Here is a 57671-nt window from a genome sequence, read left to right as displayed (position 1 = left end):
GGCACCAGAAAGAACTGTACTCTTAGCGGATCAGCGCATTCAAAATGAATCAGCTAAACAAAAAATGGACGCTCTAAGCGTCCATTTTTCTTTCAACATTTGATTGCAATTAGTAACGTTTGGTTGGTACTTATGAAGTGAAGAAAGAAGACAACATCCAAACCGCTAACACAACAAATACGCCACCCATCACTTTCTGTTGATAGGTACGAAACTTAGCATTCTCTACCAGTGACTTACCAATAGTGCCTACCAATGCCACAAGCAAGAAATTGAACGTTAAACCTAGAACATTCAGTAGTAAGCCGAGCACCAACATCTGCTCGCCCGATGTCGCCTCAATATTTGTCGACACGAACTGAGGTAAAAACATCACAAAGAATACCAAGGCTTTAGGATTAAGCAGGTTACTGATCAGCGCTCTTTGGTAGTAAGCCTTTGCAGCGAAATTATCAGTCAGTTCAGGCGCATTGCCCTGCTCTGTTCGCAGGCAGTCCCACCCCATTTTTAGCAAGTATGTACCACCTAATAGGTGGAGAGCATTCAAAGCAACCGGGCTCATTGCGATTAATGCAGATACACCCATCGCCGCTAAAACAGTAAGAATGATCCCTGAAGTCGCGTTACCTAAGCTCGCAAAGACACCAACCTTGCGACCATAGCTCATGCTTGAGCTAGCAATCAGCAACATATCAGGACCAGGTAAAAGAAGAAGAGCGACGACGGCAGTCAAGTAAACAGGCAGAATGGTTAAATCGATCATAGGGTTTAGCATTGATAAAAATGGAGGCGGATTTTATATCAATTACCAACACCCTTCCAGATGCAATCAGTTGTACCGCAGCTAAAGTGTCGAATTAAAAACCAACATCATAAAATTAGACCAAATTATTAACTAAATCGATAACAATAATTAACTCGCGACCCACTCGATCTCTATCAATGTTGTCTCACCACACTTAAGGCGACCTAGGAAAATATCACCTCGGTGAACTTCTCCAACACCTTTAGGGGTGCCCGTCATCACTACATCGCCATCTAGCAAAGTCGTGTAAGAAGAGAGTTCTTCGAGGATTGTTTGTGGGGAATATAACATCTGCTCAACGTGTCCTTTCTGTACTCGAACACAGTTAATAAACAGCTCTAAATTTAAGTCTGCGAGATCCAAGCTTGTTATTGGAACAAAGCGACTAAGAACGGCAGAACCATCAAACGCTTTAGCGCGCTCCCAAGGCAAGCCTTTCGCTTTCAAGCTACTTTGCAGCTCGCGCTTGGTCAAATCTAACCCTAAACCTACTGCTGAATATTGACCGTTTTCAACGATGAAACAAATTTCTGCTTCATAGTGCAGGGCTTCCTGATGAAAAGAAGAGAGGGAAGAAGTTACGCTAGTACAGGGCTTATTGAACACCACCATAGCGTCTGGGATCGCGTTGTTAAGTTCTTCAATATGATCGACATAGTTACGCCCAACACACAGCACTTTCGTCGGTGTCGCTGTTCGTTTCGAATTCATTAACTGTTCCTGATCTACAATGCTGCTCATAGTTTATCCCTGAACTATTTTTGGAATGCAGAGTTTACCTCATCCCAAAGAGAGAATCTTCGACAAGCTGGCTACTGATCTCTAAATTCTGATCTTTAGCTCAATTCGCTCATTGGGAAGTTTTTGTAAGAAGATCGCTGCATTATGGAATGGCTATTCAAAACGAAAAAAGCCCTCTCCAACCAAAAGGTTTGAGAGGGCTTAGCATGGTGTCTAGGACAGTATCCTAAAAGGTAAACCTAAGGAGTAAACACTATGCTAAATCAGTCTGCGACTTATAGGTAGTAACGAGCACCAAGTAGCCACTGGTCGTCTGCATCTTTCTTGTAGATACCAGAACCTTGTAGGTCGAACTGGTAACCTGCAAAACCTACGAACTGAGATGTGAAGTTGTATTCAGCTTGTAGAGCAGTTGTGCTGTATACAGTTTCGCTGTTTTTGTCGTCTTCTACCGCTTCGTAGTTAACGCTTAGGTTTAGGCTGTTAGAAAGTGCGTAAGACGCTAGCAATTCGATTGCTACTGACTCTTCTAGTACACCTGTAAAGCTACCTACAGTTGCTGAGTTCATGTAGTTGTTCATCGCGTAAACACCCGCAAGGTAAAGGCCTTCTGCGCCGTATGAACCGTAAGTTGCACTTACTACGTGAGAGTCAGCTGTCTTAGAACCAGATACTGCGTTATAAGTTACATCACCTGTGTTGTAAGCGTAGTTTGCTGTAAAGCCAGCGATAGCATAGTTCAATGCAACTTGGCCACGGTTACCGTACTCGTTTGAGTCAGCAGCTTTACGACCTTGCCATGCAACACCAAGACCTAGAGAACCAGCATTACCGAAATCTAGAGCATTTGAGTAGCTAACCATCTCTTCACCACGACCAGTACCTAGGTTACCGTGATCTTCGTAGATGAAGTCGTTCGCGAACGCGATTGGCATATCAGCAACGCCAGCAACACTGTAGTAAGGAGCCCATTGAGTACCTACCGCTGTACGACCGTAATCGTCGTGAGAAACGCCAACGTAACCAAGACGAGTTGTGAATGACTCTTCACCACCGTCTAGCATGTTTAGCGCCCATTCACCTTTAGCGTCAGCAGTAAAGCCGTTACCAAGTTCATGAGTTGCACCGAAGTTGATACGTGGAGACACAGTCTCTACACCGATATCATCATCATTGATACGGTCGTCGCTGTTTACGTCACCAACTGCAACTGAAACGTGGCCGCCAACTGAGAATGTTGTGCCGTCTTCGTTGTAAAGTTCTACTGCAACTGCCTGTGTACCAAATACTGCACCAGAAATCGCTAGCGCTAAAAGTTTCTTATTCATTGTCATATCCATTTGTAGCTGGGTGAGTTATTCACTAACAACCTCGTGCTTACGGAGAAGTTGTTACCTGCATTTAACAAGTAGGCAAACCCTAATCGATGAATGACAAAAAAGTTGCATTAAAATATATAAAATAAAGAAAGCAATACTATAAAAAACAAAAAATCATATTAAAACATAAGCTTAATTTAAAATCAGAAAATTACCATTGTGTTTTATTTACAAAAAATGAAACTTATTTTTGCTTTTTAAATCACTAAAAAAGCATTAAAAATCAAAACACCAAAACCACTCATCAGACCAACACATCACAACACCCCAAACCTGAAACATCTTGTAACATTTAGAATCCAGTCGAAATATTTAGCTTCCTAAACTAATTTCGACTTTAGATTCCGGGAAGCTACTCCGTTAGCTAATTTGGCCTTCGCGAATACAAAAAAAGGGCAACTAATCACAGATCAGTTGCCCTTTATGACGCGTCATTTCACTCTATTTGAAACAAACCTCAGCCCAACGAGCTAAGCCCGCCGTTACTGAACCAAAATAGTTGCCACTCACAATAGGCACATTCGGTACGGCTTGTTGAGCCGCTTCTCGAAGGATAGGTGAACGTGCAGAACCACCTGTCATATAGATAACATCTGGTTTCTTTTCGCCTTGTTGAATAGCCTCTTTAACCAACTCAATCATCTTAGACTTTGGCGTATCGATAGCATCGACCATCTGTTCAACTGAGATATCGACTTCGATCAACTCGGAAGCAACATTCATCGCTGCGCGATACTCAGAAGACTCCGCCAACGCGATCTTAGCTTCTTCGGCTCTACGTACAATGCCGTAACCCAAGGTATCGTGATAAACCTTGAGTAAGCGGTCTAACTTCTGTGGTTCAGCAGCTTCTTTACGAAGTAACTTCAGTGCTGCAAGGTTTTCTCGAGAGTAAAAATTCTTTTGAGCTTCTACATTGTTGATGGCTATTGGATTCCAGAATTGGGTCAATGGCATATCAATGCCAGAAATAGCTTTACTGCTCATACCAAAAGGTGACATCAGTTGTTTGAAAGCCAGGTAAATATCTAAGTCATTACCCCCTACCCTTTGACCACTGTGCGCTAATAAGCTCTGGCTACGATCCGCTTTCCCAGACCAACTCGGGCCCATTTCTAATAGAGAACAGTCGGTCGTACCACCACCAATATCAACAACCAGTACTGTTTGGTTTTCAGTCAGAGTGCTTTCATAGTCTAAGCCAGCAGCTACGGGTTCAAATTGAAATGCAATATCTAGGAAACCCGCACGCTTCGCAGCGCGAGATAAGATAGCTTCAGCTTGTCTGTTTGCTTCTTCACCACCGCGACCGTGGAAGTTAATTGGTCGACCAATAACCGCTTGTTTGATTTGTTCTTGGGTAGTGAGCTCAGCTTGCTGCTTGATGTTCGCCATCATGGCGCATACTAGATCTTCAAAGAAACTGACCTGAACGTCATGTAGCCCACTAGCGCCTAAGAAAGACTTAGGAGACTTAACATAATAGACATCACGCGGATCTTCTAAGTAGAGATCTAACGCTGCCTGACCAAATGCCATGTCTTCTGGCACAAGGTCGATACTCTCTTCGCGGTTGTGGGCAATCGCACGTCGTAGCACTTGCTCACCGACAGCATCGCTCGGCTTGATCTTCAGGTGGCGGAATAGATGTTCAGATATACTCTCACGAGTAGGAGCAAATACGGTTGAGGGAATATAATGGTTGCTACCTTCTAACGGTAACAAGCTTGGTTCTCCATTGACCATTTCAGCCACAGAACAGTTTGCTGTTCCATAATCAAATCCAATAAACATAATATCCCCCACTCAACAAAAGGGGCGAGATGCTACATGAAAAGCCTTTCAATTACGAGGTCATTTACTATTTTTCAGAGTCAATTTTTAGTGAGTTTTCTCTTAAAACAGATACAAGTGTGTTACATTTCAGCCCAAATAAATCAAGGGTCAGATAGATGAAAACACCTTGCCGAGCGGCTTGTAAAAATAATGGTGGCATGTGTAGCGGCTGCTTCAGAACCATGGACGAAATTATAGGTTGGAAAGGCTTATCTGAGAGTGAAAGAGAGTCTGTAATGAATAACCTTAGCGGTATTAGCTCCACCCACCAGTGCCCACAATGTAATGAACCTGCTCAGTGCGATATTAGCGCAGGTAAAGAGACCTGTTGGTGTTTTGAGCTAGAGAAAAGAGACACGAGCTCTGTTCCCAAAGCTGGAGTGTGTATGTGTCGTAAATGCTTGTCTGAATTGCCAATTCAGTAGCCTGTCGGTATTTAAAGATCTAAGAAAGAAGCGAGATAAACTAGTCTCGCTTCAGGGTATTAATAGTTAAGTAAGTATTTACTTCGGCGTTGAAACCTATTTACTTGGACTTTAATACTAACGCTGGTTGGGAGAATTCAACCCCACTCCAGCCATGAACCATAAAGTTTCGGATGTTCTGGTGATCAGTGTTCTCTGGGAAACCTAGTACATCATTGCGGTAGTATTGACCAAAGCACGCTAGTGTTTGCTCTGCTGAAAGCCCTTGATCTTGGCCGAACGCAAAAATTTTGCATGAACCGTTGTTCTGCCCTGCCTCATTCACCACATCTCCATTACGAAATTCGCACTCAGAAAAATCATAATGAGCTTCAATTACCTGCATTGTATCTTCAAATTGAACACTTTCAGGTGATTCAGACAGGGTGTTTAACAAGGTTTCTAGTTCCATTTTCTCTTTTTCCTTTAATTAAATTATGGGTAGCAGTGTAACGCGTTTTTTCTTCAGAGTAAGCCGCTGTTTGAGTGACAAACTGTTTTACTTTTTCACTCAGATATCTTTATTTCCTTAATGAAAGTAATGACATAGTTCTATTGGGACGTTATATTATTTCAACAGATGGTTAACATTTTTCATTGAAGAACATGCATAAAGATAAAAACGTAGAACTGTTTAGATACCTTAAACCAGGTACAAAAGCAGCAGGTGTGTTGGAGTTTGGACCCGATGACTCAATTTCGATCAGTACTCTGTATATTGGGCACAAAGAAGAGCAGTACCTTATCTTAGAGCTGTCACAAAAAGCGACCGAGGCACTGACGTTAAGAAAACTTATCAACGTGGATATTATCGTTCGAGCGATTACAGACACGGAACTTGGTCACATTGTTGCGTTCAAAACGAATGTACTGGCTCATATCACTTCCCCTGCACACCTCCTATTTCTCCGTCCGCCAACTAACTTTGCAACGAAACCAATCCGTGAGCACGAAAGATACAAGGTACGCCTTAACTGCGAAGTGACCTTTGATACCCTGACGCTAGACGCGACACTAGTTGATTTCTCAGTTTCAGGTTGTGGCGTCTATATCACGCAACAATCCGATATTGATGTCGGCTGGAAGATCAAAGTTGACTCGGTATTGAGTGAACATTTGGATAGCGAGTTAGTTTACAAAGTGGTGAGTAAAAAAAGACAAGGGCAAGGCTGGCTGCTGGGCATTCAGTTTCCTGAACACCTGCATATGAGTGACGAGCTTAAAACATTACTGTTAGAACAAGCTTTCGTTGCTGGCTTTGTATAATGGTTCGCGCATGTTCAAAGTGCAGTGCTGACGCCACTTGGTTTAGCACTGTATTTAGTTCAAAGAGGTAAAGAAAAATTAGAGTCTGTTTTCATCCCAATACGAATTTTTGAAATGAACAAAAGCTTGATGCAATGACTCTTCTTTTATCGGCTTAACAATCACATAGTTTGCGCCAGCAGCCATAAAGCTGTCTCTTGTAGACTCCTGAGCATCGGCAGTACACGCATAAATTGGTGCAGATACGCCAATTTCCTCTCGCAGCTGTTGAGTCGTCTCAACACCGCCTAAGTTTGGAAGTTGATTATCCATAAGGATGAGGTCATAAGTGGTCGATTTTGCCATCTCTATTGCCTCTAAACCATCCTTAGCCCACGTAACCACCATGCCATACTTCTTACAAAAAGCCTGCGCGATAAAAGCGTTAGTGTGATTATCTTCCACCAGCAGTACATTCAAAGCGCGGTCAAATAAAGCCTCCGGTTCACCTACGGTCGTCTGTGTAACATCAAGTAACGGCTTAGAATGTAACTCTACCGGAATTTCTATGATGAACTCCGATCCTTGATCTTTCATACTGCGAACTTGGATATCCCCTTCGAGCATATCGACTAGGTTCTTAACGATCGTGAGCCCTAATCCGGTACCACCGTATTCACGTGTTGTCGTCTCTTCGGCTTGGACAAAAGGCTCAAAAACAGCATCAATTTTACTCTCATCAATACCAATACCAGTATCTTGCACTCGTACGATCAAACTGGCTTTGTTGGTATTGAAAATACTTTCAAGCTCAAAGCTGACTGAGATACCACCTTGATGGGTAAACTTAAGTCCATTGCTCAGCAAATTAAACATAATTTGATTTAAGCGCACTTGGTCAGTGTTGATTTCCATGTCGTCAGCCAAGTGATTGACGATCGTGAATGTGATCGATTTATCCTCACAAAGTGGACGGTAGATGCTGTCTAGAGTGTTAATCAACTCCGCCAAGCGGAAGTCTTTCTTTTGAATATTGAATTGCCCTTGCTCGATCTTTGAAAAATCCAAAATGTCGTTCAATACCGCTAGCAGATGCTCTGCACTATTACAGAGTACATCGACCTGCTCTTTATTATCTTCATTGTGCATAGAGCGTTTAAGAAGCTGAGATACACCCAATATGCCATTGAGTGGTGTTCGGATTTCGTGACTCATCTTCGCCAAGAAATCAGCTCGAACGTTAGCAAGATGCTCTGCCTCTTCTCTCGCTCTATCCGCTTGCCTTTCAGCTTCCACCAACTTAGTAATATCTTGCCCTTGAACCACAACCCCTGTGATGCCGTGCTCAACCCGGATAGCCGACATGTTCCAACGGAATACCTTCTCACCAATAGGTACGTTAATTCCTGTTAGCTTTGCGCCCTGAACCACCATTTGGATATTCGGTAACATACGCAGTTCAAAATCATGGGCAATTGCACCGTAATTATCATCTTCATCAAACAGCGCCATACGAGCCGCTGGATTCATCTGGATTAAATCGCCTTTTTCAGACCAAACCAAAATAGGAGAATGCGCAAAGTTAAAGAGATCTTGGAATTTTTGATTCTGCTCGGACAAGCGTTCAAAGGTGTCTTCCAGCGTGCAGCCAATATGGTGAAACTCGAAAATGTTCGAACCATCGAACTTGTTAAACTCTTCGCTATCGCTCGCTGAGCGGGTAAAGTGCATCAACTTATCGAGTTCTGCCGCCACTCTTCTTTGAATCCAAGTACGAGCGAAGAAGTACATAAACACAATCACGACAACAACAACGATGATGGCTCGCTCATAGTTTTCTTCTAAGGCGATAAAATTGGTGTTCTTTTGTACCGCACGAATAACCAGTGGAGTATCTACAGCGTTGATCTTGATTGTCGCCACTGTAACGAAGTGACGAGGCAGCTGTTCGTAAATTTTGTATTCAAGAATATCCTTTATCGTATAGGTCTCATCGCCACTGAACGTCGAGGTTACCGGCGTTCCATGCGCTTCAATTACGATATTCTCACAGTTACTGCCTTGTTGTATGGACTCTGCAAGAGAGAAGTTATTGTCGAGTACAATAGCAATATAAAGCTGACCGAGAACTTCGCCTGTTTTGTTGTCAACAATGGGGGTTCGGCGAGCCAACAAGTGACGCTTGCCAATCTCGGTCATTACCTGGATAAAGTGCCAATTGCTGCTAAAAGAGACCTCATCAGAGATATGCTCTAGGTTATTTCTGTCTAACCCATAAAACTGAGCGTTGCCATCTTCCCACACTAGTCCATCATGTGTTGAAACAAAGCGTAGATCAGGAGCATGATCGGGTTCTCGCTGATCTACGCCGAAGAAGAAGTAGTTCAATACCTCTTCGTCGTCCGTAGCAAAGTACTCACGTAGAGTGTCACTGTGTGAGCTACTGTCTTGATGAATCTGTAAGACAGACAAACGATAATCGAACATGTTTTGAATCAGACTCGACGTCTGTTGAACCGTTCGATTGGTCTCTTGTTTTACAATATTACTGCTGGTTTCATAATTATGAATAAGCACGCCAAGTGCCATCACGCCTATCACTAAGATAATGATACGCGTAATAAGCTTAGCTAATGTGTTCCTAGGTGTACTGGCGTAGCTTTTCTTCATTATTGACCTGAGTATCTAAATGCTCGCTGTTTCAGTTCAGAAATGCGTTCTGGGGAGTCTTCTTTAGTCACGATTTCAAAATCACCAGAGTAAACTGTAGGAACGACTTCTCCGGCAAGGTCCCACTTAATAGCTTCTGCCATTGCGATACCTGTGTCGTCGTTCATACGCATAACAGTGACATCAAGGTCACCTCGTTCAATCGCTTCAAGCTCAGCAGAGCCGCCGCCCCAACCATTAACCAAGATATCTCGACCCGATTCTCGAATCGCATCCGCTGCGCCTAAAGCGACATCGGTTGCACATGCATAAATAAAGTCTAGGTCTTTATCGTTCTCTATGCTGATTTTAGCCGCTTGGTAACCACTCTCTTTGTCCGATCTTGTGTAGAAAGAGGATTTTAAATCGAAGTTCGTATCACTGTTAACATCGTGAATGAAGGTATCACCACGGGCATCACTAATATAACCTTCTGAACGATACAGTACCGAATATTTGCTGTTCGGTTTGCTGACTTCTTTGAAGTAATTCGCTAATTTTAAACTGCCCGTTGCATGGTCAAAACCAACATACATGAAGGGTTGTCTATCAGCCCATGCTCGGACTGGCGTAGTGATGTTCTGCAGAATAAGTTTGGTATCAGTAGAGCTCAATACGTGCTCAATAAATTTACGATGGCGCGTCGTGTCCAGCGTAAAGATCAAATAATCGGTTTTATTTTCTATCGCTTCTTGTAACGAGATACTTTGCTGCGCGAGATCCGCGTTCACTCTCGTAAACACTTGGTTAATTTGATAATTAATTCTCAGTTTATCAAGTCGCTTTTCAAAAGCTTGGATGTTACGAACCCAATAATCAGAGATTTGTTGGCCCGGATACACGACAGAAATCGTTATCGGTTCATCCTGGGCTTGTCTCAGTGGAACTGGAGGATTTTGTACAGCCTGAACCATTTTATCGGTTAAGGCTTTTTGTTCAGGAAACTTAGAAAGGTAATCTTGGTACTCCCAATACCCGTTAAGGACATGGGTTCCATGGGAGAGAGCGGACGCAGAAAATACGGCTAGTCCAAACAACATCAATAAACGTTTCATATTTTTCTCGTTTTATATGAGCTACTTTGGCTCATTTTTTAACCTAGCATGACACCATCTCTTTGAATGGCTGAAAGATATTATGTAGGACAACGAGGATAAATGATAGCGGCTAAAGCTAATTAGAACGACATTCTAAATGAGTGATATATCAAATGAGAGCGGTAACGGAAAAACTTTAGTGTCACGTGGCTAAACACGCCTTCCGAATTTTATACATTTCAATTTAAAATCAAAGATTTAATAAAAAACAATCTCGGAATTTTTATTTGTTACGATTTTATCAGTAATAACCATTTTAGGTATGAATTATGAGACTTCGATATATTGAATCTTGTCGTCCTGCCACTCAATGATAAGTTTGAGTGATACTAACTTTTCTTTACGTAACTTAGGTAATTGTTTGATCGCGTATTCGGTTTTCAGAGCCTCACTTTTCGACTGGGTCTCCATACTCCAAACTAACTTCAGCGGCCCCTTGCCTTTTAGGGCTTTGGCACCTTTACCAGTTTGGTGCTGCTCAAAGCGGCGTTGTAGATTATTGGTGACACCACAATATAAAGCGTTATGACGATTGCGGATCAGGTACACGACCCAACCCGCCTTGTTCTCAGATTCAGACATTTAAAGCAGAGATTCAACCAGAGCTTTCAACTCGGCTACTTCAGCTCTTAGACTTGCAACCTCAGACTCTAGCTCTTCCAGCTTCTCATTCGACGCTGACGGTGCTGCAACACCTGCAGATCCCGTCGCAAACGCTTCAACATCGACTTCACCGCAGAGTAAATGCTGATAACGTGACTCACGCTTACCTGCTTCACGCGGTAGTTTAACAACCAAGGCGCCAGCTTCACGGGTCGCTAACTTTTCGAGCGTCGCTTCCACCTCTTTTACATCAGTGAAACTCGCTAAGCGCCCTGTTCTCGTACGTAATTCACCCGGCGTTTGTGGACCACGCAGTAACATACAACAGATGATCGCGCGCTCTTGTTCTGTAAATTGCAGATCACCAAACTCAGTATTGCAGAAGCGATGCTGGTACTTATTAACGCGACTATTAAAACTACTTTCGTCACTCACCATGCGGCGAGCAATCAAGCCATCAACGGCATCTAATACTTCTGACTCAGACAACGACAGAACAGGCTCTCGATTGCTTTTCTGATTACAAGCTGTGGTCAGACTGTTCAACGTAAGTGGGTAATGATCGGGAGTCGTCACTTCTTTTTCGATCAAGCAACCAATGATTCTCGCTTCAATTGGGGAAAGTACTGTGTTCATCGTTATTCCTTTTTATTATTTTGGTGATTCTGTCTCAGCATTAAACAATGCAGTCACCTAGGACTAGTGCTCAGACAAAATTGGTACTCGTTTCTTTCTACCCTGTTCATCAATCATTATGATCTTAGAACGGTTTAGCTCTATTTCCACGACTTCCAAATAAGTACGCTCTTTTACATACGCATCGCGAAGCTTGTTTTGCTCTGCTGAAGGTTCAGTCGCTTTATCACCTGAATCTTCGGTTTCCAATTGTTGTTGATTCATTTCACATTTCGTATCAATGCAGTATCTACATGGGATACTAACTTGAACGGCGAGATAAAAACAATCACACATCGGTGAGAGTGACGAATAATTAAACAACCTTACTTTTGCTTTGATCTAAAGACTGTTACATCATCAATTGATGTGCTTTAATCAGAACCAGATAACGTATTTGACGAATAGGAAAAGGAATCTATGAGCAGCGTATTTGAAATTGTTAACCAAGCACGACGTAAGAACAAACTTAAGCGTGAACTGCTAGACAACGAAAAGAAAGTTCGTGACAACCGTAAGCGTGTCGACCTTCTTGATAACCTACTTGATTACATCAAGCCAGAGATGACTCACGATGAGATTCTAGGCATCATCAAAAACATGAAAGCTGACTACGAAGATCGTGTTGATGACCACATCATCAAGAGCGCAGAGATTTCTAAAGCTCGTCGCGACATCAGCCGTCGTATCCGTGAGCTGACAGAAGAAGACAAGCAAATCCAGGGTAAGAAGTAATCTTATAAAGTTGGATGACTTGTTTAGTAACCCACTCTTTGTAGTGGGTTTTTTTGTACCTAAATTCCAGTGTCTATACTTAAGCCTACGTATTTAATGATTCAAATATCATTATCAAGGTCAACGTAAGAAATGGAGTCAACTTATGTACTCAACCATTCTGATTACCTTAGCGCTGTCATCAACTCAACCCTATCCACAAGAGTTTGAAAGGCTTTATACCGAAAATACCGAAATCACTTATGACGATCTCGTGGTCGACGTTCATGGCTACAAAGTACCAACTCGCTCGGCATTTCGAGGTTGGATGCTACTTAATCATGCTGAAGATAGAGTTAGAGAGATAGGACAGCAGCTCAAAGATGCAGGCATAACCCAAAGCATGCCTTTGCACTTGGTGCTGTTACAAGGAACAGACTGGGCGATGAGTAACACCACCTTGTTTACCCTGCCGGATAAAAAGAATGTATCGAACATGATCAACACTTTGAAATACATTCAGCAATACATTGAGCCAGAAATCGGTGTGGTGATCCCTGTATCTGGTGAAAGAACTCAGATTTATAACCAACAAGCTGGCGGTGCACTACGAAGTAAGCACTTAGAGTTTTGTGCGTTGGATTTAGTCCCTGCCAATGACATTACTCGCGAACAACTGCATGTAAAGCTCAAAAAGATTCATGCTGAGTTTGGTCAGAAAAATAACGTTGGTCTGGGTTTGTATTCAGGTGTTCGGTTCCATATCGATACCTGCGGCTTTAGGCAGTGGTAGAAACACATACGGGTCAAAAAGACACGATTAGCCCTGATGTCTTTTTGACTACAAATCAAAACTGAATGATTTCAAAGTATTGATAAATAACGGCTTTAATAATTGGAACAGTAATTGCTACTAGTTAAGTAACAAAAAAACTAATAGTAACTAGGAATTCAATATGAAGACGATGACTCAACGCTTTCAAACTCTACTTTCTGTATCTAACTTCAGCCTAGCGATTACCACTTTGCTTATGCTACTCAGCATAATTATCGCTTACCCAATGGCGGATCATTTCTCACTACCAGTTCAGATCGTTGCGCATATCAGCACTATCATTGTGGCAGCTTTCATCAAAATCAGTTATGTCGGGCGCTGCCTTGCTCAATACAATTTAGGCATGGAAGTGCGTTAACAAGCTTGTTCCAACTATGGTTTAAAGCTCAATAGCCTTGTTGAGCTTTAAATCAATTATCAGTTAGACGATATCAAGGCTGCTAAACAGGTCGTAGAGTTGGTGAGATTTATAAGGCTTAGGTAAATACGCATTCATGCCTGCATCAAAGCAATCTTTGATGTCTTCTTCTAACACACTTGCGGTTAAGGCAATAATTGGTAGTGGAGTCGTTTGTTGCTCGCTCTCCCACTGTCGGATTGCTCTGGTCGCAGTTATCCCATCCATGACTGGCATCATGCAATCCATCAACACGGCGTCAAATTGCGCGCCCTGAGTAATAACATCCACCGCCTCTTGTCCATTACTAGCAATTAGATACTCGTAGCCTGCTTGTTCAAGAAAGAAGCTCGCTATCTTCTGATTCATCAAGTTATCTTCGACAATCAAGATACGTCGATTCAGAGGACGCACTTCTTCTTTTTCTGATTTGGCTTCAGGTACTGGCTCTTCATTCGCATCAAGTGACAATAGACTATTCAAGAAACGCCGTCCCAAGAATGGCAGTGTATGAGTTGAATGAACGGATTCTGTAATCAGATTAGTTTTGAATAAGTGGTGCTGACAAACAATCACGCGGTCTAACGGGTACTGTTCTTTCAACGCCGCTAAATCACTCTGCAGTGAGTGATGTAAGGTATGGCAATATAGAACAAAGTCGCTCTCTTTGATCTCTTCGTCTAAAGACGAGATCGATCCAACAACCTTGGGTTTTATATTGAGGCGCTCACACTCTTTGACTAGTTGATCGAGATAATTAAAAGAGTTGGAAATGATCGTCGCACGATTTAAATTTTCAAAGCTTTGAACTTGCGTCTCGACTACATCGACATACAGACAAAACGTAAACGTAGAGCCTTCACCTTTTACTGAACGGGCAGTGATGTATCCACCCATTAAGTCGACAAGCTGCCTACAGATTGCTAACCCAAGCCCTGTGCCACCAAACTGACGCGTGATACTGCCATCCTCTTGAGTAAAGGGCTCAAATATGGACTCTAGTTTCTCTGGTTCAATACCAATGCCTGTATCCGAAACACTGCACTCGAGTTTACCTCTACCCATCGACATTGGCGTATAGGCGATGTCCGTTGTGATGGTACCGTTAGAGGTGAACTTGATAGCATTCGACAATAAGTTCGTCAGCACCTGCCTAACACGATACTCATCGAAGAATAGTTGCGGTGGTGTTTGAGAATCAATGTTTACATCGAGCTCAATGTCTTTACTGATCGCCTTAGATAAAATCACGCTTACAGAGTCATAGACGGCTTCACGTAAGTCAGCATTGTGTGGAGAGAGCATGAGGTTACCCGACTCAATCTTAGACAAGTCGAGAATGTCATTCAGCAGCACCAGTAATGAGTGCGATGATGACTCAATATCCCCAAGCACCTCTTGTTGGTTAGGACTCAGCTTACTCTGCGATAAAATCTCTGCCATACCAATGATCCCATTTAAGGGAGTTCGGATCTCATGAGACATATTGGCGAGGAATGCACTTTTCGCCTTATTAGCTGATACGGCATCTTCTTTGGCTGCAATAAGCTCTTGATTACGTAGGTAGTTACGTTCCATCACCCTATTTAAGGTTTCAGTAAACTCTGCTAGCTCGTCATTGCCCTCAATTTTTATGGTGTTCGGCTTGCCATCGTTATCAGCGCACTCTGAAACGCCCTTCAAGATCATTGATAGATTTCTGTTCAAGCGTATAGAGATCATGGCCCCCAACCACAACAACACACCCGAAACAGCAAGGATCAAGAACGAGATCACTAAAGTTTGTCTTTTCTGCAACGCAATATTGTTTGTTAAATCAAACTGCAATTGCTTGGTGTAAGCACTGATCGCTTGAGAAATGGCTCGCTTTTTGACCTCTAAACTTTTTAGGTGTTCATACACTTCGGGCGATGAAAGTTCTCCTTCGAGGATTCGTGTTGCGAACTTGTCTTGAAACTCATCTTGGGAAACTGTGTTGAGAAGTTGCCTAATACTTGGAGAGCTCGTATCCGATTGGAAAAAGGTCTCTAATAACTGCTGCTGTCGATCTAACGCACTAATGTAACTCAGAAGATATTGATTTTTTTGCTCAGGCAAGCGGTACAAGCTGTAGCTCAACCATGCTTCTCGCTGGCTCCAAAACACGTAGTTAGTGAGGTGGACGAACATCGCATCAGCTTGGCTAATATCTTCATCCAATAAAGCCACCCGATATTCGGATAACTGAAGCAACACGCCTTTTAATAATCCGAAAGCCTTCTCGATTAACGCCTGATTGCCAGAACCTTGCGTCGCATTAGTCAGGCTCATTACCACATTCTTCAATTCGGTCAGCAGAGGCTCAATATTCAGGTTTTCATCAGACTGCTTTAATCGAGCCCCGTACTGAGAAAGCCTATCCAATTCTGATTGCAGGGTTAAAAGCAACTGGCCTTTCTCAGAAGAGTCATTAGACAGAACTAACCATCGATGTGCATTACTTGAAACCGTGTTGAAAGATTGAAGAGCTTCAACCTTAATTCGTGTAGTTTCAAGATTCTTCATCTTCGTATCGTTCTTGATCACTTGGTTGACTGTAAACCCAAACATGATGATTACAGACACAGTGGTAAGAAGAATTAGACGCCATCTAATTGACATGTTTATCATTTTTATAACTACTCCCTTCCCGAAAGTAATTTAACCTAGCCCAAGTAAAGAATAGGACATTAACAGCGGTTATTGATCAAATTGGATATGAACAAACGATACTCTGAGTCCAGAAAGGCAAATAATGTGCAGTGTGCAAAGCAAACGTTGGTATCAGGATAGCAAATCAATGAAATGTTTGATTTCCGAGAGAGAGTTATTAACGCTCGCATAACAAGTAAGAAGTCACGCTGTCAGGCTAGAAAGGCAGCAAGTCAAAGTGCTAGGTACGAACAAATTACTAAATTAAGGTTAAATTTGTGAGATCCAAACGTTTGCGCTCTGCATTTTTTTCACGCAACGATGGCTTAGTTGAAAGTAAAACAACAAAACAGACTGATTGGCATGTTTGTTGTTTACCATTTACGTGTAACTTGAGTTAGTGATCACAGCTTTAATGATCACTATGACTTTTATTACATATCATATTTTGATTTGAGTATTTTTTGGCGGAAATTAAGTGCTACAGATTGTTAAAGTCAATAACCTTTATCTACGTATAAAACTTGATTTATGGCTAATATCACGCCAACTTACAGATAGTTTGTCTGCATTTATTTTTCCTAGCAGAATAACCAGTCGTACCTTACAATCCTGCCACATAAAAATTACAAGTTACACACAACGCATATCAAGCACATTTAAGTGGCACAAAAGACCACCGCTTGATGGCTCAACCCCCTATGCTGATTGGCTTCCCTACAACCGCCATGACTGCAGAACTTAACGTGAAAGGTCCCGAGTAAAGATGAGTCCCGAAAAGCACCTCCTAGACTGGCAAACTAGTCAAACTATTGCTGAATCCATCGCTCCAACTTTAGGTCAGTTATACCGCCAAAAAGGCGTAGAAGTTATCCTCTTCGGTAAGACCTTAGTCAACGCAACAACGATCGACATCATCAAAGCTCACCGCATCGCAAAACGCTACACAGGTTCACCGCTAACCGCAGAACAAACTCAACCAATTATCCAACACCTACTATCAATGCGCTTGTCTCCTTGCCGCGTGGATGTTGGTCGTCTAGCAGCTCAATACTGGGAAAACCACGAAGATCTCAGCGCAATGGATGATTTCCTTCAAACGGCTCTAATGGGTTCATTAGAAGGCGAAGCGATGACCACGCCTCGCGACGTTGTGTTATACGGTTTTGGTCGTATCGGTCGTCTACTCACTCGTATTCTTGTAGAGAAAAGCGGCCCAGGTTACCCACTTCGTTTACGTGCAATTGTGGTTCGTGGTGGTAAAGACGGTGATTTAGAAAAACGTGCAAGCCTACTACGTCGTGACTCAGTTCATGGCCAGTTCAACGGCAGCATCGTTGTAGACCAAGAGCGCAAAGCGATCATCGTTAACGGTAATTTCATCCAAGTTATCTACGCGAATAAACCAGAAGACGTGGATTACACGGCTTACGGCATCGATAATGCTTTAGTTGTTGATAACACAGGTGTGTGGCGCGACGCAGAAGGCCTAAGCCAACACGTAGCGTGTAATGGTGCAAGCAAAGTACTGCTTACTGCACCTGGCAAAGGTGACATCAAAAACGTTGTGTTCGGTGTAAATGAAGATGTGATTCAACCTGAAGACACCATCATCTCTGCGGCAAGCTGCACAACGAACGCGATTACACCAGTATTGAAAGCAGTTCACGACAAGTTTGGCGTTCTGTCTGGTCATATTGAAACGGTTCACTCATTCACCAATGACCAAAACCTGATTGATAACTTCCACTCAGGTGACCGTCGTGGCCGTGCTGCTTCATTGAACATGGTACTGACATCGACTGGCGCTGCAAAAGCAGTATCAAAAGCGATGCCAGAAATGGAAGGCAAGCTAACAGGCAATGCGATTCGCGTACCTACTCCAAATGTTTCAATGGCAGTAGCAAACTTAAACCTTGAGAAAGGCACCAACAAAGAAGAGCTGAACACGTACCTACGTGAAATGGCACTGTCTTCTGCCCTATCTGCTCAAATCGATTACACAGACTCAACTGAAATTGTTTCTACAGACTTAGTTGGTTCTCGTCACCCTGGCGTTGTTGACGGTGTTGCGACTATCGCACAAGACAACCGCGCTGTTCTATACATTTGGTACGACAACGAGTTTGGCTACAGCTGCCAAGTTGTTCACTGTATGGAACAAATGATGGGCGTACGCTACAAAACTTACCCAGCGGTTTAATATCTCTGAGTAAAACAAGCTCCACAACATAATAACTATATCCGCGAAGCCTGTTTCAGGCTTCGCAACCCCTTCTGTTTTACTCCCCCGTATAAACAGGAGGGTTGCCACTTAGATCTGCTCTCTCTAACTGATCTGAGTGGCCTTTTTATATCAGAAGTTCTGATACACAATCACTTCTAAAGCTCTACCTCAACATCAGACTGGATCGTGCTTGAACATGCCAATACATAACCTTGTTCAATCTCTTCTGCTGTTAGTGTCTCTTGGCTGCTAGATTCCACCGAACCTTTCGTCACTTTGCATTTACATGAGCCACAAATACCGCTGCGACACGCGATAATGATCGGCACACCCGCTTGCTCTAGTGAATCAGCGAGCGGCGTACCCGCTTCTGCTTCCACTTCTTTGCCAAACGTTGGAACAAATACTTTGACTACACTGTTCTCATTGTCAGCGATTTCAGTTTGAGGCTCTTCTGACTGAGCGTTCTGAGTAGCCGGTGTAAAGCTTTCTTGATAGAAGTTGTCCATGTTGAACTCAAGTTCTTTTAGATAGCTTTCTATGTCTTGCATGAAACCAACTGGGCCACACAGATAGACGGTGCGATCTAAAATGTCAGGGCTTAGATTGACCAGCCAATTCTTATCCAATCGACCTTGAGGGGCAGTGGTGCCTTGGTTATCTTTAAGTAATAGCTTTAGATTAAAATTAGAGTAAGTTTCATCAAGTTGGTGTAGCTCTTCAAAATAAATCGTCTCTCGCTTATTACGCGCCATATGGATGAAGTCAATTTCAACGCCGCTATCTTGAGACAACCAATACTTCACCATTGCCATAACAGGTGTGATGCCGCAACCAGCACTCACTAGCGTCACTTTGTTGCTCGCCGTTGGCGTGCAATCAATACAGTTAAAGCCACCAGCAGGCTTCAATACAGCAACCTCATCACCTTCATCAAGCTCATCGACAATAAAGTTAGACACCAAGCCACCTTCAACACGTTTAACCGTCAGCTTTAGGCGATTATCCTCTGGGCAAGAAGCAACAGAGTAAGCTCGATAATCGGTTTTTGTCGGCATATCTAAGCCCAAAGTGATGAACTGCCCCGGCTTGAAATTGAAGTGTAAGTCTTGTGGGATACTCCCCAACTCAAAGCTGACCGTATCTGGTGTTTCGTGCCATTTCTTTAAGCACACTAAATTGATTGAATCGCTATCCGACCATGCATACATCGTAGGTTTACCTTGCTCTAAAGATTAAAATCGAAAAAGCCCCGCCGTTGTCGCTTCTATAAAACGTTACAACAACGGGGCTTATGAGTTGGCTTAAATTAAGCCGCTAGGATTGTTTTAAGATCTTGTTCTGGCGTTGAGATAGAACGCATGTCGAACTCGTCTTGAATAATCTTAAGCAGGTTTTCTGTTAGGAATGCTGGCGCTGTTGGACCTGTGTAAATGCCTTTCACACCCAGTGCAAACAGAGTCAGCAGGATAACGATCGCTTTTTGCTCGAACCAAGATAGGACGAGTGTTAGTGGTAGTTCGTTGATACCACAATCAAACTCTTGAGACAGTGCTAAAGCAAGTTGAATCGCTGAGTACGCATCGTTACATTGGCCCACATCTAATAAACGTGGAATGCCATTGATGTCACCAAATTGGTTTTTATTGAAACGGAATTTACCACACGCCAAAGTTAGGATAACTGAGTCTTCCGGTGCTTGAGCGGTAAAATCTGTGTAGTAGCTACGCTCTGATTTGTCGCCGTCACAGCCACCAACCAAGAAGAAGTGCTTAATGTTGCCCTCTTTCACTTGATCAACAACCGCAGGTGCAGCTTCCATTAACGCATTGCGACCGAAACCAACAGTGATCATCTGCTCGATCTCATCATGCTTGAAGCCTTCTTGCGCTAATGCACAATCGATAACCGCGCTGAAATCATCACCCTCAAGGTGAGCAACACCTGGCCAGCCTACAATGCTACGTGTAAACAGGCGATCAGCGTAAGCACCAACATCTGGATTAAGCAGGCAGTTAGAGGTCATTACGATAGCGCCAGGGAAGTTCGCGAACTCTTTCTGTTGATTCTGCCAAGCGCTGCCGTAGTTACCCGCAAGGTGTGGGTATTTGTGCAGTTCAGGGTAACCGTGTGCAGGTAGCATCTCGCCGTTGGTATAAACGTTGATGCCCTTGCCTTCAGTTTGCTGAAGAATCTTTTCTAAGTCATGAAGGTCGTGACCAGAAACAAGAATACAGTGACCTTTCTTAGTCTTCACATTCACAGTCGTTGGCTGTGGGTGACCAAAGGTGTCTGTCTCACCCTTGTCTAGCATTTCCATTACTTTGTAGTTCATCAAGCCGATCTGCATTGATGTATCCAATAACTGTTTTAGGTCAGTTGGATCGGTACCTAGGAAAGCCATGATCTCATGGTATTCAGCAAAGATAGCATTGTCTGTTTGACCAAGAACGCGAGCGTGCTCCATATACGCAGCTGCACCTTTTAAGCCGTATAGACAAAGAAGACGAAGACCAATCACATCTTCATGTTGAGATTCATGACCACGGTTAACCGCAGCTTGTGGTGCAAGCGCTAAAAGCTCTGAAGAGTCCGTTGGAAGATCGAATTGCGCGGCAGGAGAAAGCGCTGGAATTTCGAAACCGATTAGAGTTGCAGCTGCACGAACTTTTTGCTCTAGACGCTGTTTAAATTCGTGAGATTGCTGAGCAAATTCAATAATACGAGCAGGGTCGAAGTTCACGTTAGTGAGTGTCGCGAAGAACGCTTTTGGCGCCCACTCATCGATTTCAGTATCAATAACATCGCAAGTGCGACCTAAGTTTGCCCAAAAAGAAACACCTTGAAGAGAATACACCAACACATCTTGAAGGTCGGATACTTCCGATGTTTTTCCACACATACCTTGTGCGAAAGAACAGCCTTTTACAGTAGGTGTTTGAATAGTTTGTTCACATTGAATACAGAACATATAGGGGCTCCAGTAATTTTTATTAGCTGTAAGTACTTCGCTTACAGTGACTTATTCCAAACCCTATAGAGCATCAAGCGTGCCAACTTTTAATTCATTGATTTTTAAGCAATTAACTTTAAACCATATTTTTAGTGCGTAATTATGACTACATTTTACGAGCCAAAGCAAACACACACGTGTCATAGTGACTCTCGGCAATTATTTTACGGTGTTCATGTTTCGTTCAGAAAAGGAGCGATAAAGTAACAACATAGAAAAAGAGGAATGAATATGAAAAATATATTAGTTACGATTGTTGCGCTGTTTACTGGCCTTTTGGCGCTATTCACAAGCTTGATCCTTGCTATTCCTTTGGCTATTGCAGCATTAATCACAGGCAAGCGCATTAAAAATCAAATGAAGAAACAAGGCTTCGCAGCTCATATGAACACTCATCACTCATCAACATCTGATGCTGGTGTTATTGAAGGCGAATACGAAGACCTTTCAAATAGAAAATAGTCTAAGCTTTTGCTTCAAGACAACAACGATAGAGACTACACCAAATAATGCATAGAAAGACCGTCCTAACTCTGCTCGCTATTACGACTTTAGGTCTCGTTGGATGCTCTAACGAGACCATCACTCCAGCTTACGAAGCTTCGCCAAGCCTACCTGAATATCAGCAAGACAGCTTCGATGCCTATGTGACCGAAACTCAAGACTGGCTATTAAAAAACCGTGTATTCATCACCGAAGACAAGCAACTAGAGGTTCAACTTAATTCACCTACTGAGTACAAACCGACCTCACCTAATGGTAAAGCAGTTCTGTTGGTCCATGGATTAGGCGACTCGCCGTATTCATTTAAAGACATTGCAGAACATTTAGCCGACCAAGGTTACTTGGTGAGAACCGTGCTGCTTCCAGGCCACGGCAGCCGTGCAGGTGACTTAATGCAACCGCATCTCGAAGATTGGCAAGGCGTGGTGGCTCACCATACTAAGTTACTTGAGCAAGAGTACGATTCAGTATGGCTAGGTGGTTACTCTACCGGTGCAAACCTTGTGACTTCACAAGCGATGAAAGATCCAAAGATCGCTGGTTTACTGCTGTTTTCACCAGCATTCCAACCGAATTCATCAGCCGTGCAATACGCGGGGCTAGCGAGCTATTTTGTGACTTGGGCGGACCAAGATCCTGAAGACAACATACTGCGTTATAACTCGCTGCCAATGAACGGAGCATCGGTATACTACGAGACCTCAGAAATCGTTCGTGACGACTTAAGAGAGAAACAATTCGACAAGCCAGTGTTCATTATGATGAGTGAAGGCGACAGTGTGATTGACACTAGTTTCGTTCAGCAGGCGTTTACTGAATCTATGCCAAACCCGAATAACGTTTTGGTGTGGCAAGGAGAAACCAAGCTAGATGACCCTCGCGCTGTTCAATACAGCATGAAAATCCCAGAGCAACGTATCTCGAACGGTTCTCACATGGGCTTGTTGTTCTCACCAAACAATCCGTATTACGGTATCAATGGTAGTGAGAAAATCTGTTCTAACGGACAAGAAGAGGGCTTTGAGGAGAAGTGTAATGCGAACAGCGAAGTGTGGTATTCAGCATGGGGATACCGTGAAGAAGGTAAAAATCACGCTCGCCTAACGTATAACCCTTACTTTTCCGACTCGATGGCCAAACTAGATTCAGTGCTAAACTCGGCAGGTTAGTCAGACAAACTCATAAAAACTAAAAAGCTCACTAGCGATCCGCTGTGAGCTTTTTTAATACATCTCTTTTTATTTCGAGTCGGTTGTTTAACGCTAAATGGTCCACACCACACGCACAGCAAGCAAAATCAAAACGATACCTGAAAGTCGATCAATCAACTGCGCTTTTGAACGGATTCGTTCAACAATGAGAGGACTAGATAGCACCAAGGTGATGAAGGTGTACCATAGGCCATCAACAATCAGTGGGGTCGAAACAATAATCACTTGGTTGGTCAGCTCATTGCCAAGCGCGACAAACTGGCTAAACAGAGCGATGAAGAACAGTGCAATCTTAGGGCTCAAGATAGAGATCAAGAAAGCCTCACGAGCAGACTGCATGTAGCTCATCTGTTCACCTGCTTCTAATTTGGCAGCTACACCACCTTTCGAACGCAGAGCATTGACTCCCAAGTACAACAGATAAGCTGCACCCGCCAAGCTAATACCTTTAAATAACGTTGGAGATTGCTCCAATACCACTGCTAAGCCTACGATGGTTGCAAAAGCATAAATACCAATACCCGCAGCGTGTGACCAAGCAGCGATAAGCCCGTTAATACGACCACCAGCTAAGCTGTGTTTAGCGATCATTGCTAAACTTGGCCCCGGAGACATTGCTCCCAATAGGCAAATCGCCAATAAAGAAAACCAAATTGTTACCGTCATCATTCCATTCCTAGTCAAACCATGCGTTCTTGTTGAACGCTCTACCATTGATAGTTAGCATAATTATCACTTGGTATTATTTGAAATCAAAGATAATCATCATAGGTATAATTTCAAGTCATACTGATATTGTAACTCGACTTTTGCATTGCCTTGAACGCCTTTTCTCGAGCCCATTTATGTGCAGAGTCGTTGTCGTACTTCGGGTGCCACATTAACCAATAGGTGTGCATTTCGGTTTCGAATGGCAATGGAAAATACTTAACCTCAAGATGCCTACCTAGGTTATAGGCGATGTGTTCCGGTACGATCATCAAATAATCGTCTTGCATTAACACGTTACTTGCCGATGAAAAGAAAGGAACCTTAAATGCCACTCTGCGTTTAAGCCCTTGCTTTTTCAATGCAATATCGGCGTAGCTGTCTTTGTCCCCTCCTCCAGTCACCTTGATATGAGAGTACTGGACAATATCTTCGGAGCTCAACGCCTCTTTCTGAGCCAATGGGTGTGATTTGCGCATTAAACACACCGATTTGTCCTCTCCAAGCTTTATGCTCGATACATGATCCGGCTTTTTAGGAAACATGCTGGAAGCCAAGTGGATTCCTGATTCATTGAGTGATTCAAGGTAGTTTGGCTGCCACAAACGGTAGGCCAAATTGATATTCGGCGCGTCTGCCGATACCTCGGCAACAATCACCGGCAAAATATACTGAGCAACATAGTCACTAGAAGACAATACAAACTCACCCTGCCACTCTTGAGGTTCAAATGGTTTGTCATCTAGCAAGTGGTCAAACTCACCGAGTAGGTCATCGAGTTTCTCTTTAAGCAAAATAGCTCGATTGGTTGGCACCAGCTTATTACCATCACGGACTAATAGAGGGTCACCACATAAATCTCGTAACTGGCTAAGTTGACGGCTCACCGCTGATTGTGTGATATGCAGGCGTTGCGCAGCTCGGCTCACATGACACTCTTCAAGAAGGACATGCAATGAACGCAGTAGGTTTAAGTTGATATTGCCTAGCATGAATGTACCGTCGGATTCAGCTTGTTAAAAAACTCGGTCAACACAGTATGAGTCATTAGATGGCGCAGCTCTGGATAGCTTTGCAGCTGATCGCGAACTTGATTTAAACGTTCCATACTCTCGACCTCGACATACAGCATCATATCGGTCTCTCCACTAATTGAGTGGCACCATTGCACACCGTCAATACCATGAATTTGGTTTGCGTAAGATTCGCAGCTATGGTCACTGCTCGACAGGTCGAACTTCAACGAAATATAAGCGCATACGTTTTTCGTTTGGTTGGGCTCATCAACCAAAGCGCAGTATCCTTTGATGACTTTGTCGCTTTCCAACTTCTTAATTCGCGCATTCACCGCCGAACGAGAGAGGCTCACTTCTCTCGCAATATCGCTCACTGAGCAACGAGCATTGCTTTTTAGGATATCCAAAATTTGGCGATCAAATTTATCCATGCTTTTGATTCTTCCCATTTATTGTTCTATTTATCACGCCTAATTTGACACAACTCTTGAACTTATAACAGTCGCTGGTTAGGTCAGCCGACACTTTGACACTTAATCCACGAAATACCGTTAAAATGACGGCGGCTTACGACGTTTCGCTAGCTGTATTATTGATGACGACAATGTATGCTTTTATTCACACTCTTTTCCATTTCCAGATCAAAATCGTCACAGGCTAGGAGAGCGAATGACCCAGCTAAAACAAGAAATCACGCTAATGTCCGGTATCGGGCAACTTTCAACGACCTTGCTTGGTACTGGGCTATTTATGATTCCCGCTATCGCGGCAGGTATTGCAGGTCAATTATCACTGTTAGCCTGGTTAATCCTGTTTATCGCCATTTGCCCTATTGCTCTCACTTTCGCCGCGCTAGGTAAACGCTACCCGAACGCGGGAGGCACTGCCTATTTTGTTCGCCAAGCATTTAGTGAAAAGTTGGAAACGAGTGTTGCTTGGTTGTTTGTTAGTGTAGTGCCCGTGGGTATTCCTGCGGCTATCGCGTTAGCTGGCGGCTTTGCCCAACAATTATTACCGGCTCCGCTCGACACACCACTCGGCGCTCAATTTTTTACCGTAGCACTACTGATTGTGGTCAACTTGATGGGCAGTAAGTCTTCAGGCCGCCTGCAAACCGTGATTGCCCTGTCAATCTTTGCCTTAATCAGCGCTTTCGTTTGGAAGGCAGAGATCACTGTCTCCGATATAGCGATACCTAGCCTATCCTCTGACTCTATGTGGTCTATCGGCGCCGCACTGGCAGTGATGTTTTGGTGCTTTGTCGGAATCGAAGCTTTTGCTCATATGGGGGAAGAATTCAAGAACCCTCAACGGGACTTCCCAATTGCTATCATAGTTGGTTGTTTCGTAGCTGGCTTAGTGTATTGGGCCTGTTCAGTGGTAATCCTAAAGCTAGGTGCGTATGGCTCAGCGGAATTTGACGCTGCATCAATCCCATGGGTAACTGAAAAACTGTTTGGGAATGGATTTAAGGCTGTCATCAGTGTGCTTGGTTTCTTTGCCTGTTTCGCTAGCCTAAATCTATACACACAAAGCTTGTCACGAATGGTTTGGGCTCAGGCTCGTCAGCATCGACCTGATGGCAAAATGGCACAACTCAATAGCCGCGGAGTGCCACTATACCCAACGTTAGCAATCGGCGTTATCGCACTGATTTCATGTGTGATTGGCGAACTGTCCAATCTAGATCTTGAGTTCTTTCTAAAGCTCGCTAACGGTATATTTGTTCTGGTTTATCTACTCGCAATGCTAGCTGCTTGCCGACTTCTGAAAGGTACATCTAGATACACGGCGATGCTTTCGTTAGTTATCTGCACTATCGTGTTTATCTGCCTAAGTTGGTCCATGCTGTATGCTGTGACGATTTTTGTGACATTGTCACTCCCTTGGCAAAAGTGGTTCGGTAAACCCACCGTTTCTATCGATAAGTTATAAGAACTACAGATACCTTTACTGATAAAAAAGCCGAGCGATCGCTTTGATCTTCGGCTTTATTTCTGCCAAACGAATATTCCCAAAACCCAATAACGCTCCATTCCAATCGCGCTCAACACTCGAGCCATATTCGTAAAAAGAAAATGGTCGAATAATAATATTGTCGAGTTCAGCTCTTCGGCTCCATTCATGCTCAGAAATGCCACCATTCCATTTGACGGTGACATGCAGTCCCGCCGCTTGGCTTATCACCTCAAGGTCACCATTAAACTCACTTTCAATGGCATCGATCATCGCTTCGTATTTGAGTTTGTACGAACGACGCATCTTCCTAATGTGTCGTAATAAATCGCCTTCACGAACAAAATCAGCCAATGCTTCTTGCGTATGGCTTGCGGTGTCTCCACTGAGCGCATCTTTTATCTCGAGACACTTAGTAACCAAGTGCTCAGGGACCACTAAATACCCCAAGCGCAGGCCATTGAACATCACCTTACTTAGTGAGCCGACATAGATGATTCGGTCATCCAAACCAAGCTTGCCTGCCAACCCTTGCATACTGGTATATGGTCGGTGTGCGAACTGAAACTCACTGTCATAGTCATCCTCTATGATCCAAGATTGGTTTTTGTTTGCCCAATCAATCAGTTTTAGGCGCTGCTCGGTATTAAGCGTAGTCCCCATAGGGTATTGATTACTTGGGGTGACATACAAAGCCTTGGCTTTACTGGAAAGAACTTTATCGATATCAAGCCCAACCTTTTCTCGCACCGCCACACCGTCTAATTTGAGCTTTAACAGATCAACAATTTTATGGACTTGTCGATAACCAGGTTCTTCCATCAATAGCTCGTCCCCAGTCATCAGCGTTGCCATCAAACCAATGGAAATCGCTTGCTGCGCCCCCGCGGTGATAAGAATTCGATCAGCATGACAACGAACAGATCGGCTACTTGCAAGATACCCACTGAGCGCATCTCGCAAGGCCAGACTTCCTTGGACATCTTGGTTGCCTGCAATATTTTGACGCGTTGAATGCCGCTGCAGTAGCCTTTGCCATTTCGCAAAAGGAAAAACGTTGAGATCAGGCACTCCAGGGGCAAAGCCACCATTGATATCCAGCGCTGTCGCTATGTTCCTACGTGCTACCTCGGCCTGCGTTGCCACCTGACTAGTCATTTGCACAAGGTTAGGTTGAGAGGAATTCAAAAAATGTTCAGGCTGTTCGACCGACACATAAAAACCGGAACCTTTTCGGCTTTCGATATAGCCCTCCGTGACTAACTGCTCATAAGCGTAGATCACGGTATTTCGGCTCACCGACAACTCAACAGCCAATTTACGTGTTGAAGGTAACTTGCTGCCTTTACTCCATAAATCTTGAACGATCTTCTCTCTGATCGCATGGAATAAAGCGGTTTGACGCGTGTCATGTTGCTCACTGAGTTGTAGGTCACCGACATCGATAGGCTGCATAACTGGATCCAAATAGTGTTTAAAAGTGGCTCTATTTAATAGACCAGTTAATCGCTACATTAATCAAAAGGCAATGATTAAGGAGCGATTATGTTATCCAACACGAAAAGAACCACGATTAAAAAAGGGGCTCACAAAGCCGTATTTGAACAAGAGAAACTGCATCAGATCATTGATGAAAGCTTAATCGCGCACATTGCACTACAAGGTGAACAAGGCCCGATGGTGATACCGATGCTCGCGTGGCGAGTCGATGACATGGTCTATATCCATGGCGCCAAAAACAGTCGCCTACTAAAAGGGCTTAAGAAGGGAGAGCCAACCTGTTTAACATTCACATTATTTGATGGCTGGGTCTTGGCTCGCTCAGCCTTTCATCATAGCGCCCATTATCGTTCTGCTGTGGTACTTGGATCATTTTCAGTCGTTGACGACAATCAAGAAAAGGATCGCTTGCTGAATATCTTCATTGAGCAGATAGCTCCAGGAAGAACCGACGAGGTTAGGCTGAGCAATGAAAAAGAGCTCACCGCAACTGAGTTATTGGCGATACCGCTAACCGAAGCATCAGTAAAAATTGGTAAGCATGGTGTGAATGACGACAAAGCAGATATGGATATCCCTGTATGGGCGGGTGTACTTCCCTATCGAACCGTTGTGGGGCCACTAGAAACTGTACCCGAGCAAGAGGGGCTCATTGAAAAACCAGATTATCAACAAGCTTATGGTGAACGCTGGTATCAAAATTAACAGACCGAAATGGCCAACGCGTTAAAATTGTATACAATCTGATTATCAAAAATTTAACATCAGTAAATAACGTAGCCGAGCGATGCAGACGAATAAGGACTTTCAACATCATCAAGGCTTGCTCAATGGTATTGGGCAAGTCTACTTCACTCCAACAATCATCACGTCTGTTTTATTTCTGATTGCCATCTCAGTCGAATCCCTTCCCCTCTCAGCCCTCACACTATTCGGCGCAGCGAGCAGTTATGTGTTTGCTTGCTATAGCAGGAAGCCAATCGACAACATCAATAATGGAATGTATGCGTTGAATGGTGCACTTTTCGCACTGTTTATCGGTAATATATTTGGGATCACACCCGTCTTGGTGATAGTTACCTTCTTAGGTGCACTGTTCACTGTACCCATAGCAACCGTGGTATTTGGCTTTAAAAAGTACCTCGGCTATACCAGCGCTTTCGTCATAACATCTTGGTTAATTTATGTGGCTCAGTGGAGCTTGGATCTATCGGTATTTTCTCCTTCTGTCGATGAGCAAACTGCACACATCCACACAGCGACAAATTTAGAGGCTCACCTACCCCCTTTTATCGTGACCATGCTAAAAGGAGTCAGCCAAGTCAGCTTTATCAACAATGCATGGACGGGGTTGATTATTTTAGTAGCGATCATGCTCAACAACATCCGAAACGCTATTTGGGTAGTGTTGGCAGTAGCCATCAGTACTCTGTTTAGTGAGGTAATTGGCGCAGATGGCGAACTGATCGCTCAAGGGCTATATGGATACAATGCTGTGCTCGCGACACTCGCACTGATTCTCTATCCAAGAGTTTCATGGGGTTGGGTGATATTAGGCGGTGTGTTTAGTTGCCTCGTTACACTCATATTCCACACTCTTAACTTACTGCCGCTAACCGCACCTTTCATTCTCAGCACTTGGGTCATGGTGTACTTATCGAGCAAACAACACACCTGATATCGCTCTATAAGCCGGTTCTAAACCTTTCGACATACTGCTTTGGAGTCAAGCCACGGTGCTTTTTGAACATCCGCGTAAAGCTTGCCACGTTGGTATAGCCGAGGCGTCTCGCCACCTCTTCAACCGGCAATGAATAACTCAGCAACTCAACGGCAACGTTACTCAATGCGTAACCCATAATAGTTGAAAAGTTAACCCCTAATTTGTGCAGTCGTCGCTGAAACTGCTGCTCAGATAAACCAAGTAAGCTCGACACCTTATTCAACGTTGGTAAGCCAAAATGGCGACTATAGTTGATCATTTCATAGGTCACCTTATGTTCATCACCTGCGTCTGGCATGTTGAGATAGTTGTCTAAATCATGGAAATTCATCGCTAAACTCATTTTCCCTTCTGACGGCGAGTGATTCATAGATAACCTAGATTTACTCGGTATCCATACTTCAGTTCTCGGTTGTCCCCACTGAATATTGCAACCAAAGTACTCGTGATAAAGCTCAGTATTTTCTCGATGTCCGGCAATAGAAACCGCAGAAGGCACGAAATCAGGCCCGAGATAACGCCTTAATATTTTCATCATAAAGATCGCAACACGTACTGAATCGTGTACCTTGCCAGTCTCGGAGTATTCAGGGTTGTCATAACACCACTTAATCAAGTTACCCACTTGCGCCCCATATAAGAAAGCACCCGACTGCAAACAATGCAGCCCGATGTTAACGCGTCGAATGGTCGAAGCTAGGTCATGTCCGGAGAAAAACCAGTTAGCAAGTGGGCCTAACTTTTCGATATCGACTCTATCAGCAAGCTTTAAGATGATGTCTGGATCATCCGTTTTCTGCTCAAGTAAGCTATACCATTTGTCCACTTCATTGACCGGAATTAGGTTCATAGCGTTAGCAAATACCGATTCGGGAATACCTAAAGAATCCATATCTAGCTCACGATTAACCGCTGCGTACTGATATATACCTAAAATTCCTAATGCTCTTAAGAAGTTACAATTATTCATTCGTCGCAAACCCCAGCCAACACAATTACAGATCACCTCATATAAGTGCCATTATTAAAGTAATTAGTAAATTTGCAACCTATAAATCTGATATCAATCACACTCAGCGCTCAATTTAACCTAGGGTATATCAATGAGTTTAGTAAGTGTCCCATTTGTTGGAACTGGCGCTGACACAGTGCTACATGTGGTTGCAGGTGTTGTACTCGTCGCAACGATCGCAGCTGCATGTTACGGGTTCTGGCGTGTCCATGAACTACCGATCAACAAGGCTCACAGTAAAGAGCATCAACAACTTGGTTTGATCACCGCACTCACTTGGATTGGCTTTATATGGCACTGGGTGTGGGTACTCGCCGTCATTTTGGCATTCGTTGATATGGAAAAAGCAATCATCAACCTTAGGGATACATGGAAAGCCCCCGCAACACCGAAAGAAACCAGTAACGCTGATAACAAAGACGAGGAGAAGCAAGCATGTTAGAAGGCTTAGCTATTTGGGCACTGTTCATTTATTTACTGAGGCTGATTGGCATGCCTTGGAATAAAGGGACGAAAGCCTTTGCGTACCTTGGTGGTACTTCTTGGTTGCTGTTTGTGTGGGTCGGACTGATTAACTTTACGCCGATGGACCTCTCAGGTGGTTCCGTCGTTCAATCGCCACATATTCAATTGCGTCCAGATTCAACTAATGTGACGGGAAAAACCACGAAAGTTCATATTCACCCAAACCAAGACGTAGCTGAAGGTCAGTTGATCTATGAGATTGACGACACCAAATATGTGATCGCTCGAGATAAGGCGAAGGTTCAACTTGAGTCAGCAGAGGTAGCGTTAGACACAGCTCGCCAAGAAGTCACCATTGCAAAAGTCAGCTACCAATCAGCGCTTGAAGACATCAAAGCTTCGATAGCACAAATTGAATCAGCAAAGACCGACTTAGTTTTGCAGTCTAAGACACTGGATCGTTATCAAAAACAAAACAGTGTGGTTGAACACACCATTACGGAGTCTGACATCGACCAACAAACCGCAAAGGTGGACTTAGCAACACACAACGTCACTACGCTTGAATCTCAGTTGAGTAAAAAAGAGGTAGATGCAGAGAACGCCAAATTAAACATTCACAAAGCCGAAACCAATGTAAGTAAGAAACAAACCGAGGTCGACTCTGCAAAAGCCACGTTGGCACAAGCACAGTGGGACTTGAATAGCACGAAAGTAACGGCGCCATCAGATGGCTTTGTTACCAACTTTATTCTTCGTGAAGGGCAACGTGTTTCGATGATGCCTCGTATACAAATGTATACCGAAGAGAAATACGTGTTAATGAGAGTAAACCACCAAGCGATTCGCAACATCAAAGTCGGTCAGCCTGCGGAGTTCGCAACAGCGGTATACCCGGGGAAAATCTTCTCTGCGACAGTTGAAGGAATTGTGGAAGCAACGGGTGAGGCACAAGCCAGCTTATTAGGCATCGATGAACAGGTTCGAGTAACCACAGGTCGAAACCTTCAGAACAAGCACCACTTCGTTCGCTTGAAGATTGATGAAACAGAAGGTTACGACATCCCTGTTGGCTCAGTAGGTCTTGCTTGGGTTAGTGGTGAGAAGCCAATTAGCTTTATGGCCTTCCTCGATGTTATTCGTGGCATCATCATCAGAATGAAGTCTCAGCTGTACTTCTTCTACTCTATCTAACCACCTTTATGGATTAGAAATACCAAGCCCGAGTGATCATTGATCACTCGGGCTTTTCGTTTCTTGAATACAAATCAATAAGCTTAACTCAGAAAGAAGAGCCAACAGCTTGAACTCCCCCTACTATTTGCCGCAAGTCAACACCAATTCGCAAAATGCACTTGCATTACGCAAAAAGCCAATTTCAAAATGCTAAGAAGGCGCTTAAATACGCACCAAATTGCTATCAAACAGCCGATAATCAAGGTTATTAGAGTTGGCACACTAACTGCAATGTATTCAGTGACCCTTCTTAAGCCGAGGGTCACCTAGCCAACTGACGTTGTTAGTGAACCTATACTTGTTCACAAAATATATAAGCCAATCGCGGTTATTGCGATTGGCTATTTTTTTACCTATCGTTTACCAAGCTTGCATTTCCTGTATACAGACAACCATTCATAATAATAACAATCAACATTCATACTCAACCTACACCTTGTTAGCCACCAACAAGTGATAGAAAACGTTTTCTATTAATTTCTATGAAATAATTCATAAAAATAACCTTATGTTTTATATGAAAATTTGAGCCAAAACTGGTTTTAACGACTGACTATTGACAAATTTAGCATTGACTATGTGATTTATATCACCATAATGCGCACGTTTGCCTGCAATATGGCGACCGTTAATTTTAATTTTGATCATTTGCGGAGGTTAAAAAATGGCTGCTGATAATAACTACAGTCTAGGGCCGGTTCCAACATCGGCTAGGAAAGGAGTTGCTTCACTCACCATGGTAATGCTTGGACTCACTTTCTTCTCTGCAAGTATGTGGACAGGTGGTTCACTCGGGACAGGCCTTTCATTCAACGATTTCTTCCTCGCCGTTCTCATCGGTAACCTAATTCTCGGTATTTACACTTCTTTTCTTGGCTACATCGGCTCATCTACTGGCCTCTCAACTCACCTCCTAGCTCGTTTCTCTTTCGGTACCAAAGGCTCATGGCTTCCTTCAGCCCTACTTGGCGGCACACAAGTCGGTTGGTTTGGCGTAGGTGTGGCTATGTTTGCAATTCCGGTACAAAAAGCGACAGGTATCGATACCAACACACTAATCATCGTATCGGGCTTGTTAATGACAGGTACAGTGTACTTCGGCATCAAGGCGCTAATGGTACTTTCAGCGGTTGCCGTTCCTGCTATCGCAATTCTAGGCGGTTACTCTGTGCTGACAGCGGTAGACAGCGTAGGTGGTTTAGAACAGCTACAGCTTATCAAGCCAGAAACACCAATGGACTTCTCTGTTGCGCTAGCGATGGTTGTGGGTTCATTTGTTAGTGCAGGTACATTAACGGCTGACTTCGTGCGCTTCGGTAAGAAACCAGCAAGTGCGGTACTCATTACTATGGTCGCATTTTTCATCGGTAACTCACTGATGTTCATCTTCGGCGCAGCCGGTGCTGCTGCTACAGGCCAAGCTGATATTTCTGATGTCATGATCGCACAAGGTCTTCTACTTCCGGCGATTATTGTACTAGGTTTAAACATCTGGACGACTAACGAAAACGCACTTTACGCATCAGGTCTAGGCTTCTCAAACATCACCGGTCGCTCAAGTACTACAATGTCTATCATCAACGGCATTATCGGTACCATTTTCGCACTTTGGTTATACAACAACTTCGTTGGCTGGCTAACGTTCCTTTCGCTAGCGATTCCACCAATTGGCGGCGTAATCATCGCTGACTTCTTCGCGAACCGTAAGCGTTACAAAGATTTTGCAAATGCGGAGTTCCAAACCGTTAACTGGGCTGGCATTATCGCGGTTGCAACAGGCGTAGCAGCAGGTCACTTCCTTCCTGGCGTTGTTCCATTGAACGCAGTATTAGGCGGTGCTATCAGTTACCTAGTGCTAAACCCTCTATTGAATAAAAAAGCTCTGAAATCTCAGGCCGCTTAAGGACACACTATGACAACCTTATTAATCAAGAACGCAAAACTTCAAGGCCAAGAAGGCTTGAAACAGATTCTGATTGAAAATGGTCAATTTTCTCGCATTCTCGATAATGACGCGCAAATCAACCATCAGGGCGAAACTCTTGATGCACAAGGCGGCATTGCGGTTTCTCCTTTCTGTGAACCGCACATTCACCTAGACACAACTCAGACAGCTGGTGAGCCTAACTGGAATATCTCTGGTACCTTGTTTGAAGGTATTGAGCGTTGGGCTGAGCGTAAAGAACTGCTTTCAATTGAAGATGTTAAGTCACGTGCGAAGCAAACTTTGAAATGGCAAATTGCCAACGGTGTACAACACGTTCGTACTCACGTAGACGTGTCTGATCCAACGTTAGTCGCGCTAAAAGCGATGGTTGAAGTGCGTGAAGAGATGAAAGAATGGGTCGATATCCAAATCGTCGCATTCCCTCAAGAAGGCATTCTTTCTTATCCGAACGGCAAAGAACTTCTAGAAGAAGCGGTAAAGATCGGTGCTGATGTTATCGGTGCTATTCCTCACTTTGAGTTCACTCGTGAATACGGTGTTGAATCTTTACACTATGTATTTGAACTTGCACGTAAATACGACTGCTTGATTGACGTTCACTGTGATGAAATCGATGACGAGCAATCTCGTTTTGTTGAGACACTTGCAGCCCTAGCTCACAAGTTCGAAATGGGTGAAAAGGTAACAGCAAGCCATACAACAGCAATGGGCTCTTACAATGGTGCTTACGCATCTCGCCTATTCCGCCTGTTGAAAATGTCTGGCATCAACTTCGTTGCAAACCCATTAGTGAACATTCACTTACAAGGTCGTTTCGATGATTACCCGAAACGTCGCGGCGTAACTCGCGTTAAAGAGATGCTAGCTGCCAACATAAACGTTTGTTTTGGCCACGATGATGTCTTTGACCCATGGTACCCACTAGGCACAGCAAATATGCTTCAAGTACTGCATATGGGCCTGCATGTAACTCAAGTGATGGGCTACGACCAAATCAACAACTCGCTTGATTTGATTAGCAAAAACTCTGCTCGCACACTGAATATTCAAGACAACTACGGTATCGAAGAAGGTAAACCTGGTAGCCTACTGATTCTTCCTGCTGAAAACGGTTTTGATGCAGTGCGTCGTCAAGTGCCTGTGCAGTACTCAGTACGTCACGGTAAAGTGATCGCAGAGACACAACCAGCGAAGACCAAAATTAATCTAGATAAAACGGAAGATGTAAGCTTTAAACGCTAATATCGTCTATAATTATTATCGAATAAAAGGAAGCTGAGATGCTTCCTTTTGTTGTGTTGTGCGAAGCGATAAAACTATCACTAATTCAGTGTGTTTTTTGTGGATTCGCACGGTATGACAAAAAAAACACTGATTTCGCAATCAATGTGTGTACATCTCGAAAGACTGTGTTAACATGCACTCGCTCTGTTAGCCGGAGTTATTTAAGTTAGATGAATAGTAAAAAATTGACATGTAAAATCGTTACCCGTTTTTGTAAGTAGTTTTTCCTTATTTCTTAGCAATATTAAATAATTCAATTATCAGCGCATTGCATTGAATGCAATCAACAATTTAGAAAATTTATGAATAAGGGACAAATTATGTCTAACACAAATACTGGCACTGTAAAATGGTTTAACGAAGAGAAAGGTTTCGGCTTCATTTCTCAAGACAACGGCGGCGCTGACGTATTCGTACACTTCCGTGCTATCGTTTCTGAAGGTTTCAAAACTCTGAAAGAAGGCCAAAAGGTTTCTTTCGAAGTTGAAAACGGTCAAAAAGGCCTACAAGCAGCAAACGTTGTTGCTCAATAATTAGCATTTAGCTAAAAAGAATTTTAAAGCGCTGATTTTTATCGGCGCTTTTTTGTATCTGTCGAAAAGTTTCTGCCCCCTCCTACTGCTGAGCACTCCCTCTACCCCACGCTTAAATCACTCGCTGCTCTAACAAACGCACTCACTTTGGCTCACCCACTTAAAGCGTCATTTCTCCAAATCCTTGCCTAGCTTCAGTACTGACATCTACATCGCTGTTGCAAAGTGAATAACTCAAAATTTGGTTAAAGAACAATCCATTAGATCGCCGTTATAAGTACGCAATCGATATTCATAATAAAAATGAGTAATTTATCCAACCCTCATCCATTAATTATATAATTTTTAAAGCAAAGCTCCTCGAAATCCGCTAACCTTGTCCACAAGTGGCTTTAGTTGGTTTGATATCTGCAGTAAAAATAATGAACAAAGACGAATTTCAGAAATCCACCGCTAATCTAAAGAAAGCGGTGCCTCTTATGATGAAGAACAGGGTGTCGACCACACCTGCAAATTACGCCCTTTGGTACACCTATGTCGATAATGCGATTCCGCAACTGACTAAAGAGATGGATGGCGTGCTGGAGCATTATGGCATCTGCCCTCCGGCTGTTGGTGAACAGCTTTACAACAATTACGTTGCCAGCAAATCAGAAACCAATATCAATGATCTACGCGCTAACTTAGAGCTATTGGTATCTGAAGTATCAAATTCTATGAATGATACGCTAACGGATACGTCGGCTTTCTCGGATATGATCGATAAAAGCTTTGAAGATCTGTCTCGCGTTGAAAATGAAAGCCTCTCTATCGACGAGGTGATGTCTCTAGTACGTCAGCTTGTTTCTGAGTCTCGAAACATCCGTCATTCAACTCAATTCCTGAATTCTCAGCTCAACTCAGCGACCTCTGAAATCTCTAAGCTCAAAAGCCAGCTTGTTGAAGTACAGAAAGACGCACTGTTTGACAGCACCACCACCCTATACAACCGTCGCTCTTTCGACCGCGATTTAGAAACGCTCTGCGAAGCGAACCAGTCTCTTTGTTTGATTCTCCTCGACATCGACCATTTTAAGAACTTCAACGACACCTATGGTCACCTGTTTGGCGACATGGTTCTTAAAGGCATCGCTCGTAAACTCAAGCTAAGTTGCCGTGAAGGCATTTCTGCTTATCGCTTTGGCGGTGAAGAATTTGCACTGATTGTGCCGAATAAATCAGTACGCATCGCACGCCAACTGGCTGACACTAACCGTCGTTCGTTAGAGAAGCTATCGATTAAAGACCGTCGCAGTGGTGAACAAGTCGGAAATATTACCGCTTCTTTCGGTGTGGCTGAACTTGAACCTGGAGAGTCACCGCATTCATTAATTGAGCGCGCAGATAAGTTGCTTTACGAAGCCAAAACACTTGGCCGTAATCGCGTTATGCCTCTTTAAAGGCAATCATTCGCTTGGCGATTGAGCCAAATACGCGTGGTGAATACTAATTAAAACTAGAAAGCCCCAAAGGCGTTACCTTTGGGGCTTTTTGTTTACTGTGTTCTTGTCTCTGAGAACTGAGAACTAGGATTTAAATTTGGAAACAGTAGTTAAGGCAGTAATCTTCACCACTTTTTGCTCTAAATTCTTTATCTTCACTGCACGCCTTCGGCTTACCCTTTTCATCACCTTTAACTAGGCTGATCCAGTGGCGCATAGCCGCAATAGTTTCTTGGTGTAAAGTCGTATTCGTCGACTCAGTTGGAGCTTGACCGAATGTCGTGCACGATTCCAGTTGGATATCATCAATCTCTACCAACTCAATGCAACCAGTACCTTTGTGACAACCAAACATCACTTCTAAGTGGCTTCCGCTACCATCACGGAACAAGATTGAATCAGGGTCGCTCTTCTCACCCATGTAGGCTACAAAGTGCTTAGGGTGTTTTAGGCCGCTATGCTGTCCGTCTTTGAAGTAAGCCATGATATGACGGTAATCGACTACGTAGCTCGTTACGTCTTGGTGAGAGCCATGCTCAAGAGGAAATAGACGGTCAAGCAGTTGCTTTGCTTTCACTTGCTTCTCATTTTGCTGGTTTGCACTGATTGTCTCCACGGCAAAGACAGCTTCAGCGATAAATGGCTTTGATTGTTTTTGGATTTCTGTTTTATCGAATGTAAGCATATTCATAGTCTTTCCCTCTTGACTAGTCCGGTGAAAACCACCGATTTTTAACGCAAAAATGTGTCCTAGAGCAATTATTCCAAACGAACGTTTAATTTATTTATCGTTTTGTGAATTACTTAGTTTGTAGATTAGCGCTTTTTTACATACAATTTCACAACAAAAATTTTACAATGTGAATTTTACAAATATGGCCTTGTCAAAAAGTTTAGTTCGTCAGTCACATTTCCTAGGTACCAAGATACGTAACCTTAGGAAGCGTAACCATTTAACGATGGAAGATCTGTCTGCGCGTTGTATTAGAATCAACCCAGAGTATGCGCCTTCCGTTTCTTACCTCTCTATGATCGAACGTGGAAAGCGAGTGCCAAGCATCGATATGCTTGAAGTCATTGCTCAGGTCTTCCAAAAGAGCCCTACATGGTTTCTTGACGATGAATCAGAACAGCAGGCCATTGCTCCCGACAAAGGTAATCGAGGCGGGATTAGCGGTATGGCTCTTGAGCCTAGCTTCCTTTTCTCTAACGACATCCTGCAAATCGCGATACCAGAGATGTTGTCGCAAACAGGTATCTCTGGGCGCCAATTCGCACATCTATTGATTAGGGCCCACCAAGAGAGCCATCAGAACCACTTCCCTGACCTTGAGCGGGCAGCTGAAGAGGTAGGTCTAAAACGACTCAACCTCAGCATAGAAGACCTAATAGACATCGCTAGAAGCCTCGGAATCAATATCCGCTGGGTAACACGCACACCGCAAGACGTAGTCGATGAACTTGGAATCAACGCCAAACAGTTGGTAACGTCCTTCTTTGAACCGCCTGGTACCATCTTCTTAAATGAAATCCTCAAGGAGTATCCAACGCGTTTGAAATACGACTTGTCGGTGTACATCGGCCATTGCATTTTGCATAGCAAAGAAGGGTTAAAGAGTGTGTTGTCCGTTGGTAATAACAACACCTGGGACGACAACCAAGTGTCAGGCTCCTCCCAACTCAACTCTCAAGATATTTTGCAAGCATGGCGAGATTTTGAATCTAGCTTTTTTGCTGGAGCGCTGCTGTGCCCTAAAGTTCCATTCAGACAGTTGCTTGACCGTACCGGTTACGAAATCGACGTTCACAAAAGAGCAGGGGTTTCCCCCTCTGTTGCGATGCGTCGAATGACGGTAGTATCGCCCTACCCTCACTGGCACTACTTTGATGCTTACGGACCGGGGAAACTCAAGGCTGTATACCGCGGGAACGGGATTCCACTGCCTTGGGGAAATATGAGAACGGTGGCCGACCCATGTCAACATTGGGCAGTGTTCCGTCGATTATCTGAGCCCCGTGCGGGTAGCTCGGCTCAAATCTCCATTTTGAATGTGGGAGATGAGCCAAGAATCTACTGTTGTGAATCCATCAATATGACGGATCCAGCGGGTAACAATCGCGTATTGTGTGCAGGCATAGACCTCAACCCTGCGATTGATGCCCAAGGCGGTAATTCAAGAGAAATAGCAGAGCAGCTTAAGGCTTCATGCGTTAATAATGGCGGCTCTGTAGCTATCCCACGTAACATCAAGAAAGATCTCACGACAATAGCCAAGATTCTAAATATAAATTGGATTGAACGTGGGATTGAAACAGAGGCGAGGCTTATCTGCTCCAGAGGCGGAGAGTGCCCACGCCAACCAAGCTGTTATTCAAAGTGCGGTGAGTGATAATAGCGAAACCAGTGGAGCATGGATCTTAGCATTCATGCTCTGCTTGTTTTGCTTAGCAAAGTTGAGCTAATTAGGGTTAATGAATAATTCGGTCTGCTTGGTTTTGGAAGATAATAAGAAGTAAAACAAAAATAGAACCTAAAATTCAGGCAAAAAAAACCAATCACAAAAGGGTGATTGGTCATATATTTTGTGTGAACAATAAAGGTTCACTAACAACGTCAGTTGGCTAGGTGACCCTCGGCTTAAGAAGGGTCACCTTTAACAATGCAGCATACGTGCCAACTTTTAAATCACCTATTTACTACGCATCTGGACACGTATTAGCCGTAAATTCCTGTTTGTTTTGCAAACTGGAATTGCAAATTGCAAATAACAACAAAAACGCTAGTGATTATGTTGTTATTAAACAATCATTAAAAATTGACTACCATTGAGTCAAATCACTATTTTTTAGTTTATTCAATAGGTTTAGCCTCCACCAGCTCTCTCCTTTTCAGAACATCACGCATAAAAAAACGCGAACATTGATGATCAATATTCGCGTTTATTCGGTTCTACACAGACTGGAAACGTTTCCTAGAAACAACGCTCAGCTTAGCGCCCTACCCTCAGTTCATATAGTGCTAGTTTTACTTTTGAGGTGCTGGCTTCGAGCGAGAACGAGACGGTTTATTTGTTGATGGCTTGTTTGATGACTTACCCGGTCCGTAACTACCACCGTATCCAGACTTCTTCGCCTTGCCAGAGCCTGTCGGCTTACCTTGATTGTTTTTTGAACCTGAACGACTCTGTGAACCTGACTTACTTTGTGAATTCGAGTGGTTCGAAGCTGGCTTCTTACCTGTATTCCCACGCTTGAAGTTACTGCCATTGTTTCTTACTGACTTCTCTTCACCCGCAGCAGTTGAACCGTTTTCAGCAGGCTTCCTAGCGCGTGTAGGTTTACGTTTTGGCGCAGAACCTGTACCTGGAACATGGCGCTTGTTCTTGCCTGCAGGCTTATGACCGCGAGCATTATCACCCGAGCGTTGACCATCCACATGTTCACGTGGTTGTTTCGCTTTCTTCGGCTTTTTAGGCTTGATTGGGCGAGTATCCAAACGAGACTCAGGCAGCTTATTAACTGGCGAGAAACCTTCCAGCTCGCGACGCTCTAACACTTGCTGGATCAGACGCTCAATTCCGAAAAGCTCACCAACTTCATCTGCACAAACCAATGAAATTGCTTTACCGACTTCACCAGCACGTCCTGTACGACCAATGCGGTGTACATAGTCTTCTGATACGTGTGGAAGGTCGAAGTTAACCACTTGAGGTAATTGTGGGATATCAATACCACGAGCCGCGATATCAGTTGCAACCAATACTCGAACCTTACCCGTTTTGAAGTTCTCTAACGCTTTGGTACGAGCGCCCTGGCTCTTGTTACCATGTATAGGTGCAGCAGTAATGCCTTGTTCATCTAGGAAACGAGCCAGTTTATTAGCACCGTGCTTAGTTTTGCTAAATACCAACACCTGACGCCAATCATTGTCTTTGATCAGCTTCGCAAGCATTGGGCTCTTTCTCTTCTTATCGACTGGGTAGATGCTCTGTTCAACCGTTTTCGCCGTCGAGTTTGCAGGGCTTACTGAGATTTCAACCGGGTTATTAACCAAGCCTTTCGCTAGGCTGCGGATGTCATCAGAGAAGGTTGCAGAGAACAGTAGGTTCTGACGTTTCTTAGGCAAGAAAGCCAAGATCTTACGAATATCGCGGATGAAACCCATGTCTAGCATACGGTCCGCTTCATCTAGGACTAGGATCTCAAGTTGATCGAAGCGCACAGCATTTTGGTTGTATAGATCAAGCAAGCGACCCGGTGTTGCCACCAGCACATCACTGCCTTTACGCAGTTTTTGCATCTGAGGGTTAATTTTTACGCCACCGAATACAACACTCGAAGTCAAAGGTAGATTGATACCGTACTTAACAACACTGCCATTCACCTGTGCAGCAAGTTCACGAGTCGGTGTTAATACTAATGCGCGCACTTGGTTCTGACGAACACGAGGGCCTTTTGATAGCAATTCAAGAATAGGTAGCGTGAAGCCAGCAGTTTTACCTGTCCCTGTTTGAGCAGCGGCCATTACATCTTTGCCCGTCAGGACAGCTGGCACGGCTTTCTCTTGGATTGGTGATGGCTTATCGTAACCTTGTGCTTCAATAGCTTTAAGGATTGGTTCTGAAAGGCCAAGGGAGGTAAAACTCATAGATTATTTTCTCAGTTGAATAACATTTAGTACGAGCGACAAATGATAAAAGGGTGCCGCTGCAGCTTTTGCTGATCAAATCATTGATACGGAGCAAAGCGCGGTATTCTGAGGCTTTTCCCCACATTCAGCAACTAAATTCTAATCGCAACTAAGATTATCTCTAGGTTATCTGACGCTTCTGGTCGTACATTTTTTCATCAGCGGCTTTCAAGAGACCATCGACATCACTGTAGCTGTCGTTATAAATCACCCAACCGACGCTGATTCTGAGATAAATTGAGTGCGCCTCGTAAACAACGGGCGTTTCGCAGATTGCATCTTGTAGTTTTTTGGTAATCGATGCCACATGTTGCTCATCAATAATACGCGGTAGCAGAACCAAGAACTCATCCCCGCCAATTCGTGCGACAATATCAGAAGTACGTAGCTTACCCTTAACTCGCTTTGCGCACTCAACTAACACCTTGTCACCCGCTGCATGCCCGTAGGTGTCGTTGATCGCCTTAAAACCATCGAGATCGATGTTCACTACTGCAAAGGTTTTCGTTGGCTGTTTCTGTACGGTTCTGAATGCTTGCTTAAGGCTATACATAAAGTAACGGCGGTTTGGCAGCATCGTTAGCTCGTCATGCATAGAGCGGCTATCAGCAATCCGATATAGGCGATAAATCGCAATAAAGGCAATCGCAAGCATCAACATTATGGTGTAGCCCACGAGCCTAACAGCTTGAATTCGATACCAAGGTACATCCATTAGCACATGTTCATTACCCGATAGTGCTAAGTACCATCCCCCGTAAGGAAAGTTAACCTGTTCGGTAGTAAAGGCATTGCTAAACACCTCTTGCGTCCCATAGAACACCTCACCATCTTTACCGGCACTGTTTGTACCGCGAATGGCTAAGTTATATTTGTTTTCAATTTTGCCAACACCTACATCTTCTAACAGTGCATCTAGGTCGATAACCGCGCTCGATACGCCCCAATAGTTTTGGTTAAAAGGAGGATCTCTAAAGATAGGGGTTCTTGTTATTAAGGCTTGCCCACCTTGGAACAGATCAAAAGGACCCGCAATAAAGGTGTTACCTATGTTGCGAGCGATCTCAACCGACTCCCATTGAACTGGATGGTCTCGATAGTCAATACCTAAGATTTGTTCGTTGCCTTCCAGTGGATAAACAAAATTAAGTACATCGTTCTCAGCCAAGCCGATTAAGCGAATGTGGAAGCCATCTCGAATGATGTTCTGAGCAATCTGGTCCCAACCTTTTTGGTCTCCATTAGGATTGATCGTCACAAGTGTTGAGAAGTTATTGAGAATATACATGTCTGACACGATCGTCGCTTCTATGCGAGATCGAATAATGGAGAGCTGCTTTTTGGCGACCGAATACGATTCATTTTTAAGAAAGGTCAATTGCTTGGCGTGAAAATGCTCAATTGCACTCACGACAACAAAGAAGAATAACAACGATAATACTTTGGCAGGCCACTGCTTGCTAAAACGACTTGGCATTCGAGAACCTCTAACACTATTGTTCTGTTTACTGCCTTTAATCGGCTCATTTCTGGCTTGTTTTTTCAGTATGCCGACAAGCGATTAAAAATCCATACTTTAAGTCTGGTCTACATTCATTATTGAGTCATTCATCACTCATAACCAGTTAACTACACTGATTACTCAATCAAAAAACCTAAATGAACCTTATAAAGCTTACATTGTATTGACCCAAACCTTACATTAAAGGATTCATCAGTGTTATTTTATACTCACGATTAATCAGCTTGGTACTTTACTCATATGAAGTTAAAAACTCTCACTCTGTGCACCTTGTTATCAACTTCTGTTGCCATTGCGTTCCACGCACAAGCTTCCTCTGAAACAAACGGGGCGGTTGACGTACAAGAGAACCATAACGCAACAAGCGTACCAGCTGTTCAATCGCAAGCTGAATCTCTCTACTCTCAAGAACAATCTTTCAAACAATCAGCCGACTTGATTCGTCAGACCTATGAAAACCAGCTTTACACGCTTCCGGCCTTTAAAGAGGGGCATTACGGACTGCGCATGTATCGTCAAACATTAGATGATAAATACGCAGCAGCGGTATGGAGCGATATGGCTCGCGTGGCAAGTAAGCTCAGCAGCCTGTCTAATGACGTCCATACCATGGAGCAGATCGTTCTCTATTCAGAAAAACGAGTGGCTTCTTATGTCGGCGACGACGATGAGCGTAGTGTACGACGTTACAACATTACCAAACATATGCCCGAGTACCTCTACCTTGGCGTAGACCTTCTTGGCTCCATGGCCCGTGCCAATGAATACGGTTTAGAGCATAAGAACGACGCCAAACTCCGCGAAATCATTCGTCGCTATGACTTTTCTCGGTATGTCACCAATGAAGACATGGTGAAAGCGTGGGCTGCTCAGCTCGCTAATCAGGTTTATTGGCTGCGCCAACTGGGTGAGCAAGATGTCGTTGATGAGTTCGTCGAAACCTTTAAAAAAGCGTACCCTGACGACAAAGATAAAAAGCTCTCTAGCCAACAGTTTGGCAATAAGATTTACGGCATGACACACGTCATCTTCGGTGATTCTGAGTACTATCAACATCAAGTCAGCGAACAAGAACACCAATGGATCTACGATTACTTTAGAGAGAACATCGATACTATCCTGCTGCGTGCGAAAGAAGATGTTATTGCCGAGGTTGGCTTAACCTTCCTATTGGCAGGCCTTGAAGATGATCCAGTGGTAGAGAAGACTCGACTTGCTATCCAATCCTCGATTGATAAGAAGCGCGGCATGATCCCTTCAATCACCGGTGATTTTGATCTTGAATACGGAGAGCACCGCAACGTATTGGCAATCATGTTGCTTGACTGGCAACAGGTGAATGAAGCACCAACCTTCAAAGGAAACCCAAAGGTATTTAAAACGATTCCTTACGGGCTTGTTGAGAATAAATAGAACACTTAAGCCAAACAACAAAAACCAAAAAGCCGCACACCTTTAAGGCGTGCGGCTTTTTAATACCTGAGACATATCAATAGCGCGCATAAAGCTAAAACGCTCAGACAGCCTTGTTCATCACTATAGTGAAGTCACCTTCGGTGTAACCCTCAATCAAAGACACATCGTCACACAGCGTTTTACAGAAGCGATAAACGCCTTGAGGATGATAACTCATCAAGGTATTGCGCGAAGGGTACTGGCTAGAGTTAAGAAGGTTAAATATGACGGTTTGATTCGCTAGGTCAAACATCCGAGTAATCATATTCGTCAAGTAATCAGAATCTCGACAAATGTAATTCAATGAACCGCTAGCGATAACCACATCATGGGTTTCTAGAGGCATCTTGCTCATGTCACCCGCAATAAATTGGCAGCGAGCTTCTGTGTACTTTTGCTTGGCCGTTTTAAGGAAGCCAGAGTGCTGATCAACACCTGTGTATGATTGGATACGATAAATGCTGTCGAGTAGTTCAAACAGATCTCCGTAACCACAACCTAAGTCCAAAACACTTTTTTTCTCAAAGTCTGTAGCGCGTGCGATCACTTCGAAGCGACACAACTGGCTCTCTTCGTTGGTCCAACCTAGAGACTTTGCTTTGTTCCCTTTCCAACGATGGGTTTGCTTTCGGTGATACCAATACACCTTAAAACGATCGCGCCAATGCATTACATGCAACTCAACCACATAGTCAGACTAGCTAGGCTTCAGAGTCGTTAGTAAATAAGCCACCGATCTTGTAGCCAATTGCATAGCAAACCGCGGCAACGGTGACGAACACCAGTGCAGAAAAGAAGTACGCTGCCGATGCTGCTACACCCGCGCCCCAGACAACACTAAATACCAAACCGAGATAAGCTTCTTTTGGCCACTGAGAGATAGGAAACTGTTCACCACCAGCAATAAGATAAACCATCGCAAATAAGCCAATGAAGGTGGTGATAAGACCAATGAGAACGCGCATGTTCATGGGAAGACCTTTGATTTGTTGAATTTGGTTGCCACTATTGTTCATCGGTACCAAACATCGCTACTCGAAACCGCATATGACTAATCGCAACCTAATAATATTCAAGTATATAGGATAAAAGAAGCTTGCTCTATTACTCTTCAGAGTGAAGCTTTACGCACTATACAGCACGAAAAACCTTACCCTCATCTCATTCGCCTCTGTCACAGACACAAAAAAGCGGAGACCTTCTTTACGTAAACTCCGTAATCAAGGTCTCCGCTTTCACTGAATCTAGCGGCTTTTGATCAATCTAGATTAAAGCAGGATGAAGATACCCGCTAAACATGCACTCATTAGGTTTGCTAGCGTACCAGCAGCGACTGCTTTCAAACCTAGGTTCGCTACTTCTGCGCGACGCTCTGGTGCCATTACACCGATAGAACCCAGTTGAATCGCAATAGAGCCGATATTGGCAAAGCCACACAGTGCAAATGTCACAATCACTTGGCTGTGTTCAGACAGTAGCGCTTTGTTTTCAACGAAGTCGATGAAAGCAACAAATTCGTTCATTACGATCTTCTGACCAATGTAAGAACCCGCCATTAATACTTCATCACTCGGGATACCGATTAGCCATGCTAGTGGTGAGAATAGGTAACCGAAGATAGCTTGCAGCGTGATACCCGCAAAGCCGAACGTATCACCTAGGCTTTCTAAGCCAGTGTTTACCATGGCAATCACGCTCACAAATGCAATCAACATCGTACCAACAGCTACCGCAACCTTCATACCGTTCATCGCGCCGCTAGCCAATGCATCAATTACGTTGCTTTGGTCAGCTTTATCTAGCTCAATGTTGTCGTAGTCACTCGGTGTGCTGCGTTCAGGAACGATGATCTTCGCCATTAACAAGCTACCCGGAGCCGCCATGAAGCTCGCAGCAATAAGGTATTTAAGTTCAACACCCAAGCCTGCATAACCACCAAGCACACTACCAGCTACCGATGCCATACCACCTGCCATTACAGCAAACAGTTCAGAACGAGTCATAGACTTTAAAAAAGGACGAATAAGAAGAGGAGACTCACCCTGAGAAAGGAAGATATTACCAGTCGCAACCAGAGATTCAGCTTTACTTGTGCCAAGCAGTTTTTGCACCGCTCCACCTAAGATTTGAATCACTTTCTGCATGATGCCTAAGTAATAAAGCGCAGAGATCAAAGCACTGAAGAAGATAATGATTGGAAGTACGCGAACCGCGAAAATGAAACCTTCAGTAGCAAGATCACCGAAAAGGAAAGCAATACCCGCATCAGCAAAACCAAGCAGGCTAGAAACACCATTACTTAGACTTGTTAACGCTAACTGTCCCCATGGGAAATACAAAACTAAAGCTGCGAAGCCGATTTGAAGTAGTAGTGCACGAATCACCGTTTTCCAGTTAATCGAAGAACGACTTTCAGATAGCAGGTACGCGCAAGCAATCAGTGCAATAACACCGACAAAACCAAATAGAATATTCATAATGTGTCCTAGTAATCCTTATAGAGTGAACATGAGCCAAGCGAATGACATCAAAGGAACAGGACAAAGAACCGCAAGCAAAACGCTACGCGATGAAGGGGCCAACAAAGTTAGCGACTGTAACAACGAGTTGTTCATGTAAAAAATCACCTTATACAAGCAGTGGAACGTAGCTGGTCCGGTCCGTGGGGTCATTCACATATCCATGTGACGGCTTGTATTGGCTAAGCACCGGCTTAAAACCGGAAGAGAAGTATAAACAGTTGATTGAGACTTTCATCACATTTTTTAACGCAAACGATCGCGCGGTCATAAAACATACAAAACGAACTAATTACCGCGATAATTCACTTTGTTAGTAATAAATAGGATAAGTACAATTCACACTAAAACAAAAAGCCACAGAGTGTGGCTTTTTCAAAATATGATAGAAAACGAAAGTGATTAGTTTAGCAATGCACTTTTCACTTCAGTGTCTTGGAAGATTTCTTCGAAGCGCTGTTTGTAAATAAGTTGCATCTCATTGATGATTGCACCGCCATCAGGCACATCATTTTCGCCTTGGAAGTTTTTGCTGAGTAGCTTTTTGCCCGCTTCATCATAAATAATCACATTAACGTTGTACCAAGAATTGTCCGTGAATGCGTGGAAGTCATACTTCCATTCATTCAAGACGAACATCATTGATTTATTGTTGAACGCTTTCATCTGCTCAGCGACCTTGGTGATATCCTCTTCCGGTGTCGTTTCTACCGACTCAACAGCTACTTGCTGTTTTTTCAAACCTGCTACCAATCTGTCGGTTAAAAACTGAGACATGGGCTGCTGTGTCGCCGTGTTGTAGGTATAAGGAATACCTAATGAGCTACGAATGATGCCCTCGAACTTTGGCTCTTTATCGTGATCAAGAACGTACGGACGCTTATCGATCACAGCGATAGTCAGTGCTTTTTCTTGTGGGACTTCGTTGAGTTGAGGCGCACTCTGCTCTGCGGTTAATACTGTCGCACAGCCAGAAAGCCCTAGAGATACTGCAGCGAGCAGCAAACTGACGAGTTTTTTCATTAGATTTACCTATCTTATTGTTTTGAATAGGCTGTTCTAACAAACATTGCCTCGCTCCGTAAACATTCATCAAATCAATAATTTATACGATCTTCATTTCTATAAATTCGTTCACACATCAGGTTGAATTTATTGATTTCCAAATCAATAAACGCTAACTAACAAGCCCTTGTAAATGAGAGTTATGAAATGAACAAAATATGTTCAACCCATGTAGATCACCAAGTAAGCGCTTAGTTAATTCTGTGTGATTATTAGCAGTTTTCTGTGCTCTACCTCATTTACCGTGACTTCAAGATTCATCTTAAGTTTAGATGCGTATATACTTTGTAAGTATCTCACCAAATAATATCTATAAAATACTAATAGAGCTGATCAGATATAACAGCCTTTGAGACTAAGAGAGGAAACACGTGAAGAAAATGGAAGCTCCGCACGATATGAACATTGGAGCTAAATTCAAAACAAATAGACACGGTTATGTGACAGTAGTTGAATATTATAATACTCATACTGTTATCGTCGCGTTTGAAAACACCGGAAATATTCGAGCTATCAGTGCGGCTAAATTACGTACAGGCCAACTAACTGATCGTTCGGTTGCTCCTGAGTCAATTATGATTGGCGAACAGGTTGAATCGGTTAAACACGGAATATTAACCATTACTCAAGTTGAGTCTGAAAATATTGTTGTGTTAACAAACGCTGACAATGAAGAAATTAGAATGCTATTGCCAGCAGTACAAAAAATGAAAGACAAAGTTGAAGATATTGATGAAGATAAACTTGAAGCATCAAAACCAACTTCTCTAAGCCAGTTAACTAAAAGAAGTAAAAAGACTAAAGACGTTAATAGCATGCTTAAGAAAATGCTTACCGATTACGGAAGATACGATTAATTCAATATTTAATCTTAGCTAAACCTTTCAAGATTCAAATTCTAATATCCAAATAAAGATCCTCGTCCCTATCTAAATAAAAGACGTTGCATATTCAAGTGAGAACTTAATTTGATCAAGATCCCACTCTGAATTCCTCGCGCAATTTAACGAGATCTGCGTCACAATCTCATTTTGACTTTGTGACGCAAGTCTTATTGAAATCTCAATATTTCCATTAATATGCTCCCACACAATAAGAGAACGAAGTTTCTCAAACCTTAAAATCCAATCGAGACAAATATTATGAAAAAGATTCTTGTAGTTTGCGGTAACGGCCTTGGTACTTCTCTAATGATGGAAATGGCAGTGAAAGATGTGGCTAAGAAAATTGGTTTTGAAGCTGAAGTTGATCACGAAGATCTATCTTCTGCAGCATCAAGCACTGCGGATATCTGGGTTGCTGCAACTGACGTTGCGAATCAACTAAAAGAAGCTGGTAAAGAAAACATCATCAGTCTACAAAATATTTTTGACAAAGCATCAATCGAAGAACAACTAAAAACTTTCATGTAAGGTCAAAATTATGCAAAACTTTTTCGAGTTTATGCTTGGCTTATTAAAAGAGCCAGCAATCATGGTGGGTTTAATTGCTTTCATTGGCTTAGTTGCACAGAAAGCAGATATTTCTACCATTCTTAAAGGCACAATTAAAACCGTAATGGGTTTCCTAATTTTAGGTTTTGGTGCTGGTGCTCTAGTTGGCGCACTAAATAATTTCTCAGTAGTATTTACTGAAGCATTCGGCGTAAGTGGTGTTATTCCAAATAACGAAGCAATTGTGGCATTAGCACAAGAAGCATTCGGTTATGAAATGGCTCTAATTATGTTCTTCGCATTCGTTGTGAATATTTTATTGGCTCGTTTAACACCTCTAAAATATATTTTCTTAACGGGTCACCACACAATGTTCATGTCTATGCTGGTTGCAGTTATCCTGTCTACAGCGAACATTCAGGGCACGGCTCTAGTCGCAATTGGTTCGATCATTGTGGGTTCACTGATGGTTATCATGCCTGCACTTGCTCAGAAATACACAGAGAAAGTAATGGGTACCGATCAACTAGCGATGGGTCACTTCTCAACATTCTCATACCTAGTGTCTGGTTTCATTGGCAGCAAGTTCGGTGACACGTCAAAAACAACTGAAGACATCAATGTGCCTAAGAGCCTAATGTTCCTGCGTGACACACCTGTCGCAGTAGCAACAACCATGGCAATCTTCTTCATGTTTGCTTCGATTGTCGCTGGCGGTGAGTTCGTAGAAACCGTCTCAAATGGCCAAAACTGGGTTGTATTCACATTCATGCAGTCTCTTGTGTTTGCCGGCGGTGTTTACATCGTACTGCAAGGTGTGAAGATGTTGATTGCTGAAATTGTTCCTGCATTTAAAGGTATCTCTGACAAGCTAGTACCAGGTGCAAAACCGGCTCTAGACTGCCCAATGGTATTCCCTGTAGCACCTAATGCGGTACTTATTGGCTTCCTTTGCTCTTTCGCTGCTGGCCTACTAGCAATGGCAGTACAAGGCGCACTAGGCTGGACAATCATTGTAGCGGGCGTTGTTCCACACTTCTTCGTAGGTGGTGCAGCGGGCGTTTACGGTAACGCAACTGGCGGTCTACGTGGTGCGATTCTAGGTTCATTCACTCAAGGCCTATGTATCTCTTTCTTACCAATGCTACTGCTTCCTGTTCTTGGCGGACTTGGTCTTGAAGCAACAACATTTGCTGACTTCGACTTCGGTGTGGTTGGTCTGATTCTAGGGTGGATTGTTTCATGAGTTTATTCGATTTAGTCGGTAACCAAGGCGTTATCATCAACTCTGAAGAAAACCTAACGGTTGATGCTGCGATTGATGTGACATGTTCAACACTACTAGCGAGCAACAAGATTGAAGCAAGCTATGTTGAAGCCATCAAACAAAAGCACAAGGACATTGGCGCGTACTATGTTCTAGCGCCAAAGATTGCAATGCCTCATGCTCGTCCTGAAGACGGCGTAAACGAAGCATCACTACAGGTGACAGTATTCAAAAAAGGTGTTGATTTAGAGTCGGAAGATAACGGCGACGTTTACCTTTCCATCACTCTGGCGGCAATGGATTCAGATAGCCATATCCATACCATCATGGCGCTATCAGAGCTGTTCCAAAATGATGATGACATTGATGCCATTATCGCTGCAGAAACAGAGCAAGAGATCATCGAGATCTTAAAGCGATACTAACCTCGCTACATTGCTCCTGAGCGAATAAGCCCCCAAATAAAAAGCGATAGCCTCGGCTATCGCTTTTCTGTCTCTTTTTAGTCAATGCCCGTTGTTCATCAAACTCGATTGATTGTACTTACCGTTTACTGAACGCTTGGTTTGATCATCTTAAAATCATAAAGACCGTCGTTGGCAGCTCTCTCCTTGAACAACAACTCCCCGTTATAAAACGTAAAAGCGAGAAGATCGCGCTCATATTCATAAATATAAGCCACAGATCCATCATTATTGATGATGCGATCGGGCTGCCCGAGTTTCTTCGTCACATCTTCGATGTTCGCTTGTCGATCGACAAGTTGTTCTAAAACCGCTTCATCGTAACCATCTTCATCCATGCAACCTGACAAAGCGGTAACCAAAGCTAGCACTATGATTTTCGTTCTCAACATCTTATTCCTTTAATGATTTTTACCACCATATCAGTAGCCTTGCTCAATCACTGTAAGCCATTGTAAGCGCCATGAATAAAATGAGAAGGGATTGAAACGACTCCAAGATCCTCACGTTTCGTAAATCGGGTAAGCCCACTTGTCCGTTGATAACTCAAAACAATACTGAGCGTGCTTCTTCAAACACTCAAACACTTCACGATCAAGCTTATGGTTCTCAACATGCTCAGTCAAAATCACCATCGTCTCTTCAAGTGTCATTCCCTTTCGATACGGACGAGATTGTGTCAATGCTTGGAACACGTCGACAACCGCTACAATTCGACTGGGCTGATCCAGTTCTTCTGCTGTTTTCCCCATTGGATAACCAGAACCGTCTAGCCTTTCATGATGATTCGACGCCCACTCACAAATCTGAGGTGAACTGAACAACTCTTGCAGTGCGAACCTTGTATCCGTTGCATGGCGTTTAATGCAGCAATACTCCTCATCAGTGAGTAGGTCTGGTTTGTGGAGGATATCACTTGGTGTTTGCAGCTTACCGATATCATGTACTAACCCAGCCAAATAAAGCTTACGCTGCGTTGTATATGAGTAACCCAGTTGCTTAGCTAAATACTCTGAAAGCTGCCCCACCTTCAACGAATGCTTAAAGGTAAACGAGCTCTTGGTATCCACCACATTGGCAATAAACTCTGCAAAAGCGACCGTTTCATCCAACGACATCTGTTGAGAAAAGAACGGCACGGGCTCAAAATTATCCCTCATGTTTTCAATGTAAGGGATCTCCATCGAGAACCAGAAATCGTCCAAGTCGACAAGCTCACACATATGTTGCACAAGGTTAGTTTCGAACATCTCGTCTGCTTGCTCAGTCAAACGTTCGATAATGCTCGCTTTTCCATCTGGGGTGAGGTTGCCATAGCGATCGGAAGAGGTGATGCCATAGAGATAGTCAACCCTATCGGCAAGCATGACAATCGCGGCCAGTTCTTTCTCTAACTCACTAATAGGTAACGCTTTAAGCTCCACCCAAGGAGTATGATGATAAAGCACTGGTTTAGAGAATATCGAAAGTACAGGACACTCTTTCAATATTTGATAGCCTTTCTGACAATGGTGGTGGGTGGAATCAGGAACAAAACCTGAGACCAAACTGAGCTGTTCATCAACTTGAGATACACCACAATCGTGAATAAGCCCCAACGAGAACGCAAGCTGTGCTTGTTCCTCTTCCCAGCCCACACTGAGGGCACAGCGGTAAGCGATATAACCGACTCGTTGCCCATGATTTTTGCTTTCAAAACCTACGTTATCAAGCGCCTTAGCTATACCAAATAGAGCCTTTCTAAGGTCTACGGTTACGTCTTGGCAATGTTGATTCATTACTTAAGCCTAGAATTTTTATTGTTCTTATATATTTAGGCTGCCAATACTAATGCATAGTTAATGTTTATATACACAACTAATGTAAGGTTTAATGAGTTTCGTGATAGATCTAACGTATCACGGAAAAACCGTGCTACAAATGGTTGCATATTAAAAAACAGGCGACATTATGTTTAGCCGACTAAAATCCACTCAACTGAACAGTCAAAAAAAGGAAATGCATGTTTAAAACAGTTATCGATGACGAATTGTCCATTGCTTTGGTTGAAGAACGTTTCGCCTCTCACTACGCGGAAATCTCACAAAGTCAAAATGAGTATTTAAGTCAGTGGCTTGCATGGCCGCCACATTGTAAAACCGAACAAGATTTTAGGCTCTTCGTTCAGCGCTCATTACACGATTACGCAGAAGGTAAAAGTATGACCTGCGCCATCGTGTACCAAGACAATATCGTTGGTAACTGTAGTTTCAATACCATTGATCATGATATGCAAAAAGTAACGATAGGCTATTGGCTATCTGAACCATACCAAGGAAGGGGAATTGTAACGCGTGTAGTTAAAAAGCTGATTGATATGGCTTTCAATGAGTTAGATATGGAGAAAGTTGAAATATCTGCCGCTGTTGAGAACCAAAGCAGCCGCAAGGTTTGTGAGCGCTTACAATTCAATTTAGAAGGTATCATTACACGCAGCGAGAACTTGAACGGTCGTATCGTTGACCACGCAATCTATGGTCTTCACCGTTCAAAACAGTAGCCGTTTCTGGTTAAAAAAAGCCACGGTTTGAACTAATCGGTGTCAGTTCAAGCCATGGCTTTTGTTTTTCCTAAACGAGTGTAGATTCAATAAAGATAAATAACGATTAAGCCGCCTTAGCAATTACAATCGTAAATTTAGCCCCACCATGACTGCTACCATCGATCTTGATACTCCAACCTAACTTCTTAGCCGCAGAGTTTGCAATGGCAAGCCCCAATCCAAAACCGCCGGTTGAAGCACTTCTGCTCGAGTCTAAGCGAGAAAATGGAACAAAGACTTCATCGCGACGCTCCTCTGGAATACCAGGCCCATTGTCCTCAACGACCACTAACCAGCTTTCTGAGTTTTCATCTAAAGTCAGCCAAACGTGGTCTTTAGTATAGTTGCCAGCATTCTTAAGGATGTTATCAAACACCAAGCGAGCCATGGAGCAATCACACTTTATCGTGCTGTCTTGATTCACCTTTGATTCAAAGGTCACATTGTCCAACTCAGAATAGCGAATCCGGTCTAAACAATATTCAAGTAAACTCGCTCTTACTTTCACCAACTCGAAGAAGGAATTGTCCATAACATTCAACTTCGAGAGCATAATGATCTCTGATGTGAGCTCGTTGATATCGTCCACATAGGTATCGATATCATCAAAAAGTGCTTGATGCTGCTCAGGCGCTCCTCGTCTCAGTATATCAGTCGCTAACTGTATTCGGCTTAACGGAGTACGAACTTCATGGGGAATTGCTTGAGCAAATATATGGCTCTCTTTCACCTTGCTTTCTATCTCTTCTGCCATGCAATTAAAACTGCTAGCCAACTCGGAAACAGGATGAATATATTCAGTCTCAGAACGCGTATTCAGTTTACCTTTACCAAACTGTTTCTGCTTCTCAACTAACGACTCAATCCTCTCTTGAAAGCCCCTAACCGGTAAGTAAACACTCGCTCCGATCGCAATGATGACCGCGAGCAGAAGTCCAAGTAAAAAATGCCGCTCTGAATCCTCATACCATTCAATTTCAGGAGAAAAGAAGTCCCCGACTTCACAGAATGCAAAGCTAAACTTGGAATTCGGCAGTTGATACACAGCCGAGTACAAATTGTTTTCGCTGAGGTAAATAGGCACACCATTTAAGATGGTATGTAACTCACATCGTTGACAAGGAGGTTCTCCCGACCAATTCTCTAACAGGCGTAAATTGAAAATAAAAAACTGTTGGTGACCTGTTCTATCGAGTTCCTTGTAGAGCGAATCTTCTTTGTCGCGATGCTGGATATACTGTTCAACAAAGTACAACCCATCATTGAGAAAAGTCTCAATCTCTGTTCTTCGCATATGTCCTTCACCAAGGTGTAGAAACAAAAAGATTGTCGTCGACATCCCTGTAACAATACCAAGGTAGAGCCGAGCAAACATCGAAACAGAGCGAAGCTTCTCTTTAATAAATTTAAGCAACCAGCATGTACCCCTTATTACGTACCGTGCGTATTAACTGTTTGTCTTTTGCGTGAACGCGCAGCTTTCGGCGTAAACCTGATACACGCATATCAATCGAACGATCGTTAAACGCGTAATCTATTCCTCGGAATAGCTGGCAACATTGGTCACGGGTAACGACTTGGCAAACATTCTTAACGAGAAGGTTCAAAATCTCAAACTCTGCGGATGTGAGTTTCAAGTTTTGTCCGTATAAAGTGGCACTTTGGGCTGCGCTATTGATGACGATCTCACACTGGTTTTCTGACACCGTTTCTGCCGTTGTTGTAACCGGCGTTGCACGTCTCAAGAGAGCTTCGATTCGGGCCAGCAATGCATGCCCTCGTATCGGCTTAGCCACATAATCATCAGCACCGAACTTAAATAAGCTTACTTCACTCATTTCATCTGCAGATGCTGTCAGCACTAAGATCATTCCATTGTAAAACTCACGAGCCTCTCGGCAGATTTGTGCGCCACTCATACCTGGTAGCATAAGGTCCAACAGCACTAAATCAGGTTCAATACTTCGGATAGCTTCAAGTGCCAAGTTTCCCTCATGAACGACGCTCACTTCATACCCTTCCGCTTCTAGGTAGAGTGTGGTTAAACGAGCGATCTCTTGGTCATCTTCGACAATGAGTACTTTGGTTTTCGACATATCTATCACCAGTATTTATTAAAAGCGTGGGCAGTATATATACTGGTCATATATCATCAATATTGTTATTAGAGTCAAGACTTTACCGTACGCAAAACATAATAATCATTTTTGTACATCTACGTTTACAAAATTAGGCAACAGGTCGTCTGCTGCCCCGATTTATATAGGCTCCACAAAATGATACCGATTGCATTTAATGTCGTATTCCATCCTAATCGCTTACACTTGCTTTATTTTCTTACCCACACTTACATTAAAATTGTTTACAAAAAACAATCAAATCAACCATCTTTTAACCAGTCACACCACAGTTTATAAAACCAAGAAATTGATTCCATTTAGATTAAAAAACCAGAAAATTCGACTAACCACTAAAAGAAACCGATTACCTATTTCACTCATCAGCACTTTCCTTTTTTGTTCTTCCATTCCTTCCTATAAAGTCATTACCACTTCAAGTAACATTCACAACATCAATAGATCGCTCTGTAATTTGTCATTTAATCACTCCTTAGAGGGACCCTCTTAAAATGAATAAACCGCTTTCACTGTTACTGGCTACATCTGCTTTATTTTCAGCACCTTTACT

Annotated in this window: 55 protein-coding genes (2 of these 55 only partly in view); 26 read left to right on the top strand and 29 right to left on the bottom strand. The window is 43.3% G+C overall.

The features are described 5' to 3' along the window. Positions 1–26: the end of a phospho-sugar mutase gene (locus tag L0991_21650; GenBank protein XGB64619.1), read on the top strand. 1681 nt of this gene lie to the left of the window's left edge; 26 of the gene's 1707 nt are visible here — the last part of the coding sequence; the start codon falls outside the window, past its left edge; it ends in the stop codon at positions 24–26. Between the two features lie 104 nt (positions 27–130). On the opposite strand, the gene L0991_21645 is transcribed toward L0991_21650, so the two are convergent. The 4 genes from L0991_21645 to yegD all read right to left on the bottom strand — a co-directional run bounded on the left by L0991_21645 (position 131) and on the right by yegD (position 4719). After that, positions 131–763, bottom strand: coding sequence for a LysE family translocator (locus L0991_21645; GenBank protein XGB64618.1), 633 nt, complete (start codon positions 761–763; stop codon positions 131–133). A 150-nt stretch (positions 764–913) separates the two neighbouring features. Then, positions 914–1546 (bottom strand): fumarylacetoacetate hydrolase family protein, encoded by a 633-nt coding sequence (locus tag L0991_21640; protein ID XGB64617.1) that lies wholly within the window; start codon positions 1544–1546, stop codon positions 914–916. A 275-nt stretch (positions 1547–1821) separates the two neighbouring features. Beyond that, positions 1822–2874 (bottom strand): porin, encoded by a 1053-nt coding sequence (locus L0991_21635; GenBank protein ID XGB64616.1) that lies wholly within the window; start codon positions 2872–2874, stop codon positions 1822–1824. Positions 2875–3366: 492 nt separating this feature from the next. After that, positions 3367–4719 (bottom strand): molecular chaperone, encoded by a 1353-nt coding sequence (yegD, locus tag L0991_21630; GenBank protein XGB64615.1) that lies wholly within the window; start codon positions 4717–4719, stop codon positions 3367–3369. Between the two features lie 158 nt (positions 4720–4877). Here yegD and L0991_21625 point away from each other — a divergent pair, with 158 nt between their 5' ends. Then, a complete protein-coding gene (locus tag L0991_21625) occupies positions 4878–5186 on the top strand; it encodes a DUF1289 domain-containing protein (GenBank protein XGB64614.1) in 309 nt (102 codons plus the stop codon). Between the two features lie 100 nt (positions 5187–5286). Here L0991_21625 and L0991_21620 read toward each other — a convergent pair whose 3' ends face one another. Continuing rightward, a complete protein-coding gene (locus L0991_21620) occupies positions 5287–5637 on the bottom strand; it encodes a HopJ type III effector protein (protein XGB64613.1) in 351 nt (116 codons plus the stop codon). 194 nt (positions 5638–5831) lie between these two features. Between L0991_21620 and L0991_21615 the strand changes: the two genes are divergently transcribed. Then, the gene (locus tag L0991_21615; GenBank protein XGB64612.1) at positions 5832–6491 is read left to right on the top strand and encodes a flagellar brake protein; all 660 of its coding nucleotides are present in this window, start codon (positions 5832–5834) and stop codon (positions 6489–6491) included. Positions 6492–6569: 78 nt separating this feature from the next. Here the strand turns inward: L0991_21615 and L0991_21610 are convergent, their stop codons facing one another. The 5 genes from L0991_21610 to L0991_21590 all read right to left on the bottom strand — a co-directional run bounded on the left by L0991_21610 (position 6570) and on the right by L0991_21590 (position 11779). Beyond that, entirely contained in the window at positions 6570–9140 is a 2571-nt protein-coding gene (locus tag L0991_21610; GenBank protein ID XGB64611.1) for an ATP-binding protein, read from the bottom strand. Then, the gene (locus tag L0991_21605; GenBank protein XGB64610.1) at positions 9140–10234 is read right to left on the bottom strand and encodes an autoinducer 2-binding periplasmic protein LuxP; all 1095 of its coding nucleotides are present in this window, start codon (positions 10232–10234) and stop codon (positions 9140–9142) included. Before L0991_21605 ends, L0991_21610 begins: the two co-directional genes overlap by 1 nt. A 309-nt stretch (positions 10235–10543) precedes the next feature. Then, entirely contained in the window at positions 10544–10858 is a 315-nt protein-coding gene (locus L0991_21600; GenBank protein ID XGB64609.1) for a GIY-YIG nuclease family protein, read from the bottom strand. Next, positions 10859–11515 (bottom strand): YceH family protein, encoded by a 657-nt coding sequence (locus tag L0991_21595; GenBank protein ID XGB64608.1) that lies wholly within the window; start codon positions 11513–11515, stop codon positions 10859–10861. A 63-nt stretch (positions 11516–11578) separates the two neighbouring features. Further along, positions 11579–11779, bottom strand: coding sequence for a hypothetical protein (locus L0991_21590; GenBank protein ID XGB64607.1), 201 nt, complete (start codon positions 11777–11779; stop codon positions 11579–11581). A 195-nt stretch (positions 11780–11974) separates the two neighbouring features. Here L0991_21590 and L0991_21585 point away from each other — a divergent pair, with 195 nt between their 5' ends. From L0991_21585 to L0991_21575, 3 genes are all read left to right on the top strand, one after another. Beyond that, positions 11975–12289 (top strand): DUF496 family protein, encoded by a 315-nt coding sequence (locus tag L0991_21585; GenBank protein XGB64606.1) that lies wholly within the window; start codon positions 11975–11977, stop codon positions 12287–12289. Positions 12290–12434: 145 nt separating this feature from the next. Beyond that, positions 12435–13061: a hypothetical protein gene (locus L0991_21580; protein ID XGB64605.1), complete on the top strand. Its 627-nt coding sequence runs from the start codon at positions 12435–12437 to the stop codon at positions 13059–13061. A gap of 163 nt (positions 13062–13224) precedes the next feature. Further along, on the top strand, positions 13225–13461 hold the full coding sequence (locus L0991_21575) for a hypothetical protein (protein ID XGB64604.1): 237 nt from the start codon (positions 13225–13227) through the stop codon (positions 13459–13461). A 63-nt stretch (positions 13462–13524) separates the two neighbouring features. Here the strand turns inward: L0991_21575 and L0991_21570 are convergent, their stop codons facing one another. After that, complete coding sequence (locus tag L0991_21570; GenBank protein ID XGB65436.1) at positions 13525–16089, bottom strand: ATP-binding protein; 2565 nt, start codon at positions 16087–16089, stop codon at positions 13525–13527. 847 nt (positions 16090–16936) lie between these two features. Between L0991_21570 and L0991_21565 the strand changes: the two genes are divergently transcribed. Then, positions 16937–18373, top strand: coding sequence for a glyceraldehyde-3-phosphate dehydrogenase (locus tag L0991_21565; GenBank protein ID XGB64603.1), 1437 nt, complete (start codon positions 16937–16939; stop codon positions 18371–18373). A gap of 179 nt (positions 18374–18552) precedes the next feature. Here the strand turns inward: L0991_21565 and L0991_21560 are convergent, their stop codons facing one another. Then, positions 18553–19608, bottom strand: coding sequence for a hybrid-cluster NAD(P)-dependent oxidoreductase (locus L0991_21560; GenBank protein XGB64602.1), 1056 nt, complete (start codon positions 19606–19608; stop codon positions 18553–18555). Between the two features lie 98 nt (positions 19609–19706). Further along, positions 19707–21368 carry a hydroxylamine reductase gene (gene hcp / locus L0991_21555; GenBank protein ID XGB64601.1) on the bottom strand — a complete coding sequence of 554 codons (1662 nt, stop codon included), beginning with the start codon at positions 21366–21368 and terminating at the stop codon, positions 19707–19709. Between the two features lie 273 nt (positions 21369–21641). On the opposite strand from hcp, the gene L0991_21550 reads away from it, so the two are divergent. Next, positions 21642–21872: a hypothetical protein gene (locus L0991_21550; GenBank protein ID XGB64600.1), complete on the top strand. Its 231-nt coding sequence runs from the start codon at positions 21642–21644 to the stop codon at positions 21870–21872. A 47-nt stretch (positions 21873–21919) separates the two neighbouring features. Then, a complete protein-coding gene (locus L0991_21545; GenBank protein XGB64599.1) occupies positions 21920–23083 on the top strand; it encodes an alpha/beta fold hydrolase in 1164 nt (387 codons plus the stop codon). Positions 23084–23176: 93 nt separating this feature from the next. On the opposite strand, the gene L0991_21540 is transcribed toward L0991_21545, so the two are convergent. The 3 genes from L0991_21540 to L0991_21530 all read right to left on the bottom strand — a co-directional run bounded on the left by L0991_21540 (position 23177) and on the right by L0991_21530 (position 25280). Further along, positions 23177–23791 (bottom strand): LysE family translocator, encoded by a 615-nt coding sequence (locus L0991_21540; protein ID XGB65435.1) that lies wholly within the window; start codon positions 23789–23791, stop codon positions 23177–23179. A gap of 113 nt (positions 23792–23904) precedes the next feature. Further along, positions 23905–24825, bottom strand: a complete 921-nt coding sequence (locus tag L0991_21535) for a LysR family transcriptional regulator (protein ID XGB64598.1) — start codon at positions 24823–24825, stop codon at positions 23905–23907. Continuing rightward, entirely contained in the window at positions 24819–25280 is a 462-nt protein-coding gene (locus L0991_21530) for an Lrp/AsnC family transcriptional regulator (protein ID XGB64597.1), read from the bottom strand. Before L0991_21530 ends, L0991_21535 begins: the two co-directional genes overlap by 7 nt. 238 nt (positions 25281–25518) lie before the next feature. Here L0991_21530 and yjeH point away from each other — a divergent pair, with 238 nt between their 5' ends. Further along, complete coding sequence (gene yjeH, locus L0991_21525; protein XGB64596.1) at positions 25519–26784, top strand: L-methionine/branched-chain amino acid transporter; 1266 nt, start codon at positions 25519–25521, stop codon at positions 26782–26784. A gap of 15 nt (positions 26785–26799) precedes the next feature. On the opposite strand, the gene L0991_21520 is transcribed toward yjeH, so the two are convergent. Next, positions 26800–28260 carry a PLP-dependent aminotransferase family protein gene (locus tag L0991_21520; protein ID XGB64595.1) on the bottom strand — a complete coding sequence of 487 codons (1461 nt, stop codon included), beginning with the start codon at positions 28258–28260 and terminating at the stop codon, positions 26800–26802. A gap of 90 nt (positions 28261–28350) precedes the next feature. On the opposite strand from L0991_21520, the gene L0991_21515 reads away from it, so the two are divergent. Together L0991_21515 and L0991_21510 are read left to right on the top strand one after the other, a co-directional pair. Next, positions 28351–29010, top strand: a complete 660-nt coding sequence (locus L0991_21515; GenBank protein ID XGB64594.1) for a pyridoxamine 5'-phosphate oxidase family protein — start codon at positions 28351–28353, stop codon at positions 29008–29010. 82 nt (positions 29011–29092) lie between these two features. After that, positions 29093–29983: an urea transporter gene (locus L0991_21510; GenBank protein ID XGB64593.1), complete on the top strand. Its 891-nt coding sequence runs from the start codon at positions 29093–29095 to the stop codon at positions 29981–29983. A 7-nt stretch (positions 29984–29990) separates the two neighbouring features. On the opposite strand, the gene L0991_21505 is transcribed toward L0991_21510, so the two are convergent. Then, positions 29991–30998, bottom strand: coding sequence for an AraC family transcriptional regulator (locus tag L0991_21505; GenBank protein XGB64592.1), 1008 nt, complete (start codon positions 30996–30998; stop codon positions 29991–29993). A 133-nt stretch (positions 30999–31131) separates the two neighbouring features. On the opposite strand from L0991_21505, the gene L0991_21500 reads away from it, so the two are divergent. The 6 genes from L0991_21500 to L0991_21475 all read left to right on the top strand — a co-directional run bounded on the left by L0991_21500 (position 31132) and on the right by L0991_21475 (position 37945). After that, on the top strand, positions 31132–31482 hold the full coding sequence (locus tag L0991_21500; protein XGB64591.1) for an MFS transporter: 351 nt from the start codon (positions 31132–31134) through the stop codon (positions 31480–31482). Then, entirely contained in the window at positions 31476–32699 is a 1224-nt protein-coding gene (locus tag L0991_21495; protein XGB64590.1) for a biotin/lipoyl-binding protein, read from the top strand. The genes L0991_21500 and L0991_21495 overlap by 7 nt, the downstream gene beginning before the upstream one ends. A 706-nt stretch (positions 32700–33405) precedes the next feature. Further along, positions 33406–34644 carry a cytosine permease gene (gene codB, locus L0991_21490; protein XGB64589.1) on the top strand — a complete coding sequence of 413 codons (1239 nt, stop codon included), beginning with the start codon at positions 33406–33408 and terminating at the stop codon, positions 34642–34644. A gap of 9 nt (positions 34645–34653) precedes the next feature. Further along, on the top strand, positions 34654–35931 hold the full coding sequence (locus L0991_21485) for a cytosine deaminase (GenBank protein XGB64588.1): 1278 nt from the start codon (positions 34654–34656) through the stop codon (positions 35929–35931). Between the two features lie 362 nt (positions 35932–36293). Continuing rightward, positions 36294–36506, top strand: a complete 213-nt coding sequence (locus L0991_21480; GenBank protein XGB64587.1) for a cold-shock protein — start codon at positions 36294–36296, stop codon at positions 36504–36506. 422 nt (positions 36507–36928) lie between these two features. After that, a complete protein-coding gene (locus L0991_21475; protein XGB64586.1) occupies positions 36929–37945 on the top strand; it encodes a GGDEF domain-containing protein in 1017 nt (338 codons plus the stop codon). Positions 37946–38078: 133 nt separating this feature from the next. Here L0991_21475 and L0991_21470 read toward each other — a convergent pair whose 3' ends face one another. After that, the gene (locus L0991_21470; GenBank protein ID XGB64585.1) at positions 38079–38678 is read right to left on the bottom strand and encodes a hypothetical protein; all 600 of its coding nucleotides are present in this window, start codon (positions 38676–38678) and stop codon (positions 38079–38081) included. Between the two features lie 268 nt (positions 38679–38946). Between L0991_21470 and L0991_21465 the strand changes: the two genes are divergently transcribed. Further along, the gene (locus L0991_21465) at positions 38947–40377 is read left to right on the top strand and encodes a DUF3612 domain-containing protein (protein ID XGB65434.1); all 1431 of its coding nucleotides are present in this window, start codon (positions 38947–38949) and stop codon (positions 40375–40377) included. 635 nt (positions 40378–41012) lie between these two features. On the opposite strand, the gene L0991_21460 is transcribed toward L0991_21465, so the two are convergent. Together L0991_21460 and L0991_21455 are read right to left on the bottom strand one after the other, a co-directional pair. Further along, positions 41013–42635, bottom strand: coding sequence for a DEAD/DEAH box helicase (locus L0991_21460; GenBank protein ID XGB64584.1), 1623 nt, complete (start codon positions 42633–42635; stop codon positions 41013–41015). A gap of 163 nt (positions 42636–42798) precedes the next feature. Continuing rightward, entirely contained in the window at positions 42799–44154 is a 1356-nt protein-coding gene (locus tag L0991_21455) for a sensor domain-containing diguanylate cyclase (protein XGB64583.1), read from the bottom strand. Between the two features lie 285 nt (positions 44155–44439). On the opposite strand from L0991_21455, the gene L0991_21450 reads away from it, so the two are divergent. After that, entirely contained in the window at positions 44440–45612 is a 1173-nt protein-coding gene (locus L0991_21450) for a DUF3541 domain-containing protein (GenBank protein ID XGB64582.1), read from the top strand. 103 nt (positions 45613–45715) lie between these two features. Here the strand turns inward: L0991_21450 and L0991_21445 are convergent, their stop codons facing one another. The 4 genes from L0991_21445 to L0991_21430 form a co-directional block, all read right to left on the bottom strand. After that, positions 45716–46324 (bottom strand): class I SAM-dependent methyltransferase, encoded by a 609-nt coding sequence (locus L0991_21445; protein ID XGB64581.1) that lies wholly within the window; start codon positions 46322–46324, stop codon positions 45716–45718. Positions 46325–46355: 31 nt separating this feature from the next. After that, complete coding sequence (locus L0991_21440) at positions 46356–46625, bottom strand: hypothetical protein (protein XGB64580.1); 270 nt, start codon at positions 46623–46625, stop codon at positions 46356–46358. A 297-nt stretch (positions 46626–46922) separates the two neighbouring features. Next, positions 46923–48131, bottom strand: a complete 1209-nt coding sequence (locus L0991_21435; protein ID XGB64579.1) for a NupC/NupG family nucleoside CNT transporter — start codon at positions 48129–48131, stop codon at positions 46923–46925. A 444-nt stretch (positions 48132–48575) separates the two neighbouring features. Further along, positions 48576–49196 (bottom strand): hypothetical protein, encoded by a 621-nt coding sequence (locus L0991_21430; protein XGB64578.1) that lies wholly within the window; start codon positions 49194–49196, stop codon positions 48576–48578. Positions 49197–49618: 422 nt separating this feature from the next. Here L0991_21430 and L0991_21425 point away from each other — a divergent pair, with 422 nt between their 5' ends. From L0991_21425 to L0991_21410, 4 genes are all read left to right on the top strand, one after another. Continuing rightward, a complete protein-coding gene (locus L0991_21425) occupies positions 49619–50095 on the top strand; it encodes a hypothetical protein (protein XGB65433.1) in 477 nt (158 codons plus the stop codon). A gap of 285 nt (positions 50096–50380) precedes the next feature. Continuing rightward, positions 50381–50650 (top strand): PTS sugar transporter subunit IIB, encoded by a 270-nt coding sequence (locus L0991_21420; protein XGB64577.1) that lies wholly within the window; start codon positions 50381–50383, stop codon positions 50648–50650. 10 nt (positions 50651–50660) lie between these two features. Then, a complete protein-coding gene (locus L0991_21415) occupies positions 50661–51917 on the top strand; it encodes a PTS ascorbate transporter subunit IIC (GenBank protein XGB64576.1) in 1257 nt (418 codons plus the stop codon). Further along, positions 51914–52363 (top strand): PTS sugar transporter subunit IIA, encoded by a 450-nt coding sequence (locus tag L0991_21410; protein XGB64575.1) that lies wholly within the window; start codon positions 51914–51916, stop codon positions 52361–52363. The genes L0991_21415 and L0991_21410 overlap by 4 nt, the downstream gene beginning before the upstream one ends. A gap of 125 nt (positions 52364–52488) precedes the next feature. On the opposite strand, the gene L0991_21405 is transcribed toward L0991_21410, so the two are convergent. Both L0991_21405 and L0991_21400 read right to left on the bottom strand, forming a co-directional pair. Beyond that, positions 52489–52794 carry a hypothetical protein gene (locus tag L0991_21405; GenBank protein ID XGB64574.1) on the bottom strand — a complete coding sequence of 102 codons (306 nt, stop codon included), beginning with the start codon at positions 52792–52794 and terminating at the stop codon, positions 52489–52491. A 111-nt stretch (positions 52795–52905) separates the two neighbouring features. After that, the gene (locus L0991_21400) at positions 52906–54180 is read right to left on the bottom strand and encodes an HD domain-containing protein (protein XGB64573.1); all 1275 of its coding nucleotides are present in this window, start codon (positions 54178–54180) and stop codon (positions 52906–52908) included. A gap of 224 nt (positions 54181–54404) precedes the next feature. Between L0991_21400 and L0991_21395 the strand changes: the two genes are divergently transcribed. Continuing rightward, positions 54405–54941: a GNAT family N-acetyltransferase gene (locus L0991_21395; GenBank protein XGB64572.1), complete on the top strand. Its 537-nt coding sequence runs from the start codon at positions 54405–54407 to the stop codon at positions 54939–54941. 106 nt (positions 54942–55047) lie between these two features. Here the strand turns inward: L0991_21395 and L0991_21390 are convergent, their stop codons facing one another. After that, positions 55048–56397: a HAMP domain-containing histidine kinase gene (locus L0991_21390; GenBank protein ID XGB64571.1), complete on the bottom strand. Its 1350-nt coding sequence runs from the start codon at positions 56395–56397 to the stop codon at positions 55048–55050. Next, complete coding sequence (locus tag L0991_21385) at positions 56390–57079, bottom strand: response regulator transcription factor (protein ID XGB64570.1); 690 nt, start codon at positions 57077–57079, stop codon at positions 56390–56392. Before L0991_21385 ends, L0991_21390 begins: the two co-directional genes overlap by 8 nt. 533 nt (positions 57080–57612) lie before the next feature. Here L0991_21385 and L0991_21380 point away from each other — a divergent pair. Continuing rightward, positions 57613–57671: the start of a hypothetical protein gene (locus tag L0991_21380; protein ID XGB64569.1), read on the top strand. The gene runs 499 nt beyond the window's last position; 59 of the gene's 558 nt are visible here — the first part of the coding sequence; the start codon lies at positions 57613–57615; its stop codon lies off the right edge, out of view.

The sequence above is a fragment of the Vibrio chagasii genome (genome assembly GCA_041879415.1).
In the GTDB taxonomy this organism is placed as follows: domain Bacteria; phylum Pseudomonadota; class Gammaproteobacteria; order Enterobacterales; family Vibrionaceae; genus Vibrio.
This window is presented reverse-complemented; position numbering and strand designations above follow the sequence as displayed.

Excerpts from the sequence above, each read along its gene's own strand:
- L0991_21440 (XGB64580.1), bottom strand. The coding sequence starts at position 46,625 with ATGAACATGCGCGTTCTCATTGGTCTTATCACCACCTTCATTGGCTTA.
- L0991_21515 (XGB64594.1), top strand. The coding sequence starts at position 28,351 with ATGTTATCCAACACGAAAAGAACCACGATTAAAAAAGGGGCTCACAAA.
- L0991_21530 (XGB64597.1), bottom strand. The coding sequence starts at position 25,280 with ATGGATAAATTTGATCGCCAAATTTTGGATATCCTAAAAAGCAATGCT.
- L0991_21470 (XGB64585.1), bottom strand. The coding sequence starts at position 38,678 with ATGAATATGCTTACATTCGATAAAACAGAAATCCAAAAACAATCAAAG.
- L0991_21520 (XGB64595.1), bottom strand. The coding sequence starts at position 28,260 with ATGCAGCCTATCGATGTCGGTGACCTACAACTCAGTGAGCAACATGAC.
- L0991_21625 (XGB64614.1), top strand. The coding sequence starts at position 4,878 with ATGAAAACACCTTGCCGAGCGGCTTGTAAAAATAATGGTGGCATGTGT.
- L0991_21540 (XGB65435.1), bottom strand. The coding sequence starts at position 23,791 with ATGACGGTAACAATTTGGTTTTCTTTATTGGCGATTTGCCTATTGGGA.
- L0991_21495 (XGB64590.1), top strand. The coding sequence starts at position 31,476 with ATGTTAGAAGGCTTAGCTATTTGGGCACTGTTCATTTATTTACTGAGG.
- L0991_21565 (XGB64603.1), top strand. The coding sequence starts at position 16,937 with ATGAGTCCCGAAAAGCACCTCCTAGACTGGCAAACTAGTCAAACTATT.
- L0991_21640 (XGB64617.1), bottom strand. The coding sequence starts at position 1,546 with ATGAGCAGCATTGTAGATCAGGAACAGTTAATGAATTCGAAACGAACA.
- L0991_21445 (XGB64581.1), bottom strand. The coding sequence starts at position 46,324 with ATGCATTGGCGCGATCGTTTTAAGGTGTATTGGTATCACCGAAAGCAA.
- L0991_21425 (XGB65433.1), top strand. The coding sequence starts at position 49,619 with ATGGAAGCTCCGCACGATATGAACATTGGAGCTAAATTCAAAACAAAT.
- L0991_21575 (XGB64604.1), top strand. The coding sequence starts at position 13,225 with ATGAAGACGATGACTCAACGCTTTCAAACTCTACTTTCTGTATCTAAC.
- L0991_21450 (XGB64582.1), top strand. The coding sequence starts at position 44,440 with ATGAAGTTAAAAACTCTCACTCTGTGCACCTTGTTATCAACTTCTGTT.
- L0991_21510 (XGB64593.1), top strand. The coding sequence starts at position 29,093 with ATGCAGACGAATAAGGACTTTCAACATCATCAAGGCTTGCTCAATGGT.
- L0991_21570 (XGB65436.1), bottom strand. The coding sequence starts at position 16,089 with ATGTTTGGGTTTACAGTCAACCAAGTGATCAAGAACGATACGAAGATG.
- codB (XGB64589.1), top strand. The coding sequence starts at position 33,406 with ATGGCTGCTGATAATAACTACAGTCTAGGGCCGGTTCCAACATCGGCT.
- L0991_21420 (XGB64577.1), top strand. The coding sequence starts at position 50,381 with ATGAAAAAGATTCTTGTAGTTTGCGGTAACGGCCTTGGTACTTCTCTA.
- L0991_21435 (XGB64579.1), bottom strand. The coding sequence starts at position 48,131 with ATGAATATTCTATTTGGTTTTGTCGGTGTTATTGCACTGATTGCTTGC.
- L0991_21600 (XGB64609.1), bottom strand. The coding sequence starts at position 10,858 with ATGTCTGAATCTGAGAACAAGGCGGGTTGGGTCGTGTACCTGATCCGC.
- L0991_21430 (XGB64578.1), bottom strand. The coding sequence starts at position 49,196 with ATGAAAAAACTCGTCAGTTTGCTGCTCGCTGCAGTATCTCTAGGGCTT.
- L0991_21455 (XGB64583.1), bottom strand. The coding sequence starts at position 44,154 with ATGCCAAGTCGTTTTAGCAAGCAGTGGCCTGCCAAAGTATTATCGTTG.
- hcp (XGB64601.1), bottom strand. The coding sequence starts at position 21,368 with ATGTTCTGTATTCAATGTGAACAAACTATTCAAACACCTACTGTAAAA.
- L0991_21480 (XGB64587.1), top strand. The coding sequence starts at position 36,294 with ATGTCTAACACAAATACTGGCACTGTAAAATGGTTTAACGAAGAGAAA.
- L0991_21635 (XGB64616.1), bottom strand. The coding sequence starts at position 2,874 with ATGAATAAGAAACTTTTAGCGCTAGCGATTTCTGGTGCAGTATTTGGT.
- L0991_21475 (XGB64586.1), top strand. The coding sequence starts at position 36,929 with ATGAACAAAGACGAATTTCAGAAATCCACCGCTAATCTAAAGAAAGCG.
- L0991_21410 (XGB64575.1), top strand. The coding sequence starts at position 51,914 with ATGAGTTTATTCGATTTAGTCGGTAACCAAGGCGTTATCATCAACTCT.
- L0991_21405 (XGB64574.1), bottom strand. The coding sequence starts at position 52,794 with ATGTTGAGAACGAAAATCATAGTGCTAGCTTTGGTTACCGCTTTGTCA.
- L0991_21535 (XGB64598.1), bottom strand. The coding sequence starts at position 24,825 with ATGCTAGGCAATATCAACTTAAACCTACTGCGTTCATTGCATGTCCTT.
- yegD (XGB64615.1), bottom strand. The coding sequence starts at position 4,719 with ATGTTTATTGGATTTGATTATGGAACAGCAAACTGTTCTGTGGCTGAA.
- L0991_21585 (XGB64606.1), top strand. The coding sequence starts at position 11,975 with ATGAGCAGCGTATTTGAAATTGTTAACCAAGCACGACGTAAGAACAAA.
- L0991_21645 (XGB64618.1), bottom strand. The coding sequence starts at position 763 with ATGATCGATTTAACCATTCTGCCTGTTTACTTGACTGCCGTCGTCGCT.
- L0991_21545 (XGB64599.1), top strand. The coding sequence starts at position 21,920 with ATGCATAGAAAGACCGTCCTAACTCTGCTCGCTATTACGACTTTAGGT.
- L0991_21580 (XGB64605.1), top strand. The coding sequence starts at position 12,435 with ATGTACTCAACCATTCTGATTACCTTAGCGCTGTCATCAACTCAACCC.
- L0991_21605 (XGB64610.1), bottom strand. The coding sequence starts at position 10,234 with ATGAAACGTTTATTGATGTTGTTTGGACTAGCCGTATTTTCTGCGTCC.
- L0991_21550 (XGB64600.1), top strand. The coding sequence starts at position 21,642 with ATGAAAAATATATTAGTTACGATTGTTGCGCTGTTTACTGGCCTTTTG.
- L0991_21595 (XGB64608.1), bottom strand. The coding sequence starts at position 11,515 with ATGAACACAGTACTTTCCCCAATTGAAGCGAGAATCATTGGTTGCTTG.
- L0991_21560 (XGB64602.1), bottom strand. The coding sequence starts at position 19,608 with ATGTATGCATGGTCGGATAGCGATTCAATCAATTTAGTGTGCTTAAAG.
- L0991_21400 (XGB64573.1), bottom strand. The coding sequence starts at position 54,180 with ATGAATCAACATTGCCAAGACGTAACCGTAGACCTTAGAAAGGCTCTA.
- L0991_21460 (XGB64584.1), bottom strand. The coding sequence starts at position 42,635 with ATGAGTTTTACCTCCCTTGGCCTTTCAGAACCAATCCTTAAAGCTATT.
- L0991_21415 (XGB64576.1), top strand. The coding sequence starts at position 50,661 with ATGCAAAACTTTTTCGAGTTTATGCTTGGCTTATTAAAAGAGCCAGCA.
- L0991_21505 (XGB64592.1), bottom strand. The coding sequence starts at position 30,998 with ATGAATAATTGTAACTTCTTAAGAGCATTAGGAATTTTAGGTATATAT.
- yjeH (XGB64596.1), top strand. The coding sequence starts at position 25,519 with ATGACCCAGCTAAAACAAGAAATCACGCTAATGTCCGGTATCGGGCAA.
- L0991_21465 (XGB65434.1), top strand. The coding sequence starts at position 38,947 with ATGGAAGATCTGTCTGCGCGTTGTATTAGAATCAACCCAGAGTATGCG.
- L0991_21615 (XGB64612.1), top strand. The coding sequence starts at position 5,832 with ATGCATAAAGATAAAAACGTAGAACTGTTTAGATACCTTAAACCAGGT.
- L0991_21610 (XGB64611.1), bottom strand. The coding sequence starts at position 9,140 with ATGAAGAAAAGCTACGCCAGTACACCTAGGAACACATTAGCTAAGCTT.
- L0991_21500 (XGB64591.1), top strand. The coding sequence starts at position 31,132 with ATGAGTTTAGTAAGTGTCCCATTTGTTGGAACTGGCGCTGACACAGTG.
- L0991_21485 (XGB64588.1), top strand. The coding sequence starts at position 34,654 with ATGACAACCTTATTAATCAAGAACGCAAAACTTCAAGGCCAAGAAGGC.
- L0991_21395 (XGB64572.1), top strand. The coding sequence starts at position 54,405 with ATGTTTAAAACAGTTATCGATGACGAATTGTCCATTGCTTTGGTTGAA.
- L0991_21590 (XGB64607.1), bottom strand. The coding sequence starts at position 11,779 with ATGAATCAACAACAATTGGAAACCGAAGATTCAGGTGATAAAGCGACT.
- L0991_21385 (XGB64570.1), bottom strand. The coding sequence starts at position 57,079 with ATGTCGAAAACCAAAGTACTCATTGTCGAAGATGACCAAGAGATCGCT.
- L0991_21620 (XGB64613.1), bottom strand. The coding sequence starts at position 5,637 with ATGGAACTAGAAACCTTGTTAAACACCCTGTCTGAATCACCTGAAAGT.